The 56138-nt window shown below is 62.9% G+C and carries 51 protein-coding genes and 1 riboswitch; of the genes, 17 read left to right on the forward strand and 34 right to left on the reverse strand.

The window, feature by feature from the left end; all coding sequences use genetic code 11:
- Positions 1 to 257 precede the first annotated feature (257 nt).
- From CWS72_RS23620 to CWS72_RS23645, 7 genes are all read right to left on the reverse strand, one after another.
- A complete protein-coding gene (locus CWS72_RS23620; protein ID WP_101253119.1) occupies positions 258 to 596 on the reverse strand; it encodes a DUF1491 family protein in 339 nt (112 codons plus the stop codon).
- 140 nt (positions 597 to 736) lie between these two features.
- Positions 737 to 1534, reverse strand: a complete 798-nt coding sequence (locus tag CWS72_RS23625) for an SDR family NAD(P)-dependent oxidoreductase (RefSeq protein WP_101253160.1) — start codon at positions 1532 to 1534, stop codon at positions 737 to 739.
- Entirely contained in the window at positions 1524 to 2195 is a 672-nt protein-coding gene (locus tag CWS72_RS23630; RefSeq protein ID WP_158240798.1) for a thermostable hemolysin, read from the reverse strand. Before CWS72_RS23630 ends, CWS72_RS23625 begins: the two co-directional genes overlap by 11 nt.
- A gap of 4 nt (positions 2196 to 2199) precedes the next feature.
- A complete protein-coding gene (locus CWS72_RS27945; protein WP_158240799.1) occupies positions 2200 to 2442 on the reverse strand; it encodes a hypothetical protein in 243 nt (80 codons plus the stop codon).
- A 199-nt stretch (positions 2443 to 2641) separates the two neighbouring features.
- Positions 2642 to 2953 carry a hypothetical protein gene (locus CWS72_RS27950; RefSeq protein WP_101253121.1) on the reverse strand — a complete coding sequence of 104 codons (312 nt, stop codon included), beginning with the start codon at positions 2951 to 2953 and terminating at the stop codon, positions 2642 to 2644.
- Between the two features lie 76 nt (positions 2954 to 3029).
- A complete protein-coding gene (locus tag CWS72_RS23640; protein WP_101253122.1) occupies positions 3030 to 4334 on the reverse strand; it encodes a sensor histidine kinase in 1305 nt (434 codons plus the stop codon).
- 68 nt (positions 4335 to 4402) lie between these two features.
- Positions 4403 to 5125 carry a response regulator transcription factor gene (locus tag CWS72_RS23645; RefSeq protein WP_101253123.1) on the reverse strand — a complete coding sequence of 241 codons (723 nt, stop codon included), beginning with the start codon at positions 5123 to 5125 and terminating at the stop codon, positions 4403 to 4405.
- A 658-nt stretch (positions 5126 to 5783) separates the two neighbouring features.
- On the opposite strand from CWS72_RS23645, the gene CWS72_RS28500 reads away from it, so the two are divergent.
- Positions 5784 to 8522 carry an autotransporter outer membrane beta-barrel domain-containing protein gene (locus CWS72_RS28500; protein ID WP_146002850.1) on the forward strand — a complete coding sequence of 913 codons (2739 nt, stop codon included), beginning with the start codon at positions 5784 to 5786 and terminating at the stop codon, positions 8520 to 8522.
- Positions 8523 to 8634: 112 nt separating this feature from the next.
- On the opposite strand, the gene CWS72_RS23655 is transcribed toward CWS72_RS28500, so the two are convergent.
- From CWS72_RS23655 to ftsE, 7 genes are all read right to left on the reverse strand, one after another.
- Entirely contained in the window at positions 8635 to 9297 is a 663-nt protein-coding gene (locus CWS72_RS23655; RefSeq protein ID WP_101253125.1) for a DUF3313 domain-containing protein, read from the reverse strand.
- Between the two features lie 142 nt (positions 9298 to 9439).
- Entirely contained in the window at positions 9440 to 10015 is a 576-nt protein-coding gene (locus CWS72_RS23660) for a TetR/AcrR family transcriptional regulator (RefSeq protein ID WP_199175944.1), read from the reverse strand.
- 157 nt (positions 10016 to 10172) lie between these two features.
- Positions 10173 to 12485, reverse strand: a complete 2313-nt coding sequence (locus CWS72_RS23665; RefSeq protein WP_101253126.1) for an adenosylcobalamin-dependent ribonucleoside-diphosphate reductase — start codon at positions 12483 to 12485, stop codon at positions 10173 to 10175.
- Between the two features lie 229 nt (positions 12486 to 12714).
- Positions 12715 to 13506 carry a lysophospholipid acyltransferase family protein gene (locus tag CWS72_RS23670; RefSeq protein ID WP_241911869.1) on the reverse strand — a complete coding sequence of 264 codons (792 nt, stop codon included), beginning with the start codon at positions 13504 to 13506 and terminating at the stop codon, positions 12715 to 12717.
- Positions 13503 to 14123 (reverse strand): YdcF family protein, encoded by a 621-nt coding sequence (locus CWS72_RS23675; protein WP_241911870.1) that lies wholly within the window; start codon positions 14121 to 14123, stop codon positions 13503 to 13505. The genes CWS72_RS23670 and CWS72_RS23675 overlap by 4 nt, the downstream gene beginning before the upstream one ends.
- A gap of 33 nt (positions 14124 to 14156) precedes the next feature.
- The gene (locus tag CWS72_RS23680; protein ID WP_101253127.1) at positions 14157 to 15053 is read right to left on the reverse strand and encodes a cell division protein FtsX; all 897 of its coding nucleotides are present in this window, start codon (positions 15051 to 15053) and stop codon (positions 14157 to 14159) included.
- Positions 15054 to 15066: 13 nt separating this feature from the next.
- Positions 15067 to 15753, reverse strand: a complete 687-nt coding sequence (gene ftsE, locus CWS72_RS23685) for a cell division ATP-binding protein FtsE (protein ID WP_101253128.1) — start codon at positions 15751 to 15753, stop codon at positions 15067 to 15069.
- A gap of 241 nt (positions 15754 to 15994) precedes the next feature.
- Between ftsE and CWS72_RS23690 the strand changes: the two genes are divergently transcribed.
- Positions 15995 to 17053 (forward strand): DUF3426 domain-containing protein, encoded by a 1059-nt coding sequence (locus tag CWS72_RS23690; RefSeq protein WP_101253129.1) that lies wholly within the window; start codon positions 15995 to 15997, stop codon positions 17051 to 17053.
- Positions 17054 to 17323: 270 nt separating this feature from the next.
- On the opposite strand, the gene CWS72_RS23695 is transcribed toward CWS72_RS23690, so the two are convergent.
- The 5 genes from CWS72_RS23695 to argH all read right to left on the reverse strand — a co-directional run bounded on the left by CWS72_RS23695 (position 17324) and on the right by argH (position 23320).
- The gene (locus tag CWS72_RS23695; RefSeq protein WP_101253130.1) at positions 17324 to 17584 is read right to left on the reverse strand and encodes a hypothetical protein; all 261 of its coding nucleotides are present in this window, start codon (positions 17582 to 17584) and stop codon (positions 17324 to 17326) included.
- Between the two features lie 70 nt (positions 17585 to 17654).
- The gene (locus CWS72_RS23700; protein WP_101253131.1) at positions 17655 to 20150 is read right to left on the reverse strand and encodes a TIGR02302 family protein; all 2496 of its coding nucleotides are present in this window, start codon (positions 20148 to 20150) and stop codon (positions 17655 to 17657) included.
- Positions 20151 to 20174: 24 nt separating this feature from the next.
- Positions 20175 to 21434: a diaminopimelate decarboxylase gene (lysA, locus tag CWS72_RS23705; protein ID WP_101253132.1), complete on the reverse strand. Its 1260-nt coding sequence runs from the start codon at positions 21432 to 21434 to the stop codon at positions 20175 to 20177.
- Positions 21431 to 21877, reverse strand: a complete 447-nt coding sequence (locus CWS72_RS23710; protein ID WP_101253133.1) for a hypothetical protein — start codon at positions 21875 to 21877, stop codon at positions 21431 to 21433. The genes lysA and CWS72_RS23710 overlap by 4 nt, the downstream gene beginning before the upstream one ends.
- Positions 21878 to 21895: 18 nt before the next feature.
- Complete coding sequence (gene argH / locus CWS72_RS23715; RefSeq protein ID WP_420824083.1) at positions 21896 to 23320, reverse strand: argininosuccinate lyase; 1425 nt, start codon at positions 23318 to 23320, stop codon at positions 21896 to 21898.
- Positions 23321 to 23326: 6 nt separating this feature from the next.
- On the opposite strand from argH, the gene CWS72_RS23720 reads away from it, so the two are divergent.
- The gene (locus CWS72_RS23720) at positions 23327 to 23887 is read left to right on the forward strand and encodes a TlpA family protein disulfide reductase (RefSeq protein ID WP_101253135.1); all 561 of its coding nucleotides are present in this window, start codon (positions 23327 to 23329) and stop codon (positions 23885 to 23887) included.
- A 3-nt stretch (positions 23888 to 23890) separates the two neighbouring features.
- On the opposite strand, the gene CWS72_RS23725 is transcribed toward CWS72_RS23720, so the two are convergent.
- Positions 23891 to 25432: a hypothetical protein gene (locus CWS72_RS23725; RefSeq protein ID WP_101253136.1), complete on the reverse strand. Its 1542-nt coding sequence runs from the start codon at positions 25430 to 25432 to the stop codon at positions 23891 to 23893.
- Between CWS72_RS23725 and CWS72_RS27540 the strand changes: the two genes are divergently transcribed.
- Positions 25419 to 25643: a hypothetical protein gene (locus CWS72_RS27540; RefSeq protein ID WP_146002851.1), complete on the forward strand. Its 225-nt coding sequence runs from the start codon at positions 25419 to 25421 to the stop codon at positions 25641 to 25643. The genes CWS72_RS23725 and CWS72_RS27540 overlap by 14 nt on opposite strands.
- A 96-nt stretch (positions 25644 to 25739) precedes the next feature.
- On the opposite strand, the gene CWS72_RS23730 is transcribed toward CWS72_RS27540, so the two are convergent.
- The 5 genes from CWS72_RS23730 to CWS72_RS23750 all read right to left on the reverse strand — a co-directional run bounded on the left by CWS72_RS23730 (position 25740) and on the right by CWS72_RS23750 (position 31098).
- Positions 25740 to 27365 (reverse strand): ArnT family glycosyltransferase, encoded by a 1626-nt coding sequence (locus CWS72_RS23730; protein WP_101253137.1) that lies wholly within the window; start codon positions 27363 to 27365, stop codon positions 25740 to 25742.
- A gap of 418 nt (positions 27366 to 27783) precedes the next feature.
- Positions 27784 to 28698, reverse strand: a complete 915-nt coding sequence (locus CWS72_RS23735) for a 3-hydroxybutyryl-CoA dehydrogenase (protein WP_274540619.1) — start codon at positions 28696 to 28698, stop codon at positions 27784 to 27786.
- Entirely contained in the window at positions 28695 to 29630 is a 936-nt protein-coding gene (locus CWS72_RS23740; protein WP_101253138.1) for an electron transfer flavoprotein subunit alpha/FixB family protein, read from the reverse strand. Before CWS72_RS23740 ends, CWS72_RS23735 begins: the two co-directional genes overlap by 4 nt.
- A 2-nt stretch (positions 29631 to 29632) precedes the next feature.
- Positions 29633 to 30382 (reverse strand): electron transfer flavoprotein subunit beta/FixA family protein, encoded by a 750-nt coding sequence (locus tag CWS72_RS23745; RefSeq protein ID WP_101253139.1) that lies wholly within the window; start codon positions 30380 to 30382, stop codon positions 29633 to 29635.
- 149 nt (positions 30383 to 30531) lie between these two features.
- Complete coding sequence (locus CWS72_RS23750; protein ID WP_101253140.1) at positions 30532 to 31098, reverse strand: cob(I)yrinic acid a,c-diamide adenosyltransferase; 567 nt, start codon at positions 31096 to 31098, stop codon at positions 30532 to 30534.
- A gap of 97 nt (positions 31099 to 31195) precedes the next feature.
- On the opposite strand from CWS72_RS23750, the gene lptG reads away from it, so the two are divergent.
- Positions 31196 to 32302, forward strand: a complete 1107-nt coding sequence (lptG, locus tag CWS72_RS23755; RefSeq protein ID WP_101253141.1) for an LPS export ABC transporter permease LptG — start codon at positions 31196 to 31198, stop codon at positions 32300 to 32302.
- 26 nt (positions 32303 to 32328) lie between these two features.
- On the opposite strand, the gene CWS72_RS23760 is transcribed toward lptG, so the two are convergent.
- On the reverse strand, positions 32329 to 34005 hold the full coding sequence (locus CWS72_RS23760; RefSeq protein WP_101253142.1) for an acyl-CoA dehydrogenase family protein: 1677 nt from the start codon (positions 34003 to 34005) through the stop codon (positions 32329 to 32331).
- 49 nt (positions 34006 to 34054) lie between these two features.
- Positions 34055 to 35341: a crotonyl-CoA carboxylase/reductase gene (gene ccrA, locus CWS72_RS23765; RefSeq protein WP_101253143.1), complete on the reverse strand. Its 1287-nt coding sequence runs from the start codon at positions 35339 to 35341 to the stop codon at positions 34055 to 34057.
- A gap of 248 nt (positions 35342 to 35589) precedes the next feature.
- Here ccrA and CWS72_RS23770 point away from each other — a divergent pair, with 248 nt between their 5' ends.
- A complete protein-coding gene (locus tag CWS72_RS23770) occupies positions 35590 to 37590 on the forward strand; it encodes a protein meaA (protein WP_101253144.1) in 2001 nt (666 codons plus the stop codon).
- A gap of 3 nt (positions 37591 to 37593) precedes the next feature.
- Here CWS72_RS23770 and CWS72_RS27955 read toward each other — a convergent pair whose 3' ends face one another.
- From CWS72_RS27955 to CWS72_RS23800, 7 genes are all read right to left on the reverse strand, one after another.
- Positions 37594 to 37986, reverse strand: a complete 393-nt coding sequence (locus CWS72_RS27955; RefSeq protein ID WP_158240800.1) for a hypothetical protein — start codon at positions 37984 to 37986, stop codon at positions 37594 to 37596.
- 347 nt (positions 37987 to 38333) lie between these two features.
- Positions 38334 to 39434: a hypothetical protein gene (locus CWS72_RS23775; RefSeq protein WP_101253145.1), complete on the reverse strand. Its 1101-nt coding sequence runs from the start codon at positions 39432 to 39434 to the stop codon at positions 38334 to 38336.
- A 177-nt stretch (positions 39435 to 39611) separates the two neighbouring features.
- Positions 39612 to 39848, reverse strand: a complete 237-nt coding sequence (locus tag CWS72_RS23780; RefSeq protein WP_101253146.1) for a DUF1178 family protein — start codon at positions 39846 to 39848, stop codon at positions 39612 to 39614.
- Positions 39849 to 39987: 139 nt separating this feature from the next.
- The gene (locus CWS72_RS23785; protein WP_101253147.1) at positions 39988 to 40959 is read right to left on the reverse strand and encodes a transglycosylase SLT domain-containing protein; all 972 of its coding nucleotides are present in this window, start codon (positions 40957 to 40959) and stop codon (positions 39988 to 39990) included.
- Positions 40960 to 41089: 130 nt separating this feature from the next.
- Positions 41090 to 41743: a 3,4-dihydroxy-2-butanone-4-phosphate synthase gene (gene ribB, locus CWS72_RS23790; RefSeq protein ID WP_101253148.1), complete on the reverse strand. Its 654-nt coding sequence runs from the start codon at positions 41741 to 41743 to the stop codon at positions 41090 to 41092.
- A 154-nt stretch (positions 41744 to 41897) separates the two neighbouring features.
- Positions 41898 to 42054: riboswitch (FMN riboswitch) on the reverse strand.
- A gap of 121 nt (positions 42055 to 42175) precedes the next feature.
- A complete protein-coding gene (locus CWS72_RS23795) occupies positions 42176 to 42637 on the reverse strand; it encodes an acyl-CoA thioesterase (RefSeq protein ID WP_101253149.1) in 462 nt (153 codons plus the stop codon).
- A gap of 53 nt (positions 42638 to 42690) precedes the next feature.
- Entirely contained in the window at positions 42691 to 42981 is a 291-nt protein-coding gene (locus tag CWS72_RS23800) for a hypothetical protein (protein WP_146002853.1), read from the reverse strand.
- Positions 42982 to 43280: 299 nt separating this feature from the next.
- Between CWS72_RS23800 and CWS72_RS23805 the strand changes: the two genes are divergently transcribed.
- From CWS72_RS23805 to CWS72_RS23855, 11 genes are all read left to right on the forward strand, one after another.
- Positions 43281 to 43706: a MaoC family dehydratase gene (locus CWS72_RS23805; protein WP_101253151.1), complete on the forward strand. Its 426-nt coding sequence runs from the start codon at positions 43281 to 43283 to the stop codon at positions 43704 to 43706.
- 298 nt (positions 43707 to 44004) lie between these two features.
- A complete protein-coding gene (locus CWS72_RS23810) occupies positions 44005 to 44955 on the forward strand; it encodes a bifunctional riboflavin kinase/FAD synthetase (protein WP_101253152.1) in 951 nt (316 codons plus the stop codon).
- An 11-nt stretch (positions 44956 to 44966) separates the two neighbouring features.
- On the forward strand, positions 44967 to 47828 hold the full coding sequence (gene ileS, locus CWS72_RS23815; RefSeq protein WP_101253153.1) for an isoleucine--tRNA ligase: 2862 nt from the start codon (positions 44967 to 44969) through the stop codon (positions 47826 to 47828).
- Positions 47828 to 48373 (forward strand): signal peptidase II, encoded by a 546-nt coding sequence (gene lspA, locus CWS72_RS23820; protein WP_101253154.1) that lies wholly within the window; start codon positions 47828 to 47830, stop codon positions 48371 to 48373. Before ileS ends, lspA begins: the two co-directional genes overlap by 1 nt.
- Positions 48374 to 48390: 17 nt before the next feature.
- Complete coding sequence (locus CWS72_RS23825) at positions 48391 to 48951, forward strand: DUF3035 domain-containing protein (protein WP_101253155.1); 561 nt, start codon at positions 48391 to 48393, stop codon at positions 48949 to 48951.
- Between the two features lie 218 nt (positions 48952 to 49169).
- Positions 49170 to 50606 carry a M16 family metallopeptidase gene (locus tag CWS72_RS23830; protein ID WP_101253156.1) on the forward strand — a complete coding sequence of 479 codons (1437 nt, stop codon included), beginning with the start codon at positions 49170 to 49172 and terminating at the stop codon, positions 50604 to 50606.
- Complete coding sequence (locus CWS72_RS23835; RefSeq protein WP_241911871.1) at positions 50603 to 51910, forward strand: M16 family metallopeptidase; 1308 nt, start codon at positions 50603 to 50605, stop codon at positions 51908 to 51910. The genes CWS72_RS23830 and CWS72_RS23835 overlap by 4 nt, the downstream gene beginning before the upstream one ends.
- A 217-nt stretch (positions 51911 to 52127) precedes the next feature.
- The gene (locus CWS72_RS23840) at positions 52128 to 52865 is read left to right on the forward strand and encodes a lysophospholipid acyltransferase family protein (RefSeq protein WP_101253157.1); all 738 of its coding nucleotides are present in this window, start codon (positions 52128 to 52130) and stop codon (positions 52863 to 52865) included.
- On the forward strand, positions 52862 to 54133 hold the full coding sequence (locus tag CWS72_RS23845) for a 3-deoxy-D-manno-octulosonic acid transferase (RefSeq protein WP_101253158.1): 1272 nt from the start codon (positions 52862 to 52864) through the stop codon (positions 54131 to 54133). Before CWS72_RS23840 ends, CWS72_RS23845 begins: the two co-directional genes overlap by 4 nt.
- The gene (gene lpxK, locus CWS72_RS23850) at positions 54133 to 55101 is read left to right on the forward strand and encodes a tetraacyldisaccharide 4'-kinase (protein ID WP_101253166.1); all 969 of its coding nucleotides are present in this window, start codon (positions 54133 to 54135) and stop codon (positions 55099 to 55101) included. The genes CWS72_RS23845 and lpxK overlap by 1 nt, the downstream gene beginning before the upstream one ends.
- On the forward strand, positions 55098 to 55976 hold the full coding sequence (locus CWS72_RS23855) for a lysophospholipid acyltransferase family protein (protein WP_101253159.1): 879 nt from the start codon (positions 55098 to 55100) through the stop codon (positions 55974 to 55976). Before lpxK ends, CWS72_RS23855 begins: the two co-directional genes overlap by 4 nt.
- Positions 55977 to 56138 lie beyond the last annotated feature (162 nt).

Raw genomic sequence — 56138 nt, forward strand, 5'->3', positions numbered from 1 at the left:
GAATCACATTGCTTCTGCCTTTGGTAGAATCTTTTTACGCCGTCATCTTGTGCGCAGGACTCGTCTTACGGGAAAATGGGGCGCGGCATCGGTAATTGACGACACGCCCTAGAGCGTGATGCCTTAAATCTGCATCACGCTCTCACTCGTTTTCAAGCCCTTGGCCTTAGCGCACGCATCCGCGTGCTTGGCCGCGGCCTCAATGGCCGCTTCTAGAAGAGGAAATCGTGCGTGAATGGTAATGGATCTCGCCCGTATTAAATGACGACCGCCTCGAAGGGCAAGCGACCGCTCCGTTCCTCGATCTCGATGATCCACAGATCCCAGTCGCGGTCGATCTGGCGGGCCATATAGGCGTCGGCCTTCGCTTCGTCGACCGGTTCCGGGCCGGTGGCTTGCAACCAGGCCGGACTGCCGTCCATGGCGCGGACTTGGCTCAGAACCCTGAATGCGCCGTTGCCCAGATTCTGCTTGATCAGAATGGCCCCGGCATCCTCGTCGCCCTTGCGGACGACGGTCGCCATGATTCCTTGCGCCACACACGTCCGGATCGCCGCTTGAATCCACAGTTTGGCCTTGAGACGGTCTTCGGCCATCAGTGATGACAAGTCCTTCGGGGAGTTCCGCATCCATCGGATCGCAGCATGAAATCCTCAATAAACATTTATAATTCAATGATTAAGTGCCGAAGCCTAAGCTTCGTCCGGGGAGCTGTCAACGCATCCGGCGGCGGCGGTCATATCGTCTCGGCCGGTGATCCGACCTGCGCCTTGGCCATCTGACGGATCAGGATCCGATCGAGGAGCCCCGGCATCAGCCGCTGTAAGGGAATGAACAGGCGTTCCAGTCCACGCGGATAGATGTCGCGGGCGCCCCGTAAAATGCCGTCGACGATCAGGCCAGCCGTTTTCTCGGGCGAGTCGAGTGTTATTCCAAGGCCATCGGCAATGGCGGAAAATTCCTCCATGGCCGGAGTGCGGGTGGTGCCTGGGGCTGCATAAGTCACCGCTATCCGGGACGGCGCCAATTCCCGCCTCAGCGCTTCGGACCAGCCGCGCAAGCCGAATTTCGTGGCGGAATAGGTACAGAAATAGGGAAAGGCGATATCGCCGAACATGGCGCCGATGTTGACGATGCGCGCCGGAGCGGCGGCCCGCAGCAGCGGTAGCAGGGCCTGGGTCAATTCCATGGGGCCCAGCAGATTGGTTTCGATCATCTGCCGGCGAGCGGCGGCATCCTCGGTGGAGGCAGGTCCAGATACCATGATTCCGGCGTTGTTGATCAACAGGTCGAGGCGCCGGAAGGAGCCGACGGCGTCGACCAGATCGGCGATGGAAGCCGGATCGGTGACATCGCAGACCAGGACGGTCGCATAAGCGGGGGGGGCGAGCAACGCCAGGGTTTCCTCCAAGGCGGCGGCCTGTCGGCCGACCAACAGGACATGCGCGCCGTTCCTGGCCAATTCCCGCGCCAGTGCCCGACCGATTCCGGAGCCGGCGCCGGTGATCAAGGCGACGGTGTCGTCAAGCGGCATGGTTGATCCCGGCGGCCCGCCGCCCACCGCCGGAGGGGGAGAGATGGCGGGGGTCGGGATTGGCGATTTTTGTCGATCCCCATCCCGTCGGAACCGCCCGGCCTTTTTCGAACGTGATGGCTGAGGACACGGCCAGGGCGAGCCGGGCGTCGTCGACCAGCATCACCTTGGGGAATTGCCGGTAGTAATTTCCCCACATTTCGGCGGCCTCGATCCGCGCCGGATCGGCCATGGCGAGTTCGGTCATCGAGATGCCGGCGCGGCCCAGAAACAACCGCAGGCGCGCCGTGGCGGTGAAGAACCCCCAGCGGATCCCGCGGCTGCGCAGGAATTCCCCGATGTCGCGGATCAGGCTCTCGGCCTTGCCCGGTTGATTGGCCGCCAGGCTGCCCACTTCGGCAATGGCTCTGCGGTCGGGAGAGCCTCCGGTATGGCAGGCAATCAGGGCCTCGACCGGTTGGTCGAGGTAGCGTTCGGAAAAGAAGCCGTCTCTGGCGAAACGCACTGATGCGGCGCAGGTCACCCTGACGCCATCGGTGTCGGCGACCAGGCACCGGGGAAGGGGGCCCAACCGCGCATCGTAATCACGCAGGAAGGCGGTGCGGATGCAGGTTTCCACCATCGGCCGCATCCGATGTCCAGGATCGATGATCTCGAACATGACTTTATTCCTCCTGGAGGCGGGAAATGTTTGATGGCACGTCGTGATGAGGCGGATTGGTCGAGGCGTGACCCGGATCTCCGTATGCGCGGTTTTTCGATCGGCCGATCCGGCGTTTGCCGCCGTGATCGATCCGCCCCCGTCCATCCGGGACCTCAGGTAGCGGAGCCCTCAGGGCGAGACCGGGCAGCAGGTTGAACGCCAGGATCGACAGGGAGCGGACAAGGACAGAACGAGGGGCGGGCATGAAAAGCGTCCACGGCAGTTCCAGAGGCCATCACGCTACCCGGCCGCCTCATGGAGTTGTGTGGAGATGATTGCAGTGGTGCGGATATTTGTGACGGGCGAGATCCGTCAGGGCTTGTCGCGAAATTATCGCTCCCAACCCTCCAGATTCCATATGACGCCTGCGCTCCGCTTAAGGCGGGCTCAAACGCCGCTCGGGCTTAGTCGCCGAAAATACCGCGGAAGAGTCTCTGGAAGAATCCGGGCCGCTGCCGTGACGGCTGGGGTTGCTCCGCGTCGGCATCCTGAGCGGGTTGGGACCCGTTCGGCTGTGTCACATTCCGGCTCATCGAGAAGTTGAATCCGTTGCCGGAATATTGGTAATCGGCGGGTGGACGTTCGGCCGGGCGTACCTGGCGTCCTCCGCCGGACGCCCCGTTATTATCGGAATCCCCCGGAAACGCCCGGGCCTGACCACAGGCGAGCATCGTCGCGAAAACCAATCCAACAATGCCGGCCGACCTGAACGTCATTTCGCTCCCGTTATCCTCAGAGGACCTCTAAGGAACAACCTTAGCCCAGGCGATCGTGGAGTTGTGTGGAGTTGCGTCAGAGCGCCGCATTTGCCGCCCCCTGTGGCAAATCGATCACAACTTCCAGCCCATGCGGATCGATGTTCCTGGCCTGGATGGTGCCGTGATGCAGTTCCACCGCGCGCCGGCAGATGGCCAGGCCGATGCCGGTTCCTCCGGTCTGGCGGGCGCGGGCGTCATCCACCCGGTAGAACGGGTCGAACAGATGGGGCAGCGCCTGATCGGGAACCCCGGGACCCTGGTCCCGGATCGAGACGCTGACCCGATCGGCCGGCGACCTGTCGCAACTGATCTCGATGGACGCCCCCTGGCTCGTATAGAATACGGCATTGCGCAGGACATTTTCGATCGCCCGCCTCAGCAGGGCCTTATCTCCGGGGATGACGATGTCGCGGTCCAGCGGCCTGAGGATCAGGTCGGGGGCCCGTTCGGGGGATTCATAAGCGATATCGGCAAGGACGTCGGCGATCACCGTGCCCAGGTCGGTCGGCTCGTCAAGTGTTTTGACGGGCATGGCGTCCAGACTGGCGAGGGTCAGCAATTCGCGGATGAGATGGGAAATATTGTCGATTTCGCGCTGCATCCGTTCGAATTGCCGCGGAGAATGGTCCTCGGCGTCGCGCCGGGCCAGGCCCAGGGCCATGTTCAGCCGGGCCATCGGCGACTTTATTTCGTGGGAGACGTCGGCGATCAAACGGCGCTGGGCCTCGATCAAGGTGGCGACCCGGTCCGCCATCTGGTCGAATTCGCGCACGAGATCTGCCGCCTCGTCATGACGGCCGGAAAATTTTCCGCCGACGCGTGCCGTCAGGTCGCCTTTGGCCAGGCGCGTGGCCGCTTGGCGCAGGTCGGATATGGGGCGGGATAGATAACGCGCGATGACGTAGCTCAGTCCCGTGCAACTCACCAGCTCCAGCAGGATGGTGAGTTGCAGGCGGGATCTCCGGCTTTCCGGACTGTCGGGCAATGCGCCGGTTCCGGCCTGGACGGTCAGGCAGTAAGTGCCCGACTGGCCCCGTGTGAGGATGCTGGTGGAGCTTGGCGACTGGGGGCCGCATTCCATGCCCGGATTGGTCGCCGAGAGTTTGAGTTGCAGCAAGGTATTGGCACCGGTACGCGCCAGGAATTTGTCGAGGGCTTCCGGCCCGAAGCGTTCGAACAGGGTGACCGCCGTATCGGCGTAAAGCGAGAACGCGTTGTCCACGGCCTGCTGCGATTCCGGCAGATAGAACGTCACCAGGGCCAGAATGGTGCCGACGGTCACCAACTGCACCGACACCGACCACAGCAGGATCTTGCCGAAGAGCGTCTTAATCCGCATGTCTCACGCTCCCGCCCGGAAATGGCGTCTCGTCGGGGCTGCTCCCTCCACCGGGGGCCCGCCGGCGGTCACGGTGTTTTGCCGTTGCCCGGGACATAGATATAGCCGGCGTTGCGCACCGTCTTGATGCGGCACTCGATGTCGTCGTCGGGGTCGAGCTTGCGCCGCAGCTTGCTGACCAGCGTATCGACGTTGCGGTCGACCTTGACGCCGTTCTGTCGTCCGAAGGCGGCCTGGGAAAGGTCGTCGCGGCTGATCACTTCCCCCGCGTTGCGCAGGAAGATTTCCAGAAGATTGAACTCGGCCGTGGTCAAATCGAGCCGTCGTCCCGCGCAGAAGGCCTCCCGGGAGGCGTGATCGAGGGCGACGTCGCCCGCGGTCAGCCTGGCTGTGGAGTCGGCGGTCTCGGACTGTTTGGCGTCCGAGGAGGCGCGGCGCAGCACCGCGCGGACCCGAGCCATCAGGACGCGCGGATTGAAGGGTTTGGAAACATAGTCGTCGGCACCGATTTCCAGCCCGACGACCCGGTCGACGTCGTCGTCCTTGGCCGTCAGCATGATGACGGGGACGTTCGACAGCTTGCGGAGTTCCTTGAGCAGCTCGAACCCGGAACGACCGGGCAGCATGACGTCGAGGATGATCAGGTCGGCGTCGCCGGGGGCCGCCGTCCAGAACGAGGCGCCGTCATGGGCGGCGTTAATCAGGAACCCTTCGGGTTCGAGATATTCGCGCATCATTTCGACCAGTTCGACATCGTCGTCGACCAGCAGCAGGCGGGGGAGCGGAGTCATCGGAACCGACGGACAAGTCCGAGCCGCGAAAAGGCTTCGGACGGATGGGAGTGGGGGAGGGACGAGCCCGAGGGAATTTCCGGGAGGACCATAAGGCGGTGAAACATGACGATGGCCGAGGCTTTCAAGGCGCGACGAGATGGAGGCGGGACGATCTGATCGGCATGGACGTCTTCAGGCTACATGAGATGCCGCCCCGGACTCAAGGTCATCGAAAAAGGCCCCGGGGCTTCGAACTCACGTTTCGATTTTGGTAACATGAGCGGCATGGCCGTGCTCGGCACACTGCTTTCCGGCTCAAGGCCGGGGATGACGGCTATTGGTGGTGAGGCGGCGGATGAAATTGTCGGTGGCAACCGTCCGTCTTGACGTCCCCCATCGGCGCTTGGCGGATCTCGTCACGCCAACTGATTGTAAAATAAAATAAAAACAATCAATCGTCGTGTGCTCGCCTGGATTATCGTTAGAACAATTCTTAATCTTGCGAGCATCAGGACTCTCGGGTAGCTTTCGCGAACGTGCATACGACGTGCAAGGACGCCGGATAAGGGCAAAAAGGCGCCGGGGGCGCCCGTTGTCAATTTCTTGGGGAAATGCGGCGGTTGATTCGGGGCGGGTGGACGTCCGCATGAAGGGGCCGGGCGATCAGGGGGGAAGCATGGGGACGACAGGAAAGGTTTTTCTCGCCGGCACGTCGCTGCTGGCGTTGGCGGTGGGCATGGCGTACTCCCATCCCGTTCTGGCCGACACCACCATCTCGCAGGCGACGGGCGCTCAAAGCTGGACGTCGGGCAATTTCACCGTCACCAACGGCGGCATCATCACCGGGACCAGGCCGATCAACGGCAGCGGCTCCCTCGGCACGCTGACCATTGGCGGCGGCGGTAGCATCAGTGGTAGCCGCACCGGAGTTTACAATACCGGCGCCATCGCCGCCCTGATCAACAGCGGCACCATCATCGGCACTCTCGGCGGGATCGACAACCTTGGCACGATCACCATCCTGACCAACAGTGCCACCATCAGCGGCGGCAACACCGGGCTCGCCAACCGCGGCAGCATCGCCACCCTGACCAACAGCGGCACCATCGCCGCCGTCGCCTACTTCGGCATCGGCAACGCCAGTGCCGGCATCATCGGGACGCTCGTCAACAGCGGTACTATCAGCAGCGGAACAAGAGACGCCGTCCGCAATGACGGCAGCATCGCCGTTCTGACCAACAGCGGGACCATTAGCAGCAGCGGTGGCTACGCGGTTGCAAATTACTCCGGCGGCAGCATCGGCACGCTGGTCAACAGCGCTATCATCAGCGGAGGTCTCTCCGGGCTCTACAACGTCGGCACCATCGCCACGCTTATCAACACCGGTACCATCAGCGCCAGCCACAGCGGGCTCGGTATCAACAATGGTGTCGGCGGCAGTATCGGCATGCTCACCAACAGCGGGACCATCCGTGGCGGCGTCACCACCGGGCTCGGCAACTCGGGGAGCGTCGGCACGCTGAGCAACCAAGGCCTTATCACCGACGTCAAGTGGGGCATTCTCAATACAAGCGGGGCCACCTTCCGCGTCCTCGACAACGCCGCCGGCGGTACCATCCACGGCGACAGTACCGGAATTTTGAACTCAGGCAGCCTCGGCACCGTCACCAATGCCGGCACCATCAGCGGCGCCAATTTCGCCATCAGCACCTCCGGCAGCCTTGGGCCGCTTTCCAACAGCGGGGTGGTCGCCGGCAATATCCAGAACAGTTCCTCCAATCCGCTGACCATCGCCGGCGGCAGCGGCGGGACCTATGGCCTGCTGACCGGCTATAATGCCGGCTCGCCCTCGCTTTCTAGTCCCGGCACGGTGGGAACGATCACCAGCACCTCTGCCGACCTGTTGTTCTCCTCCGGCAATCTGCTGCTCAACGACAGCATCAATGTCGGCACCCACACCGTCGGCAATAGCGGCGTCACCTTCCAGATCGTGAACCCGGTGACCATCACCGGCACCTATAGCCAGAGCGGCGGCGGGTTGGTGATCGTCACCACCAGCCGTGGCAGTTCTTATGGCTATCTGACGGTCAGCGGCAATGCCACCGTCGCCAATTCGACCGTCACCATTTCCGGAAGCGGGCTTGCCGCGGGCGAGAGCTTTACCATCGTGCGTTCCGGCGCGACCGGCAGCTATAGTGGTGATACCGCCACGGTCAGCGGCACCAGCGGCTTGAGCGCCCGCATCAGCGAATCCGGCAACGATCTCGTGGTGACGCTGGTCGGCAGCCATTACGGGCCGCTCGGCGCGGCGGCCGGCGGTGCCGCGACCGGCATGGGGCAGGCGCTCGACGCCATCTCGGCGGCAAGCGGCCCGGCGGCCACGGCCTTCCAGAACACGGTTTTGCCGATCCTCGATGCGCTGCCGGCGGCGTCCCAGGCCGCCGCGGTCAAGCAACTCGCCCCGACGCAAATGGCGCCGGCCCTCCAGGTGGCGAATCTGGCGGTGGCGCCGGTCACCTCGGCGATCGAACAGCATGAACTGGCCCTGTCGGGAGACGGCGGTGTCGGCGTGGCGGGGGGGTCCGGCGGGCGCGAGGGCGCGCTGTGGGGCCGGGTGCTGGGCAACCAGTCCCAGCGCGAGACCACGGCTGGCGCCGACGGCTATCGCTCGCATGGGGTCGGACTGGCGTTCGGTCTCGACCGCCAGGTGACGCGCGACCTCATGGCCGGGGCGGCGCTGAGTTGGCTCAGGGGCTGGAGCACGGGGCTCGACGGTTCGTCCGGAAGCTCGGTGCGCTCCGATAATTATCAGCTCACCGCCTACGGCTTGCAGCGCTGGGAGCAGGCCTTCGTCGATGGACAGGCCGGTCTCGGCTACAGCCGCTTCAATCAAAAGCGCGCGGTTGGCTTTCTCGGTGCCGCCGCGCGCGCCGATTATGGCGGCGAGTTCTATCTCGCCAAGCTTGGCGTCGGCTATGACCTGCCGGCGGGCAACGTCACCGTCACGCCGCTGGCCGGGCTGCGCTTCCTGCGCGTCGTCAGCGACGCCTATGGCGAATCCGGCGCGGGAAACGCCGACCTGAGCGTCAATCGCCGCGGGGTGCAGTCGCTGACCCAGGATTTCGGCGGCAAGGTGGCGTGGAGCATGGATACCGGCTGGGGCCTGGTCAAACCCGAACTGCGCCTTGCCTGGGTGCATGACTATACGCAGGGACCGATCGCGGCCTCCGGCCTGATCGGCGGCGAGGCCTTCACCAGCACCATTGCCCGGCCCTCGGCCGACGGTGCACGGATCAACCTCGCGGCGACCCTGGAGCGCAGTGACGAGCTTTCCCTGCGCGCCGAATACGAAGGCGAGATTCGCCCCAATTATTGGAGTCAGACCGGCGCGGTCAAACTGATCTGGGCGTTCTGATCCCGCGTGGGGCCGAGCCGTCGGGCCCGTCGGACGGGAAGGAGGCCGGCTGGTCCTCCTCAAGCGGGACGAGCCCCCCGTTCCGCGACGGGGGTGCCATCCCGGAGGGTGGTTATTTGAATTGTTCGGTCAATGCCTCGGCCCCTTTTTCAAGTCCGGTCTTTGCCGCCGCCAGCGACCCGAAGCTGGCGCCGATATTCATCGCGCCCGGATATTGTTTGCTCACGTAAGCGCTGAGCAGTCGGGAGGAAGCGCTGTCGTAGATCTCCACGGCATAAACGACGGATCCGGCCACCATGCCTTCCCGCCCCCGAACGGCCTGCACACCGTTGTATAGATTACCGGCGAGGTCGAGATGCGTGAAGGTGCCGACAACCTGCGTGGTTGCCACGGCGCCCGTCAGCGTCAGCTTGAGGCGCAGCGTATCGGGGCCCGGATCGTTCGTGACCTGGAAGCGCGTCGCCAGTTTTTCGGAGAACTGTGAGCGCATGTAATCGGCCAGGGTGGTCTTGTCCGCCTCGGACATATCGTCGAACTGGTGGTCCGGTCCCCGGTAGACCGTGACCGGATCGACGATGATCTTCGTATAGGTTCGCCAATTCACCTGGGTTGAATAGCGGAAGGGAACTCGCCCGGAGTCGTCGTGCGGATTGGGCTGCAACTGGGCAGAGGATGCGATACCGCGATAGGCAACGGGGTCGGCGCTTCCGCAACCGGCCAGCAGCACGCAGGCGACGAGCACGGCGACACGCCGCTTGACGATTGATTTCAACATTTGACTCTCCATGCCGTGGATGTTCCGCCGCACGTGATTGCCTCACATCCAACGAATGAGTCACTCTAGCAGCGAGAATAAAAACCGTCCAGTCGGTTTTTATGTGGGGCGGCATACACCCGGATGGGGGAGGAGGAGAGAGCTACCGGTTGGCCTTGGCGAAAGCGTCCCACTGCCGCGCGTCGAGCAGGCGCGCGAACAAGCGCTCCCGCTCTTCCGCGGAAAATGGGCAAAGTCCGAACACACTCGACAAGACCAGTCCTCTGGCCGCCGCCCAGCGCAGCATTGCCAGTTCCGGGTCGGCCGCTTCGGCCTTGATGTTGGCGATCTTCTGGACGTCGATATCGCGGATGATGGAAAGCAGGTCCGGCTCTTCGGCCAAGGCGGCGACAATGGCAAAGGCGACGGAATGCGGTTCGCTGACGGCTTCGCGCAATGTCTCGATTTGAGCCGACAGATGGGCCTCGGGCTGCCGGGGGTCCGTGCTGGCCAAATAATCCTGGGAGAACTTTTCGAAATGTTCGATCTGATGTTCGAGCAGCGCCTTCAATACGGCCTGCTTCGTCCGGAACTGATGCATCAGCCCGCCCTTGCTGATGCCGCTTTCCCGCGCAATGGCGTCAAGCGTCAGCCGCCCTGGGCCATCCCGGGCAATGATGGCGAGCGCCGCCTGGATGGCGGCCTGACGGGTGCGTTCCGAACGGACGGCGTTTTCCATGATGTCTCTCAACGGACCAAGGTGGGTTCACTCAGATGCAAGACGTTGCACACCTGATATACCCTAAAAACAACATGGTTAGTCTGTTTTTTGATGGGAGAGGTAAAAGGGCGGGTGAACGCCGCTTGGACTGTGCCCCTTCATTGTGAAGGGGCCGCTACGAACACTTGGAATGGCCGCAGTTGGTGCAGCTATCGCAGCCCTCCTGGCGGATCAGGGTGGATTGGCCGCATTTCGGGCATTGGCGAAGCGGCGCGTTGCCCATGTTGACCACCTTTTTACCCGTTCCCGCGCCATGATGGCCGCCGGCATGGTCGGGCAGGAAGCCGATGCTGATCATATGCCGCTCGATGACCTCGCCGATGGCGGCCAGCAGCGATGGGACGTAACGGCCGCCCATCCATTGTCCGCCGCGCGGGTCGAAGACCGCCTTCAATTCCTCGACGACGAAGGAAACATCGCCACCACGGCGGAAAACGGCCGAAATCATCCGCGTCAGGGCGACCGTCCAGGCGAAATGATCCATGTTCTTCGAATTGATGAAGACTTCGAAGGGGCGACGCCGGCCGTCCTGCACGATGTCGTTCAAGGTGATGTACATGGCATGGTCGCTGTCCGGCCATTTTACCTTGTAGGTCGCCCCGGGCAGTTCTTCCGGCCGATTGAGCGGCTGGGTCAGATGGACGATGGCGCCCGCCTCGTAGGGATCCTCGGCCCGTGCGCGAAGCGGCTCAAGCGGCAGCTCGGATTGCAGGGCCGCGCCGTCCTCGGGTTTCTTGATCGCGAGCACGGCGCCGGTGACGTCGTTGGGCCGGTAAGTCGTGCAGCCTTTGCAGCCCAGTTCATAGGCCTGGAGATAGACGTCCTTGAATTCGTCGAAGCCGATGGCTTCCGGGACATTGATGGTCTTCGAAATGGAACTGTCGATGAATTTTTGCGCCGCCGCCTGCATGACCACATGCTCGGATGGCGTCAGGCTTTGCGCATTGACGAAATAATCGGGCAGGTCCGCCGTCTCGCCATGCAGCCGCCGGTAAAGCCGGACCGCGTAGTCGCTGACCTCCTCCTCGCGCCGGCTGCCGTCGGGCATCAGCATGTTGCGCGTATAGGCATAGCTGAAGACGGGTTCGAGGCCCGAGGAGACGTTGTCGGCGAACAGTGAAATGGTTCCCGTCGGCGCGATCGAGGTCAGGAGGGCGTTGCGGATGCCGTGGGTCCGAATGGCCTGCACGACGTCGGGGTCCAGGCTCTGGACGTTTTCACCGGCGAGGTAGGCCTCCGCCTCGTAAAGCGGGAAGGGGCCTTTTTCCTCGGCCAACTCGCAGGACGCCAGATAAGCCTCGCGGCGCAACAGGGCGAGCCAGTGTTCGGTCAGTCGGGCGGCCTCGCGGCCACCGTAGCGGGCCCGGCACATGATCAGGGCGTCGGCCAGACCGGTCACGCCCAGTCCCAGCCGGCGTTTCGAGAAGGCCTCGTTCCGGTGTTCCGGCAGCGGATAGTTGGAGCTGTCGATGACGTTGTCCATCATGCGGACGGCGACGCGCACCAGGCGGGCCAGTTGCGCTTCATCCAGCCTGGCCTCCTCCTCGAAGGGGCTGATCACCAGCCGGGCCAGATTGACGGATCCCAGAAGACAGACGCCGTAGGGCGGCAACGGCTGCTCGCCGCAGGGATTGGTCGCGTGGATGGTTTCGCAATAATGCAGGTTGTTCAGCCGGTTGATGCGGTCGATGAAAATGACCCCTGGTTCGGCATAACTGTAGGTGGCCCGCATGATGGCGTTCCACAGATCGCGGGCCGGCAGGCTCTTGTAGATGACGCCGTCGAACTTCAGTTCCCAGGCGTCGCCGCTTTTGACCGCCGCCATGAAGGCGTCGCTGATCAGCACCGAGAGATTGAACATGCGCAGCCGCCCGGCTTCGCGTTTGGCGTCGACGAAGGCCTCGATGTCGGGATGGTCGCAGCGCATCGTCGCCATCATGGCGCCGCGCCGGGACCCCGCGCTCATGATGGTCCGGCACATGGCGTCCCATACGTCCATGAAGGACAACGGGCCGGAGGCATCGGCGCCGACGCCTTTCACCAGGGCGCCTTTCGGGCGCAGCGTCGAAAAGTCGTAACCGATGCCGCCGCCTTGCTGCATGGTGACGGCGGCTTGTTTCAAATGCTCGAAAATGCCGGCCATGTCGTCGGGGATGTCACCCATGACGAAGCAGTTGAACATGGTGACCTTGCGGCCGGTACCGGCGCCCGACAGGATGCGGCCGGCCGGCAGGAAACGGAAGTCGTTCATCGCTTCGAAGAAGGTTTCTTCCCAATCCGTCCGGTTGCGCGGTTCGGCGGCGGCCAGGGCATGGGCGACCCGGCGCCAGCTATCCTCGATGGTCTTGTCCACAGCGTCGCCCGTCGGCCCTTTCAGCCGATATTTCATGTCCCAGATCTGCTGCGAAATGGACGCCATTTGCGTCATGACCCATTCTCCACCGGGAACGCCAAGTCCACGGTTCAACTATGAGTGTGTGTGAAAAACGAGATTTTTCAATGCCGAGAGTCAGGACTCTAGGAGCGCCCCGAGGTTCCGTCAAGGATTTCCGTTCTCATTTTGTTTCCACATGCGGCAGTGCGGCAAGGCCTTGATATCATTCGCCGCAAGGCGTTTATCCCCTGGATTCAGAAGGGGTGCGCGCATGCCGTTTTATTCAGTCCACAGATTTATCCACAGCGGGTGCGGCGACCGGTCCCATGGTTTTCGGGCGGTTCAGATGGGGAAAACGGCGCAATGCGCCGTCCTCCAGGGCGCTGGTGGCGGTTTCGACGCGTTGTTGCAACATGTGCATGACCGTCTTGCGGTCGAGGCCGGCGGGCAAGGCCGGCAGGATTTCCAGCGTGATGACGCCGGAACGGCGAAGGAAGGCGTTGCGTCCCCAGAACAGACCGGAATTGAGGGCGACGGGAATCAGGGGGGCGTCGAGCGCGCCATAAAGCATGGCGACCCCCGAATGGTAATCGCCGGCCGTCCCCGACGGCTGCCGGTGGCCTTCCGGGAAAATGACGATCTGGCGCCTTTCGGCAAGGGCCTGGCGAGCCCCCTCGACCATCAGCTTGAGCGCTTTGATCCCCGCCTTGCGGTCGATGGCCACCTGTCCGGTCTTTTGCAGGTACCAGCCGATGAAGGGCAGAAACAACAGTTCCCTCTTCAGGATATAGGCCGGATCGGCCAGCAGGTGGTGGAAGACCATGGTGTCCCAGGCCGATTGATGTTTCGCGGCGATGATCGCCGGCCCATCAGGCAGGTTTTCGGCTCCTTTGATCTCGAAGGTCAGCCCCAGGAAACGGCGCTGAAGAAACAGGCATCCCTCCAGCCAGAAGGCGGCGCAATGCTGCATGAAACGCCGCGAGGCGAAGGCCAGCAAGGGCAGATAGAGAACCGAGAGGCCCAGCGTCCATGGCAGGAAGACCAACTGATAGGCCAGGGAGCGGATGGCGGTCACGGGGCATCCTCCTGAAGTTCCGCCCAGTGTCGTAACTGCGCGGCGAGATATTTCGTGTATTCGGTCGCGATGAGATGGGCGGTGCCGGGCCACAGCCACCACTGCTCATGTTTGACCTTATCGGGAAAGACGGGATGGGGAATGATTTTGACGTCCGGCATGGCGTGGTGGAATTCCGCCAGGCTGCGGCGCATGTGATAATTGGCGGTGACCAGCCGCAGCGAACGATAGCCTTCGGCCCGCATCCAAGCCGCCGTTTCGATGGCGTTCCCGGCGGTATTGTCGGCTGTATGGCCGAGGACGATGCAGCATTCCAGCTCTTCGGGTTTCTGCCGCGACAGTCGCAGCAACTCATTGACGTCGATGCCGCGATAGACGCCCGAAACGAACAGTTTCCCGGCCATCTTTTGGCGCAGCAGGTTGAGGCCGGCGTCGAGCCTCTCGGAGCCGCCGGTCAGCACGACGATGGCGTCGGTCGGCGTGGTGGCGTCGGCCACCAGATCGGGCACGTCGGCGGCGTACCAGAAAAATCCCGCCAGCCAGCCTGCGGCCAGAACCGGGGGGATCCAGCGGAACATGAAGCGGAGGATGGAGTGTGGGGCGGGGCCGGTCGACATATTGAAAACGATCCGCGGGGGGATATTTGAGGCCTACAGCAGACGAGCCAGGGTTCGGTGGACGGCCATCCGCGCCGTCAGCATCGCCAGAAGAGCGGCGACGGCGGGCAGGACCAGAACCGAAAGCCAGCCTAAAATAGGCAAGGACAGTTCCGCCAGGAAGCCCCCTTCCAGTCGTCTGGCGGTCATGCCGATGAGCATCAGAACCGGCACGGTCAGCGCCAGTCCAACGACGCCGCCCTTCAGCGCCAGGACGAAGGCGCGATCGGCGAATTGGCGAGCGATGTAATCGTCCGGGGCGCCGATCAGATGCAGCACCTCGATGACTTCCTGATGAATGGCCATGCCGGTTCGCGTGGCGTAGAAGACCGTGGCCGACGTGACGCCCCCGATCAGCATGACGATGGCGATGGCCAGCCACTCGATGCTGCGGCTGAGGCGGATCAGCCTGGACAGCCAGACGCGGTGGTCGTCCAAAGACGCCCCCTCGACCGTTTGGGCGAGTTTGGCCGTCAGGGCGATCAGATCGGGGGGGGATTCGGCGCGCGTGGTGACGTCGATCAATGCCGGCAAGGGGAGTTCCCTCAACAGCTCGCTATTGCCGAGCCAGGGGGCCAGCAGCGCGACCAGCTGGTCCTGGGTCAGGGCGCGGGCGTTCGCGACGCCCGGAAAGCCGTTCAGCAGGGCGACGGCCTGATCCACTCTTTCACGTGTCCGTTCCGCCGATTCCCTGGCGTCTCCGGAGGCGGCGGCGATTTCCACCGTCAGGGTTCCCGACACGTCCCTGTCCCACCGGCCGATCAGGCCGCTCAGGATGAACACCCCGGCCAGAGCCACGGCGCACAGGAAAACCATGGGGGCGACCAGCCAGGGCAAAAAGCGGCTGGTGGCGTCTTTTTCGAGGGGCAGGTCGGAATGTCGGGAAAACATGCTTTAAATCTCTTTATCCCCTCCGCATCTGGCCATTTTCCAGATGAAGCTGCGGATAGGGAAGTCGGGAAACCAGGTTTTCGTTGTGGGTGGCGACCATCACGGTGGTTCCCAGCTTATTCAATTCCTCGAACAGATACATCAGCCGCATGGCGATGTGATCATCGACATTGCCCGTCGGCTCGTCGGCGAGCAACAGGTCGGGACGTCCGATGACCGCCCGGGCGATGGCGACCCGCTGTTTCTGCCCGCCCGAGAGCGTCGGCGGCTTGGCGTGCAAATGATCGGCGAGGCCGACCCAGGTCAGCAAATCGGGAACGAATTTGCGGATGTCGTTCTCGCTGGCGCCGGCCACCCGGAGCGGCAGAGCCACATTGTCCATCGCCGACAGATGGTCGAGAAGGCGGAAGTCCTGAAACACCACGCCGACCCGGCGGCGGAGCGCCGGCAGTTCGTAGCGTCTTGAGGTGGCGATGTCGCGGCCGAAAAGAACGATGCGCCCCCGCGATTGGCGTTGGGCGAGATACATCAGGCGCAGAAGCGATGACTTTCCCGCACCAGATGACCCCGTCAGGAAGTGGAACGAGCCCGCCGGCAAGGAAAAACTGACGTCCTGAAGAATTTCCGGACCGTATCCATAACGCACGGCGACGTTGTCGAACTGAACCACATTGGCCCTGTCTGCCGTCGGATGTCGCACGCTTTTTCCCTTCCCGGACGCTTGAAAGATTACATGGAGGCGTCGCTTCGTCCAGCGCGCGCTTGTGTTGTAACAGGTGGCCGCCTATAAAGAACAATATTCTATGTGGTTCGATCCGGGGCGCGCATTTCTCCGATGTCCTGGGGGTCGATCCATAAGTGATTGAATAATGTCCTGATTCTGGTGTTCCGGTCAGAGGGGAAGCGCCAAAGTCAGCCCAACTAAGCGGTTCGCCCGGCCGATGATCGTCACCTGCCCCAATTGCGACACCCATTTTTCCGTCTCCGAATCGGCCTTGGGCACGACGGGGCGGACCGTTCGTTGCGCGCGCTGTTCGCATAAATGGCATCAGGACCCCCCGTCCGCCGAGGCCGGCGAAATTCCCCTTGAGATGCCGCCGGCCGCGTCCGATTCGACGCGGTCCCGGGAAACGTTGGCCGAACATATGTTCATCGACGACGCTGCCGGGGATGGCGTGGCGCTGGCCGAAGTCGAGGACGATGCCGTCCCCGACTTCGGGGCGCTTCTGGCCGAAGAGTCCGACGAGACCAAGGATAAAGCCGAGGCGGAAAGCGAGGAAGAAGATCCCTTCGCCAAGATTTCCGAATTGATGATGGCCTCGGCGCCGGAACCCATTCCCGACGTTTTCGCTTCGCCGCCGCCCAAGCCCGCCGTTCGTCGCAAAGGGGCCGCGGGATTGTGGCTTCTGCTGGTCGTGCTCTTGACCGGAAGCGCCGGCGCCGGCCTTTATTTTCTTCAGGACAAGGTGATCGATCGTTGGCCGGAGGCGGCGCGCTATTACGACCAATTGGGGCTGCGCAACGAGGTGGTCGGCGCCGGGCTGACCTTCCGCAACTATAATTCCGAGCGGCTGGTTCAGGACGCCAACGAGGTTCTGATCGTCCGTGGCGTCATCGCCAACACGACCGAGCAGCCGCATGAGGTGCCGCTTCTGCGCCTGGCGCTCTACAACAATCAGACCCTGCTGCAGGAAAAGATCATCAGTCCGCCGCAAACGACGCTGGATGCCCACGGAACCGTCGGTTTCCGTATCACGCTCGATCAGCCGGACGCCAATGCCACCCGTTTCGAGGTGACCTTCACCGCCGCCAAGCCGCCCGCCAAGGATGCCCCCGCCGCGCCGCCGCCGGCGTCGGTTTCGGCCCCCGCGCCCGCGCCCGTGGCGGCTCCGCCGGCGGCCGCTCCGGCACCGGCGCCAGCCCAGACTCCGACAGCGGCGCCGCCCGCGCCGGTACCGCCCGCCGGTACCGCCCGCCCGGCCCGCTCTCCCGCCAAGTGATAGGCGGCACTTCCAAAGGGAGGAGATGAGCTGCGAATCCCGTCACATGGCGGCCCTAGAGCCTGTCCGGGTATCGTGCTGGTGCCCCACAAACCGTCATTGCCGGACTTGATCCGGCAATCCATGATTGCATAGATCTGCCGACGTCATTTGAAGCGGGCACGTGGATGCCCGTGTCAAGCACGGGCATGACGTCTTTTAATTGAATCGCGAAACCAAAATACCGGAAGAGCGGTAAATGACGACAGGACTTAGGGCGTTTTTCGCCTCTTAGACATCACTCTTTCCCGATTTCAATTCATCTTCTTCGGCCCATTCGCGTAGAGCCCGTTTGGCCTGCTGCCGTTCGTCGTATCTGCGCTGAGCCTGACCTTGGGCCACGATGGCCGTAACCAGAGCCGCAAGCAGCTTCACTATATCCGTCCAGTTCGCATAACCGCCTATCGCGACCATTTCATATATGCGCCATGCGGTATACGCAGCGCAGGACCAGATTACGAAGGGAAATAGAACAAGCCAGAACCGGCTCATTGGAACAGTACTCCTGGCCAACATGCGTTCTGGCAAACATATAGGGCTTGGGGTGGAAACGACAGCTCGGTTAGAAGAACTGCTTTAACAGCCGTTGCAGATAATCGCGTTCGACGGCGGGGCGTTCCGCCTGTCCGGCCCGCCGTCGCAATTCGTCCAGCACGTCGCGGGCTTTCTGGGTCGCCGCCTGTTCGGGAATCTTGACGCTATGGTCTTCGCCGTCGCCCCGGCCCTGCAGCGGCCGGCCGAGCGGATCCCGGCCCGATCCCTGGCCCTGGCGGACAAGCCCCGCGCCCAACTGCTTGGCCAGCGATTGAGCGGCGGCGCGGCTTCCCTCCTGAAGGCGGGCCAAGGCTTCCGATTGGGCGTCCACCGAGTCCTGAAGCTCGTCGCGGCGTAGCGACAGGGTCGAGTCGTCCATGGCCTGTCCCGCCTGTCCCAGGGCATCGGGGGCCTTGGCGCCCAGTCCTTCAAGCGATTGCATGAGTTTATCGAGGCGTTTGCGCAGTGCGTCCTGGCGTCCGGCTTCGGCTTGCGATGGGCCGGCGTTCTGCGGCTTGTCTCCCTGCCGTTGGTTCTGCTCGCCCCGGCGTCGCGTTCCGGAGGTTGCCGGTCCGGCGGCGTCGGGATTCTGCTGGGCGCGGCGGAAGGTGTCATCGAGCAGCCGCCGCTGTTGAAGGGTCAGATCCTGCAATTCCTTCAAGGCCCGCTGCGCTTCGCGGCTTTCCCGGCTGGTGGCGCCGCCTTCCATGGCTGATCCCAGTCCGTCGAGCATCTGACGCAACTCGCTCAACATTTGGCGCGCCGCGTCCGCGGAGCCCGTCCGTGACAGATCCCGCATCTGTTCCATCATGCCGGCCAGTTCCTCGGGCGAAATGCTGGGCTGGTCGGGATCATCGGGGAGCAGGGGCATGCCCTGGCGCGCCGCCTGCTCGGCGAGGGCGTCGAAATAACGGGCCATGGCGGTCTGCAGCTCATTCATCAGCCGCTCGATCTCGGCTTGCGGAGCCCCTTCCGCCAGCGCCTTCTCCAGGGCGCGCGCCGCCTCGTCGAGAGCTTGTTGCGCGGCGGGCTTGTCGCCTTCCTCGATGCGAAGAGCCACCTGCCAGAGAATATCGGCGACCGAGGAGGCCGCCTCCGAGGTCGGGTCGTGCGCGAGGCGCGAAATCGCCGTCGAGAGAGTCAGATAGACGATCAGGTCCTTTCCGAAGCTTTCCGGACTGGACGCGATACCGGCGAGCGTCGCGGCCACCTCTTTCCGCCGTTCGGGATCGGCGATCAATTTTCGTCGTTCGGCGACGATGGCCCGGGCCACCGGATTATTGAAGCCGCGTTCGGGCAGCGTGGTCGCCACCGCTTCCCCCGATGCCTTTCGTCCGGCGACATTTTCCGCGACGGGCTCGATGGTGACCGGCAGTCCCGCCCAGGGATGGCCGGTCAGGTCATGCCAGGCGGCCTGCCTCAGGTCGGTGGGGTGGGCGGCGCCCAACGGCAGATCGAGCGTCAGGGGCGCGGCGGACGGCGTGTCGACTCGCCGGATGGTGGCCCAGGCCTTGGCGATGCCATAGGCATCCCGCCCCTCCACATCGAGACGCAGACGTCCCTGCCGATCAGTCTCCGGCGGCGAGGCGAAAGCGATCGTCGGCGGTTCGATCCCGACGAGGCTGACGGTCCAGGTCCCGATCAGGCGGCGGCCTTGCCTGATTTGCAAGGTTCCGCCGTGGGCGATACCGGTTTCCAGGCGCTGACTGCCGCCATCCAGCGATTGAAAGGCCTGCGCCCGGCCGTCGAGGAATAATTGCGCCTTACCCTTGCCCCCCTGCAAAACGGCCAGAAGATGTGATTCCGCAGGCAGAACGACGGGCTGACGGCTGGGGCCATCCAGCAGGATCGGCGGCCTGCCGGTATAGGCGGGGGGGGTCAGCCAAACCTGGAGAAGCGGCCCCGGGCCCATCAACCGGCTGACGTCGGGATGCAGGGCACGGCTGATCCGGGTTGGCCAGTCGTGCCATCCGCCGGCCAGGGCGATGGCCAGCAGCAACAGGGAGGCGAAACGTAATCCGAGCGGATCGTGACGGGCGAGATCAGGGGCCGGATGCTTCAGTGTCAGCCGGTCGAGCAATGCGGACAGGCGCCGTTTTTCGGTCTGCCATAAAATCCGGGAAACGGGATCCCGAACACCGGCGGCAAGGGTATCGGCCAGCCCCTGCAAGGGCCGGTGGGAGAATCCGCTGTCTTGTTCCAGCCGTTGCCGGGCCTCGGACAGACCGGGCCAGGACAGCCGTCGCAGCCGCCAAAGGGCGGCGAGGACGGCCAGGAGGAAAAGGACCAGTATGGCGGCATGCAACCAGCCGGGGAGCAGCGGCAGCACATCGAACAAGGCCGTCGCGGCAAAGGTGGCCAGCAGTGCCGGCAGCGGCCAACCCAACCGCCAGGCCCGCTCCCACCAGACGATCAGGCGGGCCAGACGAAGCCGTCTCCGCAAACGGATGGCCGCCCCTTCGTCGAGGGGCTCGCCTTCTTCCGTCTGATCGATCGTCCGCTGTTCGGCCACCGTGCCTCCCATGCCGTCGCCGGACCGGAACCCTCCCTAAAGCCAGGGGGGGGAGGATTCCAGGGCCAGCATCTCCTCATATGTGGGGCGTGCGCGGACCACCGCAAAGCGATCCGCCTTGACCAGCACCTCGGGCGCCAGCGGGCGCGAGTTGTAAGTCGAGGACATGGCCGAGCCGTAAGCTCCGGCCGTGGCGAAGGCGATCAGGTCATCCTTGGCGAGCGGCGGCAGGGCGCGCTGCTTGGCGAAGGTGTCGCCGCTCTCGCAAATCGGGCCGACCACGTCGACCGGCCGCAAGACCGCGTCCGGGGTGGCCTCGGTCACCGGCAGGATCTTGTGAAAGGCGTCGTACATCGCCGGGCGGATCAGATCGTTCATCGCCGCGTCGCAAATGACGAAGCTGCGCGTCGCCCCTTCCTTCACATAGATGACCCGGCTGACCAGGATGCCGGCGTTGCCGACCAGCATGCGACCCGGCTCCAGGATCAGACGGCATCCCAGATCGCCCAGGTTGTCGCGGATGGCCGCGGCATAGTCGACCGGCGACGGCGTCGGTTGATCGTCGTAGGGAACCCCCAGGCCGCCGCCCAAATCGAGACGGGCGGGGGCGGCGCCCTCGGCCTTCAGCATGAGGACCAGATCGCGCAGCCGCCGGAAGGCGTCGCGGAAGGGCTGCAGGTCGGTCAACTGGGACCCGATGTGGGCGGCGATCGAGGCCAGTTCGATGCCGGGAAGGCCGCGGGCCCGTCGCAGGACTTCCGGGGCGCGGGTCCATTCGATGCCGAACTTGTTTTCCTTGCGCCCTGTGGTGATCTTGGCGTGGGTGTTGGCGTCGACGTCGGGGTTGACGCGCAGGCCGATGACGGCCCTTCGTCCCCGGGACAGGGCGACGTCGTTCAGTTCCTCGAGTTCCGGTTCGGATTCCACATTGATCTGCAGGATGCCGCTGTCGACGGCCAGCTCAAGCTCGCGGCGCGTCTTGCCGACCCCGGAAAAGACGATGCGTTCCGGCGGAACGCCCGCCGTCAGGGCGCGCCGCAGCTCGCCTTCCGAAACGACGTCGGCGCCGGCGCCCAGGGCCGCCAGGGTGCGGATCACCGCGATGTTGGAATTGGCTTTGATGGCGAAACAGATGGTCGCATTCAGATCCGCCACGGCCTCTTGCAGAACCCGGAAATGGCGCTCCAACGTCGCGGTCGAATAGCAATAAAACGGCGTTCCGACCTCTTCTGCCAGACGGGCGAGGGAAACATCCTCGGCATGCAGCACGCCGTTGCGGTAATGGAAGTGATTCATTGCGCGGTTCCCTCTTCCATGTCGCTGGCCGGTGCCGGTGCCGTTTCTTCCTGCTCGTCGCTGCTCGGCGTCGTCTGCTGCGGCTGCAGTGCGGATTGGCCGCTGTTGTTGATGCCCTGGCTGAACGGATCGGTACTGGTGGTGCGGCTCGTGGTGTTGGGCAGATTGGAATTGAGCAGGATCTGAGGCGTGGAGGGCACCTGTGCCGAAGGATCGATATAGCTGCCGCCCGAGGTGAAGCGGGCGCTCTGATCCTGCTGGCTCCCATCGGAGGGCTGCGTCCGTCCGTCTTTCCTCTGCAGGCTGGTCGGCGACGTGCTCGGATCGGGATAGGTGCGCGGATATTCCGAGCCGGGGGGCTGCTGAGGGCGGCCCGCCTTGCCGCATCCCGACAGGGACAGCAGGACAATCGCGGCGAGGGCCACGGCCAATGGGCGATGCATGATGATCTACTCCCCGCCTTAAAGAAAACGCCGCCGGGCCGCCTGAACGGCGGCGGCGACATTGACCGGCGCCGTGCCGCCGAAGCTGGTGCGGCTGGCCGCGGACGCCTCGACGCCGAGAACCGAGAAAACGTCGGCCGTGATGCGCCCGTCGACGGATTGCAGATCGGGTAAGGACAATTGTTCGAGGCCGATCCCGCGGGTTTCGGCAAGGCGGACGATCTGCCCCGTGATGTGATGGGCCTGACGGAAGGGAACATTGGCGGCCCTGACCAGCCAATCGGCAATGTCGGTGGCGGTGGTGTAGCCGGCGCCGGCGGATTCTTTCATGCGCGGCGTGTTGACGGAAAGATCGGTGATCATTCCGGTCATCGCGGCCAGCGACAATTCCAAGGTGTCGGCGGCTTCGAACACCGGTTCCTTGTCGTCCTGCATGTCCTTGCTATAGGTGAGCGGCAGCCCCTTCATGACGATGAGCAGCGCGTTGAGATCTCCGATGACGCGGCCGGCCTTGGCACGGACCAGTTCGGCGGCGTCGGGATTGCGCTTCTGCGGCATGATCGACGAGCCCGTGGTGAATCCGTCGGACAGGCTGACGAAACGGAACTGCGCGGTGGTCCACAGCACCAGCTCCTCGGCCAGGCGCGACAAATGGACCGCGCAGATGGCCGCCGCGGCGAGGAATTCCATGGCGAAATCGCGGTCCGAGACGGCGTCCAGAGAATTGGCGCAGGGCCGGTCGAATGCCAGCTCGGCCGCCGTCATGTGGCGATCGATGGGAAAGGACGTCCCGGCCAGGGCGGCGGCGCCCAGCGGGCATTCGTTCATGCGGACCCTGGCGTCCTTGAGGCGGCTCCGGTCGCGGCCGAACATTTCGACATAAGCCAGCAGATGATGGCCGAAGGTGACCGGCTGGGCCGCCTGCAGATGGGTGAAGCCCGGCATCACCGTGCCGGCATGCTGTTCGGCCTTGTCGATCAGCGCCGCCTGCAGCCGGCCCAGCGCGTCTTCCATGCCGTCGACGGCGTCCCTGACCCACAGGCGGAAATCGGTGGCCACCTGGTCGTTGCGCGAGCGGGCGGTGTGCAGCCGGCCCGCGGCCTCGCCGATCAATTCGGCGAGGCGGGATTCCACATTCATATGGATATCTTCGAGCGCGGTGCTAAAAGTGAAGCGGCCGCTTTCGATTTCCTGAAGGATCTGGTCCAGGCCCCGCAGAATGGCTTGTCCATCAGCGTCGGACAGCACGCCGACCTTCACCAGCATCGCGCAATGGGCCTTGGACCCGCGGATGTCCTGGGCGTAAAGCCGTTTATCGAAATCGATGGAGGCGTTGATCCGCTGCATGACGGCGGACGGGCCGCCGGCGAAACGTCCGCCCCAGATGGTGCTGGCGCCGGTTTGGTCTGGTACTTTGGTCATGCTTGGCTCTTGCTGGGATATTAGGAAATGGTTCGTCTTCTCGTCACCACAGTCGTCGGTCTGGCAACGGCCTTCGCGGTTCTCGTCTCTCCCGCCATCGGCGGCGAACCGGGCCTAACCTACATCGTTCCCGTCGCCTCGGAAAGCAATGATGGAACGGCCACCCGTAAGCAACTTCCCGATTTGATCTTCGCCGACGCCAGCAACATGCCGGTTCATCTGCGCCAGTTCCAGGGAAAGGTGGTGGTGCTCAATTTCTATACGACGACCTGCGGACCCTGTATCAAGCAGATGGTCTACCTGGATCGCCTGCAGGGAAATTTCCGTCAGGATGTGGCCGTCGTCACCATCGCCGAGGATCAGGGCGGTGTTCCATTGGCCAAATCATTCCTGTCCCGTCAAAAATTGAACTATTTAAGGCCTTTCGCCGATATCAACACCGGCGCCGCCCTGGGAGCCGCGATTCGCGGGATTCCGACCACCCTCGTCATCGACAAGCAGAACCGGCAGGTCCTCAAGGTGGAAGGCCCCGTGGAATGGGACGGGGCCATGATGACGTCGCGCCTGCGTGAGCTCTTCGACGAGTAGAAATCAGGCTTCGAAGAACTCGTTGTCGACCTGGCGCAGGGCCGCCCGGGCGTTTTGCAGCCATTGTTCGGCCCGCATGCCGGGCTGGATCGGGTAGAGGAGCGCCACTGTCGACAGCGGGCCGTAGCGCCGCTGAAATTCGTGCAGGACCTTCATCTGCTCGCGCAGCAGGGCGCCGGTTCCCGTGCAGATGTCCTCCATGACCGTGCGCAGGGCACGGAAAAAGACATCCACGCCATAGGTCATGTCCTGCAATGCTTCCTGGCCGGGCCGCTGGATGAACTGCTCGGCGCCGTTGATTTGCTGATGGATCAACTGTTCGACGCGGGTGATCTTGGCCTGCTGCGCCGAGAGAGTGAGCATTTTGCACCGTGCCCGGACATAGCGTTCGACATCGCCGGGATTGAGAGCCTGCGCCTCGGTGCGGCCGTCACGGAAGGCCATCAGGGCGCGCCGTTCCTCGGAACTCAATTGCGGGACGAGCTGCGTGACCAGCTTTTGCATCCCGCCCTTGCGCAGTTCGGCGAGAAAGAAGGACCGGCCGGCCCAGCGGGCGATGACGGTGGCGCCGTCCTTGGCGGAAATCCCTCCGAAGACGAAATGCCGGCGGCACTTCGCCGCGACCGGGAAAATGGCGTCGGCGAAATTGGCGAAAACTTTTTCGATCCGCCCCGTTTGTTTCATTTCGGCGGCATAGGCGAAGCAGACGGCGGCCACTTCGCCTTCGCTTTCCTGGAAGCGGACCTGACTTTGAACGCGCTCATAAAGAACGGCCACCGTGGTGGGAAAGGTGTCGGGATCGATCCTGTTGTCGCGCAGAAAGGCTTCGAAACGCTCGTTCCCGCCTTTCTCACCCAGGCCGAGTTGCGCCTGTACCAGGGTCCTGGCCAGGGCCTCGTTGACGTCGAGGCCCTCCAGATATTCGCCGATGGCATATTCGGCGATATCCTTGAAGCTGGCGATGGGGTTGCCGTATTTGACCTTCGGCAGACGGGCTTGGCGTGTCTGCGACGACGAGCGGAAGGCCTGCACGGCGGCTTGCGAGGTGGCGCGATCGAGAAGGGCTATCCGCTTCTCGTCGGCGATGGCTTTCAGGAAGAGTTCGAGGATGTAGCCGAACAGACCCAGCCACAACGGATTCCGGCTGAACCGGTCAAGGGCCAGGATGTCGGTCTGGCTGAACAGCCGTTTCTTGGCCAGGCTGTTGAACAGGGCGTCGATGATGCGGGTCGACCAGGCCGATGGCGTGTCCTTTTCCCGCCAGAAGAATTCGCGGGTGTGGTTGAGGCGCAGGAACAAGGCGATGGCCTGCAGGCTGTCCTGGGGATTGTTGGGCAAGGTGATGGCCGGTTTTCCACCGGTGGCCAGCTCCAGGATCGCATCCATCATGCCGATGCTATGCAGCCGGATCAGGCCATGGTCGTCAACCAGCGCGGGATTGGCCAGTAATTCGCGGGTTTCGGTGACTTCCGCCGCCGCTTCGGCGAGAATTTTCTCGCCGTTGATGCCGAAGCGCATGAGAAGTTTGGCGATGCGCCGATTCATCGCCTGTGCGGAAGGTGGCAACCCGGATGCAGCGCTTGTCGACGGAGAATTCATTTATATATTAGGCCGGGTTGGCTTCCGTTTGGAATATTCGTCCGATGGTTGCGGAGTTCTGATTCTGGAAGCTCTCAGTCACCACCATAATTTCCCAGTGCTAACCGATAATGTTGAAAAATATATCAATAATTGCTTAATGCCGCTTTGGGCATGATTCTGCCGTCAGATGGAATATATCTGGCTGACGGCTTGTTTCCTGTCGAATAATTTAATTTTATGTAAATGTTCCGCGTGGCTTTCCGGACGTCCGTCACGGTTTGCCCATCAGGTCCCAGACCTTGAGGTTGACCGGCCGGCCCCGCGAATAATTGAAGCCGTCGACCTCGCCGACCAGATGGGCGTGCCGTCCGGCGGCCTCGATGGTGGCAAGGAACGGCGCTTCGTCCGGCGAGGCGACCACCGCCACGGCGTCGGGCGTGGTCAACAGAAAATCACCCGCCCCGGTCCCAGTGGTCAGGCGGGTTGGGGTTCCCAGCAGGAACACCAGGCTTGGTTCGTGAAAACCCGCCGCGGCTGCCGGAGTTCCGGGGGGTAGGAGGGCGGCGACGCGCTGGCTCACCCACATTTGATCGAGCTTCGGCAGCAAGGTCTGAAAGGCCAATCCATAGGTGAGGGCGGCTCCGATCAGACAAACCGGAACGGCGGCTTTGATCCGGCCACGCCAGGCGAGGATCGCCGGCGCCAGCCCCCCCGCCAGGGCGGCGAGAGCGGGCGGTGCCGAAAGCCAGGTCAACCCGCTCCCTAGGCGGATCGGCGCATAGACGAACAGGGCGGCGAGGGCGAGGCCGACCAGGCAACAGACGCCGTAATAAATTTTCGCCCAACGGCTTTGCAGAACACCGTCCCCGGCGGCCACGGCGATGCCGGCAAGCAGGGCGAGCGCGGGGTAGGTGGGCAGAACGTAATGGGGAAGTTTGGTCGGAACCGCTTCGAAGACGATCCAGGCGGGAACGATCCAAGCCAGGCAGAAGCGCAGGGCGGCGGCCTGGCGGGATTTGACGGCACGGACGAATCCCGGCACGGCGAACAGCGAAGCCGGCCACAGTGTGGCGGTCATCAACAGAAGATAATAGCCGGGCGGCGCTCCATGGCTTTCCTGGGCGCCCAGCAATTTGGGCAGAAGATCGCTCTTGACCGCCTGGCCGACGAATTGGCCGCCAGTCGCCGAACTGATGGCGGCAACCCATGGGCCGACCATGGCCGCCACCAGCAGGAATCCGGCCAAGGGACGGATTCCCCGGATCCATCCGATTCGCCTGTCGGCGATCCACAGCGTAGCCAGGGTGAGCAGGCTGACCAGGGGCACCATCGGGCCCTTGATCAGAATCCCCAGGCCCTGGGCCAGCCAAAAGATGAGGATGGACCCCTGTCCGGGACGTTTGGCCGCGCCATTGCCGGCCATGTAGAACCGGGCCAGGGCACCTTGCGCGGCGACGGTGCAGGCCAGAAGGACGGCGTCGGTCTTGGCCTGATGGGCCTCGGAGACCAGCATGAAGGAGGCGGCCAGCAGGGCCGCCCCGATCAGGGCGGCGGGGCGTCCGACCAGGCTCTGGCCGAAGGCGAAGGTCAGCAGGACCGCCATCATGGCGCCAATGACCGATGGCAGGCGATAGGCCCAGATGGAGTGCTCCGCTCCCAGCAGGCGGGCGCTGGCCGCCTGCATCCAATAGATGCCGACGGGTTTTTTCGCCCGCGATTCGTCCTGGAACTGGATCCGGATATAGTCGCCGCTTTCCAGCATCTGATGGGAGGCCTGGGCGAAGCGGGATTCGTCGCGATCGATCGGCGGCACCGAAGCGAGACCGGGCAGGAAGACGGCGAGGGACAGAACAATCAACAGGAAATAAGGGCGCAAGCCACTGGTAAGCCGTAGCACGAATGGGGTCCTTCAAGCGATTCCGGCGGAGATCCGGGCGTTTGTTACCACAGATCCCCGTTACCCGAAATGTTTCCCGTGTTTGTGCGCCCATGCTTGGGGCGCGTGGATATCCAGACGGCCATGCCCCCCTTGAAAAGGGGGGCTTCTCCCGTTGCCTCTGGTTCCCCGATGGCATGAAAGGAAACCCCGGATATTTTGAACCACCAAGACACCAAGTCACCAAGGCGTCTTTCGGATCAATCGGCGGCGGCCAATCCGCGCCGCAGGCGTTCGGTCGACAGCCGATGACGGGACGGGAAAATGCCGGTGGCCACTCCGCCACCTTGGTGTCTTGGTGCCTTGGTGGTTCATCAAAAGCCGGAACGCACCGGAACCGCGAAGGACATCCGGCCAATTGCCGAATGTCCACAGACTCTTAGCGGGTGGGAATCGGGGTCTCGCCCGAATAGTCGTAGAAGCCGCGGTTGGTTTTCCGGCCCAACCAGCCGGCTTCCACATATTTCACCAGCAGCGGACAGGGGCGGTATTTGCTGTCGGCCAAGCCCTCGTGCAGCACCTGCATGACTGACAGACAGACGTCGAGGCCGATGAAATCGGCCAATTCGAGCGGCCCCATCGGATGGTTGGCGCCCAATCGCATGGCGTTGTCGATGCATTCCACCGATCCAACCCCCTCGTAAAGGGTATAGACCGCCTCGTTGATCATCGGCAGCAGGACGCGATTGACGATGAAAGCGGGAAAATCCTCGGCGCTGACCGAGGTCTTGCCCATCCGGGCGACCAGATTCTTGATGGTGGCGAAGGTTTCCTCGGCGGTGGCGATGCCGCGGATCAATTCGACCAGAGCCATCACCGGCACCGGGTTCATGAAGTGCATTCCCATGAACCGGGCCGGGCGGTCGGTGGCGGCCCCGAGGCGGGTGATCGAGATCGAGGAGGTGTTTGAGGCGATGTAGGCGTCGGGCTTCAACACCGGACAAAGTTTCGCCAGAACCTGCTTTTTGACCGCCTCGTTTTCCGTCGCGGCCTCGATGACCAGATCGCAGTCGGCGAAAAGACCGTATTCGGTGCCGGTTTCGATCCGCGCCATGGCGGCCGCCTTGTCATCGGCGGAAATCTTCCCCTTGCTGACCTGCCGGTCGAGATTTTTACCGATGGTGGCGATCCCCCTGGCCAGGGCTTCTTCGGAAATATCGACCAGCTTGACCGAAAATCCCGAGACCGCGCAAACATGTGCGACACCGTTGCCCATCTGCCCGGCACCGATGACACCAATGGTTCGGATCGCGCTGGAATCCCCTTGCCGGGGCAGATTGGGTTGTGATGTCACTTGCTCAACTCCGTTGCGAGTTCAGGCAAAGCTTGAAACAGGTCGGCGACGAGGCCGTAATCGGCCACCTGAAAGATCGGGGCCTCCTCGTCCTTGTTGATGGCGACGATGATCTTGCTGTCCTTCATTCCGGCCAGATGCTGGATGGCTCCCGAAATGGCGACGGCGATATAGAGTTCGGGAGCGACGATCTTGCCGGTTTGGCCGATTTGAAGATCGTTGGGAACGAAACCGGCGTCGACCGCGGCTCGCGTCGCCCCGACGGCGCCGCCCAATTTGTCGGCCAGCGTTTCCAAAAGTTTGAAGTTCTCCAGCGACCCCATGCCGCGGCCACCCGAGACGATGATCTGCGCCGCGGTCAGTTCCGGGCGTTCGGATTTCGAGATCTGCTGGCCGACGAAGGTCGCCCGGCCGGGGTTCTCCCCCGCCGCGATCGCCTCGACGGAGGCTTGCCCGCCCTCGGCCTTCGCCGCCTCGAAGGAGGTGGCGCGCACGGTGATGACCTTGAGCGCGTCCTTGCTCTGCACGGTGGCCAGGGCGTTGCCGGCATAGATCGGACGGACGAAGGTGTCGGGGGAGACGATGGCGCAGATGTCGGAGACCTGGGCCACGTCGAGCAATGCCGCCACGCGCGGCATCACGTTCTTTCCGCCGGCGGTGGCCGGCGACAGGATCGCCTGATAGCCCTTGCCGACGGCGGTGATCAGCAGCGACAACGGCTCGGCGAGGTCATGCTCGTAGATGGCATCGTCGGCGAACAGCACTTTGGCGACGCCGTCGATTTTGGCGGCGGCGTCGGCCACCGGGCGGGCGTTGTGGCCGGCCACCAGCACATGGATGTCGCCGCCCAGCTGGCGCGCGGCCGAGACGGTGTTGAGGGTCGCCGTCTTCAGGACGGCATTGTCATGTTCGGCAATGACGAGGACGCTCATTGTCAAATCACCTTCGCTTCATTCTTCAGTTTGCTGACCAGTTCGGCGACGTTCGCCACCTTGACGCCGGCCTTGCGGCGCGAGGGCTCCTCGACCTTGAGGGTGATCAGGCGGGGGGTGACGTCGACACCGAGGTCGGACGGGGTCAGCGCGTCGATCGGCTTCTTCTTCGCTTTCATGATGTTGGGGAGCGAAGCGTAGCGCGGTTCGTTGAGGCGCAAATCGACGGTGACGACCGCCGGCAGCGCAAGCGCGATCGTTTCCAGACCGCCATCGATTTCGCGGGTGACCTCGGCCCTTTCCCCATCGATGGCCAGTTTCGACGCGAAGGTGCCCTGCGGCCAGCCCAGAAGGGCGGCAAGCATCTGGCCCGTCTGATTGGAATCGTCATCGATCGCCTGTTTGCCGACGATGATCAGCGCGGGCTGCTCCTTGGCGACGATGGCCTTCAGGAGCTTGGCCACGGCCAGCGGCTGCAATTCCGTGTCGCTGCCCACCAGGATGCCGCGGTCGGCGCCCATGGCGAGAGCCGTGCGGATGGTGTCCTGGGCCTGTTGCGGCCCCATCGACACGACGACGATTTCGGTGGCCTTCCCGGCCTCCTTCAACCGAACAGCCTCCTCGACGGCGGTTTCGTCGAAGGGGTTCATGGTAAATTTAACGTTGCCGGTATCAACGCCGGTTCCGTCCGCTTTGACGCGGATTTTGACGTTGTAATCAACCACACGTTTGACAGCCACCAGAACCTTCATGGGACCTCTTCGTCAGTTTGAGCAAGCCTTGCGGGCGGCTCCTTTGGTTTAAGTTACAATAAGGGCAATTATCTCATCTCTAACCTATTGCACTGCACCCTAGGGCGGCGGCATTTTGTTGTCAACCGGCGCCCCTCGTCGTCAGAAGTTTACCGAGTTTCGCCAGGAACCCATAGAAAGTCCCGTTCCCGGTCCTTATTGAGATGTCGGGCGAAGACGAAAAGATGGTCGCTCAGCCGATTGACATAGGCAATCGTCAAGGGATTGACCGGTTCGCTCTCCGCCAATTGGCAGATCAGCCGCTCGGCCCTTCTCACGATGGTGCGTGCGAAATGCAGATGGGCGGCGGCGGGCGTGCCGCCGGGCAGAATGAAACTGGACAAGGGGGCCAACATCTCGTTCATCGCGTCGATTTCCCGTTCCAGTCGATCGATCTGCGTCTGGATGATGCGCAAAGCGGGCCGGGAGCCGGGATTTTCGGGGACGCAGAGATCGGCGCCCAGATCGAAGAGATCGTTTTGGATGCGCAGAAGCACGGCGTCGGCATCGGGGGCGCCGCCGGTATGGAGTCGGGCCAAACCGATGATAGCATTGGCTTCATCGACCGTTCCGTAGGCTTCGACCCGCAGGTCATGTTTAACGACCCGGCGTCCGTCGCCGAGGGATGTCTTGCCCTCGTCGCCGCTCCGGGTATAGATGCGTGTTAGTCGCACCATGGTCGATCTTTCCTTCGTCAGGCGGTGTCTTCGAGACATGTTATAGCGCCTGACGGGTGAATGGCTATAATCGCTCGCAACAAGCAGACAGGGTTTCATGCGGTTCTCACCCATTCTCAGCTTCTATATCGGCCGCCATTTCCTCATGGCGTTTCTCGGGGCGCTGGGCGTGATCATGGGGCTGATCCTTTTGTTCGACATCATCGAGCTGATGCGGCGGACGAGCACCCATGCCGAGATCGGCTTTTCCATCATTTTCGAAATGGCGTTGTTCAAGTTGCCGCAGATGGTGCAGTTGATTCTGCCGTTTGCAGTGATGATCGGCGCCATGACGGCCTTCTGGACGATGACGCGCAGCCGTGAGCTGGTGGTGACCCGTTCGGTCGGCATTTCGGCATGGGAAATCCTGGCGCCGGTCATGATCGTGGTGATGGCCATCGGCGTATTCAACGTGGCGGCTTTCAATCCCCTGGCGGCGACGCTTTATAAACGTTACGAGCGGCTGCAGGACCAGATGCTGATGCGTGGCGGCGGCAGTCCGCTGGTGGTTGGGGAAAGCGGCCTTTGGCTGCGCGAGCTGCACGGCGACGAGCAAGTGGTGGTGCATGCCAATGCGGTGCGGCAGGAAGGATATGACCTGCGTCTGCGCGAGGTCAGCGTCTATGTGGCCGACTCCAACGAACATTTCCTCTATGGCATCGAGGCCACTCTCGGGCAGCTCGACAAGGGCTTCTTCCATCTGACCAGTGCCCGTATTCTGCGTCCCGGCCGTCCCGTCGAGTTCGTTCCCTCCTACGATCTGGCGACCCAGCTCACGCTCGCCAAGATTCAAGACAACTTCGCCTCGCCGGAGACCATTTCCTTCTGGGAACTGCCGGGGTTCATCAACTTTTTTGAAAGCGCCGGCTTTTCGGCCAACCGTCAGAAGCTTTACTTTCAGACGCTGTTGTCCTCGCCCCTGCTGCTGGTGGCGATGGTGCTGGTGGCGGCGGTCTTCTCGCTGAAGCCGGATCTGCGTTCGGGCGGTCTTCTCGTCCGCCTGATCGGCGGCGTCGTGTCCGGATTCGTTTTCTATTTCTTCTCGAAGGTCGTCTACGCCCTGGGACTGTCGGCCACGTTGCCGGTGATCATGTCGGCCTGGACGCCGCCGATGGTCACCGGTCTGGTCGGCCTCGCCGCCCTTTTTCACCTGGAAGACGGCTGATATCCCGCGGTGGCGGGCCGCCGTCGTCAATTCCGGCCTCCCAGCAGGCCGCGGGCGATCACCTGGGCCTGAATCTCGGCGGCGCCTTCGAAAATGTTGAGCACGCGGGCGTCGCAAAGGATCCGGCTGATCGGATATTCCTCGGCATAACCGTTGCCGCCATGAATTTGCAGGGCGTTATCGGCATTCGCCCAGGCGACGCGGGCGGCTAGAAGCTTGGCCATGCCCGCCTCGATGTCGCAGCGCCGCTCGCCATCTTTTTCCCGGGCGGCGAAATAGGACAACTGGCGGGCCAGCATCGTTTCCACCACCATCCAGGCGATCTTGCCATAGACCCGGGGAAAGGCCGACAGCGGCTTGCCGAACTGGATGCGTTCGCCGGCATAGCGCAGGCCCGTCTCCAGGGCGCTTTGGGCCACGCCGACGGCGCGCGCCGCCGTCTGGATCCGCGCCGATTCGAAGGTGGCCATCAACTGCTTGAAGCCCTGGCCCTCGACACCGCCGAGCAGATTGGCCTCGGGTACGCGGAAGCCGTCGAAGCCCAACTCGTATTCCTTCATGCCGCGATAGCCGAGTACCCGGATTTCGCTGCCGGTCATGCCGTCGGCCGGAAAGGGGACGTCATCGGTACCGCGCGGCTTCCCGGCCAGCAGCATGGACAATCCCCGCCAATCCCGGCTTTCGGGAAGGGTCCGCACCAGAAGCGTCATCAGGTCCGAGCGGGCGGCGTGGGTGATCCAGGTTTTCGCGCCGGTCACCCGGAAGGCGCCGTCCTGCCGGACCGCCCTGGTTTTCAGAGAACCGAGATCGGACCCGGTGTTGGGTTCGGTGAAGACGGCGGTCGGCAGAATTTCGCCCGACGCCAGTTTCGGCAAATAGTCCTGCTTCTGCGCTTCCGTGCCGCCCAGCCGGATCAACTCCGCCGCAATTTCCGAACGCGTGCCCAACGAACCGACGGCGAGGGACCCCCGGGACAGTTCCTCGGTCACCACGCACATCGCCGTTTTGCCCATGCCCAATCCGCCATATTCCTCGGGGATCGTCAGGCCGAATACGCCCAGTTCCGACATCGCATCGATCACCGTCATGGGGATCAATTCGTCCTTCAGATGCCAGCCTTGCGCGTGAGGGACCACCTGCTCTTCGGTGAAACGCCGGAACTGTTCCCGGATCATGTCCAGGGTCTCGTCTTCCAGGCCGGGGTTACCGAAATCCGGTCCTTCCGCGACCGATTGGGCGATTTTCCGACGGACGGTATCGCTATTGCCCCACCGGCGCAGGCGGGCGATGGCGGGTGTCTCGAAAGTGGCGGCATCGGCATCGTCGAGACCGAAGTCACCCAGGCGGACAAACTCCATCTGGCTCATCGGGATGCCGCCGAAGATCTGGTTGAGATATTCGCCGAAGGCGGCTTGCAGAATGAGCTGCTCCAACTCTCCCAGCCGGTGCGCCTCTCCCAGGCGTTCCGCCCAATGAAGCAGTTGCGTCAGAGCCTCGGCATAAGTCGCGAGCCATGCGAAGCCATGGGCGGCGAACTGATGCGTTTCCAGCGCTCCGGGATCGATGGCGCCGTCCCGGAGCGTCAGGGCCGATACGCCCTGGCGGACGCGCGAAAGCAGGGGACGCAAGTCGCGAAGGGCTTCGGAACAAAGCGGCAGAAGATCGGCGAGGCGGCCGTCGTCGTGCGGGCGGATGTCGGTCATGGGCTTCTCCTGGGGCGTTGGCAAGGGGCTGGACGGGGTTTCCTCGTCCTCATCCCTCGATGCACTCCTCCAGCGTTCGCCGTCCCGGCTTCTTGGCCTGAATCAGGACCGCCATATTGCCCGGCTTATGTTTGTTGGCCAGCATCTTCATATGCGCGGCGGGGATCTCCTCCCAGGGGAAGATTTCCGACATGCAGGGGTCGATGCGCCGCTCGATGACCAGCTGATTGGCTTGCGCCGACTGCAGGAGATTGGCGAAATGGCTGCCCTGGATGCGCTTCTGGCGCATCCAGACGAAGCGGGCGTCGAAGGTCAGATTGTAGCCGGTGGTCCCGGCGCAGAAGACCACCATGCCGCCCCGTTTCACCACGTTGCAGGAAACCGGGAAGGTCGCTTCTCCGGGATGTTCGAAGACGAAGTCGACGTCGGTGCCCTTGCCGGTGATGTCCCAGATGGCTTTGCCGAATTCCCGGACTTTCTTCATGTAATCGCTGAAGGCCTTGGGATCGCCGTCGATGTCGGGCAACTGTCCCCAGCAATCGAAATTCCGCCGGTTGATCACGCCCTTGGCTCCCAGCGACATCACGAAATCGCGCTTGTCCTCTTCGGAGATGACGCCGATGGCGTTGGCTCCCGACACGGCAATGAGCTGGATGGCCATTGACCCCAAGCCGCCCGAGGCTCCCCAGACCAGGACATTTTGTCCCGGCCGCAGGATATGCGGGCGATGCCCGAACAGCATGCGGTAGGCGGTGGCCAGGGTCAGGACGTAACAGCCCGACTCCTCCCAGGTCAGGTGGCGCGGCCGGGCCATCACCTGCTGGGCCTGGACGCGGGTGAACTGCGCGAAGGAACCGTCCGGGGTCTCGTAACCCCAGATGCGTTGGCTGGGCGAGAACATCGGATCGCCGCCATTGCACTCCTCGTCGTCGCCGTCGGTCTGGTTGCAGTGCACCACGACCTCGTCGCCAACCTTCCAGCGGTTGACCTTGGATCCCACCTTCCAGACGATGCCGGCCGCGTCCGAACCGGCGATGTGATAGGGCGCCTTGTGGTAATCGAACGGAGAGATCGGCTTGCCCAGCGCGGCCCAGACGCCGTTGTAATTGACACCGGCCGCCATCACCATGACCAGGACGTCGTGGGAATCGACCTCCGGCGTATCGACCACTTCGCATTGCATGGCCACATTCGGCTGGCCGTGGCGTTCGCGCCGGATGGCCCAGGCGTACATTTTCGCTGGAACATGACCGAGCGGCGGGATTTCGCCGATTTCGTAAAGATCCTTGACCGCCTGATTCGCCTGAGGGGCCAGCGCCCGCACCGCATCGTTCATTGTCCTTGTTCTCCCTTTCCAGCCGGGCGCGACGGCCCTGCTCCCAATCCCCTGGACGAACGTCTTGGTTGGAATGCTCGGTGGCATTCAGATTTTTCTAATATCGATTCTTATCGTTTTGCCTCTTTTTTTGCAATGCACAAAATGATAGTTTCTTGCGTATATGAGTGTTAATGAGAAATTTTAGACTAAATTAAGCTAAGTAATTGAATTCAGAGGCAAGAAACCACTGAGAGGGAGATGCCGGGATGACGGATGGCGATACTACTTTTGCGCGATCTGAGGGCGCTGAGCGCGAAAAACCCTGGCTGTTCCGGACATATTCCGGACATTCCTCGGCGGTCGAGAGCAATCGTCTTTATCGGACCAATCTGGCCCGTGGCCAGACCGGCCTTTCCGTGGCTTTCGACCTGCCGACGCAAACCGGCTACGATTCCGATCATCCCCTGGCCAGGGGCGAGGTGGGCAAGGTCGGCGTACCGATCTGCCATCTGGGCGACATGATGGCTCTGTTCGAGGGCATCCCGCTCGAGAAGATGAATACGTCGATGACCATCAATGCGCCGGCGGCCTGGCTGCTGGCTCTTTATGTAGCGACCGCCGAGCGGCAAGGGGTATCCCGGCGTTCGCTGGCGGGAACGACGCAGAACGACATCATCAAGGAATATCTGTCCCGCGGAACCTACATCTTTCCGCCGGAACCGTCGTTGCGTCTGTCCACCGACGTCATCACCTTCGCCTATCGGGAAATTCCGCAATGGAATCCGATGAACGTCTGTTCCTACCATCTGCAGGAGGCCGGGGCGACCCCCGAACAGGAACTGGCCTACGCCCTGGCCACGGCCATCGCCATCCTGGACAGGGTCAAGGCCTCCGGTCAGGTTCCGCCGGACGAGTTCGGCCAAGTGGTCGGGCGCATCAGCTTTTTCGTCAATGCCGGTATCCGGTTCGTCACCGAACTTTGCAAGATGCGGGCGTTTGTCGAACTGTGGGATGAAATCTGTCTGCAGCGCTACGGCGTCATCGATGAGAAGATGCGCCGTTTCCGCTATGGCGTTCAGGTCAATTCACTGGGCCTGACCGAGCAGCAGCCGGAAAACAACGTCTATCGAATTCTTCTGGAAATGCTCTCCGTCGTGCTGTCGAAGAAGGCGCGGGCGCGGGCTGTGCAACTTCCGGCCTGGAACGAGGCGCTCGGATTGCCAAGACCCTGGGATCAGCAATGGTCGCTCCGGCTTCAGCAGATCGTCGCCTATGAAACGGATCTGTTGGAGTTCGGTGATATTTTCGACGGTTCGCCGGAAATCGCCCGCAAGGTCACGTCCTTGAAGCGTCAGGCGACCGAGGAGCTGGCTCGGCTCGACGCCATGGGCGGCGCGGTTGCCGCCGTCGAATCCAGTTATATGAAACAACGTTTGGTCGAAGCCAACAGTCGGCGGCTGGCGGCGATCGAGTCCGGCGAACTGGCCGTGGTGGGGGTGAACCGTTTCCGGGATGGGGAGCCCAGCCCTCTTGCGGTCGCCGACGGCGCGGTCGTCACCGTCGATCCGGGGGCCGAGGCCGAACAAATCGGGCGTCTTCAGGAATGGCGGGCTGCCCGTGACGGCCAGGCGGTGACGCTCGCCCTGGAAAAGTTGGATCGCGTGGCGAGGGAGGGGGAGAACGTCATGGAGGCGTCGATCGCCTGTGCCCATGCCGGGGTAACGGGGGGAGAATGGGCGGCCTGCCTTCGGCGCATCTTCGGCGAATATCGGGCTCCGACCGGAGTCGGGCGGGCCGCGGCCCAGGCGGCGGGGGAGAAGTTGCAGGAGGTGCGCGGCAAGGTCGAGGCGGTGAGCGATCGTCTGGGCAGACGGATCAAGATGCTTGTCGGCAAGCCCGGTCTCGATGGTCATTCGAACGGCGCCGAGCAGATCGCCGTCCGGGCGAGGGACGCCGGCATGGAAGTGGTCTATGAGGGCATACGCCTTACTCCGGCGCAAATCGTCAACGCCGCCTTGGAGGAGGGCGTGCATGTGGTCGGACTTTCGATTCTGTCCGGTTCCCATGTATCCCTGGTGGGCGAGGTGCTGGACCGGATGCGGGCGGCGGGGTTGGGAGATGTTCCGGTAATCGCCGGAGGCATCATTCCGCCCGAGGACGAACGGTGCCTGCTCGACGCAGGATGCGCCCGCATCTATACGCCCAAGGATTACGACCTGACGGCCATCATGGGCGACATCGTTGATCTGGTTGGCCGTCAGGCCTAAACATCAACCGGGAGGAAGGACGGCGATCGCCGTTTCGTTTGCCTTGAGATGGTCGGTCGGGAAGACCTGGCCCAGCTCCGGCGTCAGCGTGTTGCGCAGATGAAGGGCGACCCCGTCGCGATATTCGGGCCTGATCGGCGACCAGGTCACATAAACGCTGCTGCGGCCCTCGAAAGCCAGGATTTCCTGAGTGTCGCGGGCTTGCCCGATGGCGGCGCCGAGATTGTCGGTCGCTCCCACGTAAATCCATTTGGGGTGAATGCCGCGGGTCCATAACACGTAAACGCCGCCCACTCCCGTCAATCCCGCCTCGGCAGGACGGAGGCGCAGCAGACGATAGTAATATCCGCGTTCGTCGCGCTGCCATTCAATGTCGACGGGCGCCTTTGGCAGCACCTTGGATGATCCTCGGCCTTTCCAGAATTGCAGAAACATCTCGGGAAATCACACTCCAAGCCTAGCCGGTATTACCGATTCGGCACATTCGCCGAACTGGTGATCATTATATGCTAGATAGCGCGATAGATGGCAGCATCAACAGAACCGCAACGTCGAGTGGCATTCGGCGTTGCGACGTGACCGACGGCGGAAGAGCCCCGGAGCGGGAAAAGGCTCTTAAGGGGGCGTTGATAAATTATCGAATCAACGGCCCCTAAGCCCGAGCGGCGTTTGAGCCCGCCTTAAGCGGAGCGTAGGCGTCATATGGAATCTTAGGGGTTGGAGCGATAATTTCGCGACAGGCCCTAAGCGTCCTGTTTGGAAAGCCAGGTCAGAACCTGGGGAGCGATGGCCTTGCAGGTGATTTGCGCGGAAATCGCCAGCTGGCTCTTCTCCTGAGTGACATGCAACAGGCTTTCGACAAGCTTGCGCAGAATATCCTTGGCGAAGGCCGGACGCGACAGGACGGCGCGTATGTTGTCACCGAAGGCGAACTTCATGGCAGCGATCAGCACGTCGGCCTTGTCGATGTTCAGGCGCTGCATTTCTTCGAGGTTTTCCGCGGCGATATAGCACAGAACATCGCCATAGATGCGGGCCATCGGCTTCTCCAGGGAGGCGCAAACCATGTAGAAGGCCTTGTCGCGACAGAAGAACTCGAAGGCGTTGTCGCCCAATGCCTGACGATAGAAGCCATACATGTCCTTCGACCAGGTGGCGACGCCCCCGATGGCTCCGGGGCGGGTCGCCAGGATGCTGGTGAAATCTCCCCCGGCCGTGCTTTTCGCCTTCTTGATGGTCGGCTGGTCGAATTTGGAGAATTCCAGAATGGCCTCGGCCGTCTGGAGGGCGACGATGTCCTCGCCCAGTTCCAGCAATTGAGCGGAATTGAGCTGGGCGTATGCGGTCAGGAGCGGCAGTTGCCAGTCGAAGGCCATGTAGCGCGCGATCTCGCGAACCTTGCGCTCATCGAACCCGCCACCGGTCTTGCGCTCGACCTGTTCCGTCGTCTTGAAGAACAGAAAGCGGGTCTTGGTTACCGTTTCGGTAACCGTCAATTCCTCTTCGCGGGTGTCTCTTTCCAGGAAAAAGCGCGCACAAGTCTTGATCAACAGTTGTTGTACCTGCGCCAGGCTGATGTTGCAGACAAGCGGGGTATCGGGATCTTCGACCGGACCGCCGTTCTTGCCGACGACGATCTTGCTCACCAGTTCGGCATTGGCCTTATAGGTCTGAATAAAATCGTACAGAATTTTCGGATCGTGGATGACATTCTGATACCCGATACTCTTCTCCAGGATGCCTTTGGCCTGGAAAATTTCGATGACCTTTTTCAAGCCGTCGATGACGCCACGCTTTGTTTCGTTCGTGATGTCGATCGGAGGAGGGAGCTGAGGTAATGCCATTGCGTAGTATTCCGAATCTGCAACGGGGACAAAATCCCCCCAATATCGTGCCCGGTCAATAGCGTTTATAACAAAACGAATTCTAACAGCTCTGGTGAATTTTCTGCCTCACCAAAAGCGTGTCAATGTCTTCACAATGAGGGCGCGATATAACTATCCGACTTGGGTCTTCCTAGTTTAAAAATTGTTGGCGAAAGCACAGCCACCCTGACAACCGCCGACGGGGCATTGCGGCGGTTCGGCCGAGGCGCTTTTGCCCACGGATGGAGCCATGATCGTCTTGCTTACCTGCCGGTCGCCGCATTCGGGACAGGAAATCTCGTGGGCCGCGGCCTTGGCGTCGTAGTCGGACGAATTGGAAAACCATTCGTCGAAGACGTGGTCATGACTGCACTGGACTCTATAAAGAATCATCAAAGTACTCCACTCGGGCTCACTCGGGGCGTTCCGCGGACGACGTCCTCCGGATTTAAGGTCACTTCTAACCAGTCCGGGTGATGGAAATCAACGTCGCCGTTGAGCATCGGGCCTGTTCGTTGTTCCTCGCGTCCCGTCAGCCGAACAGGCTCTTCAGCAACTTTCCCAAGGGAGTCGCCGCCTGGCTGAGAGTGGCGCCGGTGACGGGCGGCATCGGGGCGGAAATCTGGTCGGCGCTTTGCGAGACCTCGGTATAGGCGACCTGCTGTTCGGGTTCGGCTGCCTTCCTCGTCTCGGCCTTGGCCGATTCCTGTCCGGTCGGAATAGGTGCGGGGGGCCATTGTCCCGTTTCGAACGGCCAGGGTTGATCCGGGCTTCTCGTCTTTTTTCCTTGCAGCCGTTCCCCACCCTTGCCATCGCCGATTCCGGTGGTCTGCCCATCGGGGTCGATCTTGGCGTAAACCTGCATCGGCCGGTCGATGGAGTGGTGGACGCGGTCGTAGACGGCGGCGACGCTTCGCGCCGAGTGATTGGAATCGTAGAAGACCGACGGATTTTTGCGGGCCGCCTGCGGCAGCAGATCCGCCGCGGTCTGGGTCGGGTCCTGGTCCTTGGCCTTCAGAACCTTGGCGGCTCCGCCGGGACCGAGGAAATGGGCCATGTAAAGATCGGTCGAATCGACCGTGCGGCCTAATTTCTTCTCGAGCAGGGATTTGTTGTCCTTGGCATATTCGCCGGCCATCAAGGCGGAAATCTGGGGATCTCGGCGCAAATCGAGAATTTTCTGGCGGGCCTCGGCATCATGGATGACGTAATCGCCCTTGGGGGTGCGTTGAATCTGATCGGCCAGATCGGCCAAGCCGTGATCGGAGCCGTGGGTCTTGATCAGATGCAGCCAGGTGTTGCGGGTGAATTGAAACAGTCCCGCCGCCGAGGAGGCCCGGGATCCGGCTTCCGTCTCGAAGGCGCTTTCCTTGCCGGCCTGGGCCATCAAATAGCCGAAACTGACGCCGGTATTGCGGCTGGCGGCCTGGATATTCGGCAGAACCCGTTTCGCCGCCGGTTTTGCCGCCAGCTGGACGGCGGTCGGATCATCCATGCGCTTCATCCCGCTGCCTCCAAACCACGAACCCATTACTGTAAAGACCGAAGTCTTAAGGAATCGAAAACGAAATGATCATGCAGGCCCGGGAAACCGCCGGGCGCGACGGAACGGCGGTTTTCCGGGGAGGCGGCCTTCAAACGCTCGTCTTGTTGGTGACGAGGTCTTCGATGCTGACCATCGGCATCCGATGGAGGCGGGCGAACTCGGCGAGCTGCGGAAGGCGGGCCATGGTCCCATCCGGATTCGTCACTTCGCAAAGAACGCCTGCCGGTTTGCGGCCGGCCAGCAGCATCAGCTCGATGGTCGCTTCGGTATGTCCGCGGCGGGCCATGACGCCGTCCGGATGTGCCCGCAAGGGAAAGACGTGGCCCGGGCGGGCCAAAGCTTCCGGACCGTTTTTATCGGCGATGGCGGCGCGGATGGTGGTAACGCGGTCAGCCGCCGAGACGCCGGTGGTAACGCCCTCCTTGGCCTCGATGGTGACGGTGAAGGCGGTGCCGAAGGCGGAGGTGTTGGTATCGACCATCGGCGGCAGATCGAGCGCCTTGAGGCGTTCGTCGGTCAGGACCAGGCAGACGATGCCCGAGCATTCCCGAATGAGCAGGGCCATCTGAGCCGGAGTAATGGTTTCCGCCGAATAGATGATGTCGCCTTCGTTTTCGCGGTCCTCGTCATCGACCACGACGACGCCGCCGCCATTTCTGATCTGGGCCACGGCACGGGCCACGCGTTCGGCCGGCGTGCCGAAGCGGGACAAGGGGCTTAATTCGTTCGATATCTGATTCATGGTTCTCAACTCTTAAAAAATTTCGAGATGAGCCTGAACCAGGGCAACCTAAAGACATTCTCCCGGCAGCCACGCGGAAAGCATGGCGGAGGCCGGGTGCAGACGCACCATCGGGAAAGGGGCATCACCCTCTCTCCTTAAGGATCGCGCGTCGGCTTATCCTCTTTCATCCGGACTTTAACCGTCGGCTCCGGTTTCTCACCGGATCTGCTGACCTCACCGCCTTGCAGACGGTAGAGCGCTCGCGGGCTTCCCCTGGGATTCCAAGGATTACCGCCGGTCGGGAATCACACCCTGCCCTGAGAACAAGCATTGCTCGTTGTCCCCCGGAAATCCGAGGGGCAAGGGAAATTTGATCCCCTTGGGCGGCGGGCGTCAAGCGGAAGCTCCCAAAGTAATAAAAAAAATATGGATAACTTCGCGGGCCTGGTTCTATTCCCCGGCGTGCCCCTCGGCATGAGCCAACCGTAATATTTCCCCGGGGTCCTCGACGATTTCGAAGGCGGACCGCACCGGTTCGGGCAGGTGACGGGGATGGCCGCTCTTCAGGTCGACGAAGACCCACATGGTTTCCGCCTCGGCCAGAACCTGGCGGTCGGCGGCCCGCCAGAACAAATATTTGCGCGGTGAGCTGCGGGGGCTGAATCCGGCGATCCAGGTATAGAGGGTGATCGTCTCACCGGCGAAGGCCGGCCGGACATATTTGATAAAATGCGACTTCACCACCCAGCTTTGGCCGATTTCGACATAGCGTTCGAGCGGCCAGCCCTGGGCGGAGGAATGGGCGATCGCGACATCCTGCATCCAGCCCAGGTACTTCAGATTGTTGACGTGTCCCAGTTCGTCGATCGCCTCTTCGGGAACGCTAAAACGATGGGTGAAGATCCGGGGCATTGCCATTTTCCTGATGATCGCTTGGAAGAGCTCGGCCGGCCGTTCCCGGCGGGTTATTTGGCGCGATGATATCCCTTGTCGGTCATGCAGGCCCCGATCAGCGCGTCATATCGTTTGGCGTTTCGAGCCTGGTCGACCATCTGCATCGGATTGCTGGTCCGTTCGGTGCCGGGTTCGACATAGGCGCTGGGACCCAGGCTATCCTCGGCTTCGTGCCGGCAGACGGCAAGGTCCGCATCCCAGCGCTGCTGCGGCAGGGCCGGATTGACCCAGCCTGGAGATCCGGCGCATCCGGCGAGGATCGGCAGGCTCAGCAGGAATGGCGGGAAGCGGCGCATGGTCATGAACTCCATGAGGTGGGGTGGGCATTTCGCCATAGTCGATGACCATACGGCAAGTGGGGCGTTCGGGAAGGGGCTATCGCAGGGCAATCGGCGAACCCGCCTGCCCTGTTTTAATTTTTGTCCCTCACGCGCCAACGCGGCGAGAACCATTCTCGAAAAGAGCAACTCGCGCGCGTTTAGCCGATTGCCCCGGGGCTATCGGCTTTTTTTATATCAACCCCGAGGTTATACTCCGCCTCCCGCTTCGGCGGTGCAGCATGGCCGAGCGAGGCCTTGATAAACAACGGAGGAGGGGCGCCATGACGTTGCACGGCTATTTCTTCGAGGATCTGGCGGTCGGTCAAACCGCGATTTTCGGCAAGACCATCACCGAAGCGGACATCGTCCTTTTCGCCGGAATTTCGGGCGATACCAATCCCGTCCATTTGAACGAAGAATATGCCAGCCAGACCATGTTCAAGGGGCGCATCGCCCACGGCATGCTGTCGGCGGGCCTGATCTCCACGGTTTTCGGAACCAAGCTGCCGGGGCCGGGGTGCATCTATATTTCGCAGAATCTGAAATTCAAGGCGCCGGTGAAGATCGGCGATACCGCCATCGCCAAGGTCGAGCTGATCGAGCTTTTGCCCGAAAAGAAACGCGCCAGCTTCAAGACGACGGTCAGCGTCGGTTCGACCATCGTGATCGATGGCGATGCCACTTTGATGGTGCCTTCGCGCGGTTGAAGACTGCGGGACGGTTTGTCACATGGCCCTCAGGCGCCCGGCGCCTGAGGGCCATATAAGTCGGAGCGGGCATCGCCCGCGACTGGGCCGTTGAGGCCCCGCGCGAGCGTTCGCGCGTAAGCCCAAGGGCGCGGATGCGCCCGCCCGGCGCCTGAGGGACAAAATTATAAACCGGAGCGGGCGTCTTGCCCGCGTCCGGGCCCGGCGCCTGAGGGCCATGTATAAGACACGGTTGCTTCTCCGGGCGTTATCGAATACCCCTTACCGTTCTTTTGGGACCGAGGAAAACCAGAGCTTCATGCGTATCCTTCGCCATTACGTGGAATTCCCGGCCGTGCTGCGCGGTGGCGTGGTCGCGCTTGGCAATTTCGACGGCGTGCATCTTGGCCATCAGAAAGTCATCGGCACGGCGCGGTCGTTGGCCGCTGCGAAAGGGATCGCCGGCGGCGTGATGAGCTTCGAGCCGCATCCGCGCGAAGTGTTCAATCCGGGCGCGGCGACCTTCCGCCTGACGCCGTTTCGCACCAAGTCGCGACTGATCGAATCCCTGGGGCCCGATTTTCTGCTGATGCAGCGTTTCGACCGCGAGTTCGCCGCCCACACGGCGGAGGATTTCGTCCTTCAGGTTCTGATGGCGGGACTGGGCGTCGTGCATGTCGTGGTCGGCTACGATTACGTTTTCGGACGGGGCCGCGCCGGCAATGTCGATCTGCTGCGCGCCATGGCCGACCGTTGCGGTTTCGGTGTCACCTGTATCGATCCCGCCCTTGCCGAGGATGGTTTCGTCTATTCCTCGACGCGGATCCGCGAGGCGCTGGTTTCCGGGCGTCCACGCGACGCCGCCCGCCTTCTCGGGCGGAACTGGGAAATCGAAGGACGTGTCGAACACGGCGACAAGCGTGGGCGGACGATCGGTTTCCCGACCGCCAATATCGAATTGGCCGAATATCTTCATCCGGCGGCCGGCGTTTATGCCGTGATGGCCGGAATCGACCGCGGCGGCGCCACCGAATGGCGGCCGGGCGTGGCGAATTTCGGCAAGAGACCCACATTCGACGACCGGGACGTTCTTCTCGAAGTTCATCTGTTCGACTTCGATGGCGACCTTTATGGTCGTCATCTCCGCGTCGGCCTGGTGGATTATCTGCGCCCCGAGCGGAAGTTTTCCGATCTCGAGGCGCTGAAGACGCAAATCGAGGAAGATTGCCAAGCCGCCCGCCAGTTGTTGGCGGTGAACGGCGCCCGATAACGAGCAAGACCATGACCATGGATTACAAGACCACCGTCTTTTTGCCCAAGACCGATTTCCCGATGAAGGCCGGCCTGCCGGACCTCGAACCGAGGCTGCTTGCCCGCTGGAAGGAAATCGGACTGTTCGACAAGCTGCGGCGTCAGTCGGCGGGCCGCGAGAAGTTCGTCCTGCACGATGGTCCGCCCTACGCCAACGGTCACCTGCATATCGGCCACGCCCTCAATAAGATTTTGAAGGACGTGATCAACCGTTGCCAGCAGATGCTCGGCAAGGACGCCCATTACGTTCCGGGCTGGGATTGCCACGGCCTGCCCATCGAATGGAAGATCGAGGAAAAATACCGCGAGGCCGGTCTCGACAAGGATGCCGTCGATCCCATCGAGTTCCGCAAGGAATGCCGGGAGTTCGCGGCCCATTGGATCGAGGTCCAGAAGGCGGAATTCCAGCGGCTGGGTCTGGAGGGCGACTGGGATCGGCCCTATACCACCATGGCTTTCGCCGCCGAGGCGCAGATCGTCCGCGAACTGGGCAAGTTCGTGATGAACGGTGGCCTCTACAAGGGCGCAAAGCCGGTGATGTGGTCGGTCGTCGAGAAGACGGCCCTGGCCGAGGCCGAGGTCGAGTATCACGATCATAGCTCTGTCACCATCTGGGTGCGCTTCCCGGTGATCGAGGCCAGCCGTCCCGAATTGGAGGGGGCTTCGGTCGTCATCTGGACCACCACGCCCTGGACCATGCCGGGTAACCGCGCCGTCGCCTTCGGTCCGTCCATGACCTATCACGTCTATCGGATCGATGCGGTGGCCGAGGGCAGCCTGGCCGTGCCGGGCGAACGCCTGGTCTTAAGCGAGGATCTGGCTTCCCAGGTGATGACGGATGCCAAGGTGACCGCGTTCAGCGTGGTGGCGAGCCTGCCCGGCAGCGCCCTGGCCGGCACCGTGCTGTCCCATCCCTGGAAGACGCATCCCGAGGCCGCCGGCGGTTATGCCTTCCCGGTGCCCCTGCTGCCCGGCGATTTCGTCACCAACGATACCGGCACCGGCTTCGTCCATATCGCGCCGGGCCACGGCGAGGACGACTGGCGTCTGGGCCAAGCCCACGGCATCGCCGTTCCCGATATCGTCATGCCGGACGGCACCTATTATCCGTCGGTTCCGCTGTTCGCCGGCCAATCGGTCCTGGCGGCCGGCAAGAAGGGGGAATATTACTCGCCCGTCGCCAAGCCGGTGATCGAGGCGATGAAGGCGGTCGGCGCCCTGCTGCATCACGGCAAGGTCAAGCACAGCTATCCCCATTCCTGGCGGTCGAAGGCGCCGCTGATCTTCCGGACCACGCCGCAGTGGTTCATCAGCATGCAGACCAACGATCTTCGGGCCAAGGCGCTGGCGGCCATCGACGAGACCCGCTGGGTGCCGGCCCAGGGACGCAACCGTATCTATTCGATGGTGGAGAACCGACCCGACTGGTGCGTGTCGCGTCAGCGCGCCTGGGGCGTGCCGATCACCGTCTTTGTTCACAAGACCACCGGCGAGGTCATGCGCGATCAGGCGGTCATCGACCGGATCGCCGCCGCCGTCGAGGCGGAAGGGGCTGATGCCTGGTTCACCTCGCCGCCGGAGCGCTTCCTGGGCAACGACTACAAGTCCGAGGATTGGGAGCAGGTCGGTGACATTCTCGACGTCTGGTTCGATTCCGGCTGCACGCACGCATTCGTGCTGGAAAACGGCGGCTGGGGTCTGCCCTGGCCGGCGTCTCTCTATCTGGAAGGCTCGGACCAGCATCGCGGCTGGTTCCATTCGTCGCTGCTGGAAAGCTGCGGGACACGGGGCCGGGCACCTTACGACGCTGTGCTCACCCACGGTTTCGTGCTCGACGAGGAAGGCCGCAAGATGTCCAAGTCTTTGGGCAATGTGGTCTCGCCGCAGGAGGTGGTGGCTCAGTTCGGTGCCGACATTCTACGTCTCTGGGTGATCGGGTCCGACTATTCCGAGGATTTGCGGATCGGTCCGGAGATCATCAAGACGCAGGTCGACATCTATCGCCGCCTGCGCAACACGCTCCGCTATCTCCTGGGCGCCCTGGACGGATTCAGCGAATCCGAGCGCCTCGATCCAGCCCGGATGCCGCCGCTCGAGCGGTGGGTGCTGCACCGGTTGTCCGAAATGGATGGGCTGGTCAGGCAGGCCTGCAAGGATTTCCAGTTCCATAATCTGTTCGCCGAGCTGCACAATTTCTGCGCGGTCGACCTGTCGGCCTTCTATTTCGATATCCGCAAGGATTCGCTCTACTGCGACCATTCGGCGGATCTGCGCCGGCGCGCCACGCGGACGGTGATGGATCTGCTGTTCACCTGCCTGACCCGCTGGCTGGCTCCCTTCCTCTGCTTCACCGCGGAAGAAGCCTATCTGGCCCGCAATCCGGGGAGCCCGGGCAGCATCCATCTCGAACCCTTCTTCGATGTTCCGGAAAGCTGGCGCGATGACGCCTTGGCCCGGCGATGGGCGAAGATCCGCGATCTGCGCCGAGTCGTCACCGGGGCGCTTGAGATCGAACGTGGCGCCAAGCGTATCGGTTCCAGTCTGCAGGCGGCGCCGCAGGTGGTGTTGGCGCCCGACTATGAGATCGATCTCGACGGTCTCGATCTGGCCGAGATCGCCATTACGTCGAAGATCGTTCTCGAACGCGGGGACATTCCATCCTCGGCCTTCGCTTTGCCGGACGTGCCGGGAATCGGCGTGGTTTTCCGGACCGCCGAGGGCGAGAAATGCCAGCGATGCTGGAAAGTGCTGCCCGACGTCGGCACGCACGCGGGGCACGAAGGCCTGTGCGGCCGTTGCGCCGACGTCGTCGCGAAAGGGGGCCGGGGCTGATGAGCGAGGCGGCCCGAATCACCCCGGCGCGCGGCAGTCTCGTTTTCGGGCTGGCCGTCGCGCTGTTCACGGCGATTCTCGACCAGGCCAGCAAATGGACCATTCTCGACCTCTTCCGTCCGGAGGGTGTCTCGGGAACCCCGTTTTCATCGCCCTTGCGGATCGAGGCATTGCCCATCCTCGATTTCGTCCTGACCTGGAACCGCGGCGTCAGCTTCGGCATGGGCAATGACGGTGGCCATTACAACGTGCTGATTTTTACCGCTCTGGCGGTGCTCATCGGCGGTTTTCTGGTTGCCTGGATGGCCAAGACCGCCAATCCCTTGATCCTTGCCTCGCTTGGGCTGATCGTCGGCGGGGCGGTCGGCAATGTGATCGACCGTTTGCGTTTCGGCGCGGTGGTCGATTTCTTGTATGTGCATATCGGCGCGTTCGATTGGTGGCCGGTTTTCAATGTTGCTGATTCGGCGGTTTGCATCGGTGCTGGATTCTTGGTGTTCGACTCCTTGTTTGCGAAACGGGATTCGAATATGAATACGCAATGACCTCAGGATGCCCTCACATGACCATGGTTCGCCTTGCCGCAGCGGTGGCTGTTCTCTCCGCCTTGTCATTAACCGGTTGTAGCGAGGCCCGTCGGGCCCTTGGCTACGACAAAGCGCCTCCCGATGAATTTACCGTAATGGCCCGCGCACCCTTGGCGCAGCCACCGGATTTCACCTTGCGTCCGCCGCTTCCGGGGGCGCCCCGCCCGCAGGAGGGAACGGTGCGTGATCAGGCCAGAAGCGTACTGGTTCCCGGACGGTCCGGCTTGTCGCTTGGCGGCGCGTCGGGTCTCAGCCAGGGTGAGCAGACCATTCTGACCAGGGTCGGCGCCAGCCAGGCCGATCCGAACATCCGCCGCAAGGTCGACGAGGAAACCACGGCTCTGATCGAGGCCGACAACGGTTTCGCCGACAAGATCATGTTCTGGCAGGACAAGCCGGCGCCTGGCGAGGTTCTCGACGCCACCCAGGAGGCCAAGCGTCTGCAACGGAACGCTTCCGCGGGCAAGCCCGCCTCGGAAGGCAGCTCGCCGCAGATCATCCGTCGCGAAAAAGGTTGGCTCGAAGATATCTTCTGATGTGATGCCGATGACGGCTCACCGTCACAGCCACGATTGAGGCCGGGGTCCGTTCGGAAATTTTCTGAACGGACCCTCACGGTCTTATATGACGCTTCCGCTCCGCTTCAGCGGGCTCTTAAGCGCCGTCGAATTCCGGGCGGGATGGGGCCGGCAACGGCCTCTTCTCCGGGGCCCGGGTTTCTCACGAGAGACCTCTTCGTCCGCTCGGAGGTTTGATGAAAACGTTTTTCCGCGTCCTCGCACAGCCGGCCGCCGTCTGTTTCATCGCCGGCCTGTCGATCGTCGCCTCGGCCACCGCCGTCCGGGCGCAGATTTTCAATCCCGAGACCTTTACCCTGAAGAACGGCATGCAGGTGGTGGTCATTCCCAACCACCGCGTTCCCGTGCTCAGCCACATGGTTTATTACAAGGTCGGCGCGGCGGACGAGACGCCGGGCAAGACCGGCCTTGCCCATATGGTCGAACATATGATGTTCAAGGGGACCAAGGCGGTGCCGGCCGGCGTCTTCTCGCAGTTGGTGGCGAAGAACGGTGGCCGCGACAACGCCTTCACCACTGCGGATTTTACCGCCTATTACCAGAACGTCGCCGCCGACAAGCTGGAATTGGTGATGAAGCTCGAATCCGACCGGATGGCCAACCTGTCGCTGAAGGATGCGGACTTCTTGCCCGAGCGCCAGGTGGTCATCGAGGAGCGGCGGATGCGGATCGACAACGCGCCTGCCGCCCGTTTGAACGAACAGCTTGAAGCGTCCCTGTTCCTGAACAGCCCCTATCATCACCCGGTGATCGGCTGGCGGAACGAGATCGAAAAATACACCCTCGCCGACGTCGTTGACTTCCATCACCGGTGGTACGCTCCCAACAATGCCATTCTCCTGGTTTCAGGCGACATCACGGTGGCCCGCCTGAAGCCGTTGGCCGAGAAATATTACGGCGTCATTCCGGCACGGGCGGTCCCGCCGCGCCAGCGGACGGAAGAGCCGCCGCCCATCGCCGCCCGTACCGTGGAGCTGCGCGATCCGGAGGTCCATCAGCCGAACTGGCAGCGCCTTTATCTGGCGCCCAGCTACCTGTCCGGCGAGACCCGGTTCGCCTATCCGCTACAGATTTTGGGCGAAATTCTGGGGGGAGGCAGCACCAGCCGTCTTTACCGGAGTCTGGTGGTCGAACGGAAGCTGGCCGCGATGGCTTCGGCCGGGTACGATCCCGGCAGTCTCGGTCCGACCTCCTTCTCCTTCGACGCCTCGCCGCTTCCCGGCATTTCCATGGAAGATCTGCAAGCGGCCATGCTCGCGCAGATCCGTTCGGTGGTAACCGACGGCGTCAGCGCCGGAGAGGTCGAGCAGGCCAAGCGGCGCCTTCAGACGAGCATCGTCTATGCGAAGGATTCCTATTCGGCGGGAGCCCGCGTTCTTGGGGCCGCGCTGGCCGGCGGCCGGAGAATCGCCGATGCCGAGGCCTGGCCGCAGCGGATCGCCGCCGTGTCCACCGACGAGGTCAATGAGGCGGCCCGCTTTGTCCTGAGGGACGAAGGGGTGGTGACCGGCCTGTTGTTGCCATCCGATCCGCTGAGCGCGGATGCTCGTGCCGCCACCCCCGATCCGACGCCTAAGGTGCCGGCGGGCATGCCCGGGAGGGAGCTGCGATGATGTCTCGTCATATTCTTTTCGCGGCCGTTCTGTGCCTTCTGCCCTTTTGGCCGGCGCAAGCCCTGACCATCGAGCAGGTGACCAGCCCCGGCGGTATCCGCGCCTGGCTGGTCCAGGACCACGCCAACCCGATCATCACCCTTGAACTGTCCTTCAAGGGGGGCGCTTCCGTCGATCCGGTCGGCAAGGCCGGACTGGCGGAGATGGTCGGAGGTCTGCTCGACGAGGGGGCGGGCGATCTCGATTCGCAGGCCTTTCACGGAAAATTGGAAGACCTGGCGATCGGTTTCGGTTTTTCCGCCGGCGCGGACAATTTTCAAGGCCATCTGAAGACCGTTACGGCCAATCGGGACACGGCCTTCGATCTGTTGCGTCTCGCCCTGACCCAGCCGCGTTTCGACGCCGATGCGGTGGAGCGCGTGCGCGGGCAGATTCTGAGTATCCTGGCGGAAGAGCTTCAGAATCCCAATGTCATGGCGCGGCGCGCCTTTGCCCGGGCGATGTATCCCGATCATCCTTACGGACTGCCGGTCGACGGTACTCCGGACAGCATCAAGGCGATTTCCGCCGACGATCTGAAGGAATGGGTCAAGGCGCGTCTGGGGCGCGACAAAATGACCATCTCGGTGGTTGGCGACATCACGCCCGAGGAACTGGGGGGGCTGCTCGACCGGACCTTCGGCGCACTGCCGGAAACGTCAGCGTCCATCGATGTCGCCTTCGTGCCGCCACGGACGAACGGCGGAGTCGAGATCGTGCACCGGCCGATTCCGCAAAGCATCGTGATGTTCGGCGAGCCGGGCCTGAAACGTGACGATCCCGACTGGTATGGCGCTTACGTGATGAACTATATCCTGGGTGGTGGGGGGCTGTCCTCGCGGCTGATGACCGAGGTCCGGGTCAAACGCGGCCTGGCCTACGGCGTCTATAGTTACCTTTCGCCGCGGGATCATTCGGCCTTGCTGGGCGGGAGCGTGGCCACGCGCAACGATCGGGTCAAGGACAGCCTGCAGGTGATCCGCGACGAGTGGCGCCGGATGGCCGAAAACGGGGTGTCGGCCGAGGAACTGGCCGACGCCAAGACCTATTTGAACGGGTCGTTTCCCTTGCAACTGGAAAGCACCGGGGCCATCGCCGCGTTGCTGCAGTCCATTCAGTTGGACAGGCTGGGCATCGATTATCTGGATCGGCGCAACGTCCTGATCGACAAGGTGACCCAGGCCGACATCAAGCGTGTGGCGGCCCGCCTGCTCGATGGCGGAAAACTGAGCTTCGTGGTCTTGGGGGATCCGCAAGGGTTGTGAACGAGCCGGTCGGCAACAAAACGTAACTTCGACATATTTGGCCCTTTCCGGCGTGCGTGTTATGGTGCGCCGGCTTGAGGGCCGATGGGAAACGTCTTGAGCAACCGGAAGAACAAAAGTGGCCTCGAAGAGGCCGTCCCGAGACGATACGTCAGGATGCTGAACATTTACCGCTTTTCCGTCGCGTCGGCGAACCGGCGCTAAGGGTCTGGATCTCATGGGGATGGTTAAAACCCTGACCAGGGCCGAAGGCGTTCGCCGCTTTCTTTGCTGGCTGGCAGCACAATATATCCGCCTCGTTCATGTGACCGGGCGCTGGCAGGTCGTCGGAGGAGAGTTGCCGCAATCCTTCTGGGATGACGGGCGGCCGTTCATTCTCGCCTTCTGGCACGGGCGGATCCTGATGATGCCCTATTGCTGGCGTCGCCGGCAGCCCATCAACATGTTGATTTCCCAGCACCGGGACGGTCAGATCATCGCCCGCACGGTCAGTCATTTCGGCATATCCACCATCGTCGGCTCCTCCTCGAAAGGTGGCGTGGCCGCCTTGCGCGCCATGTTGCAATCATTGAAGGGGGGAACCTGCGTCGGTATTACGCCCGACGGTCCGCGCGGACCCAGAATGCGGGCCTCGGACGGCATCGTTCAGGTGGCCCGAATGTCTGGCTGTCCGATCATTCCCTGCACCTTTTCCGCGCGACGCCGCAAGCTGCTGGGGAGTTGGGACCGTTTTTCGGTGGCCTTGCCCTTTTCCTCCGGCGTCTTCGTCTGGGGAACGTCCATCGAAGTCCCATCCGGCGCCTCGTCCACCGATTTGCAGGCCGCCCGGGATGCGGTGGAGGCCAGCCTGAACGCCATTACCGAGGAGGCTGACCGGCGGATGGGGCATCCTCCCGTCGAACCTGCGCCCCGGCCGGAGGCGTCTCCCCGCTCCCCCGGGGGGCTGGGGCGATGATTCTTTCGCTTTACCGCGGTCTGACGACGCTGGGCGCGCCGTTGATCGCCTATTATCTCGACAGGCGGATGGCCCGCGGCAAGGAGGACCGGGTTCGTTTCGGCGAACGCCGGGGCATCCCCAGCCTGGCGCGGCCGGAGGGCAAGGTGGTCTGGCTTCATGCGGCGAGCATCGGCGAATCCGTTTCGATGCTGCCGGTGATCGAGCGGCTGCAGGCCGAGCTCGGCACAACCGTGCTGATCACCACCGGAACGGTCACCTCCGCCGAATTGATGGCCGAACGTCTCCCCGAGGGCGCCATCCATCAATATGTGCCGGTCGACAGGCTGCCTTGGGTCCGGCGTTTCCTCGATCATTGGCGTCCCGATCTCGCCTTGTGGGCGGAATCGGAGTTCTGGCCCAATCTTCTGGTCGAAACGGCGGAGCGCCGGGTCCCCCTGATCCTGTTGAACGGCCGCATCTCCGATCGTTCTTTCGCCAAATGGCGCCGCCAGCCCCGCTTGATGCGCCGTCTGCTGGAAGGGTTCGTCCTCTGCCTGGGACAGACGCCCACGGATGCCGATCGCCTGTCCGTGCTGGGGGCGAAGCGGGTGGCCTGCCGGGGCAATTTGAAATTCGCCGCGCTGCCCTTGCCGGTCGACGAGGCCGCGCTGACCGCGCTGGCCGCCCGAATGAATGGCCGTCCCCGCTGGCTGGCGGCCAGTACCCATCCCGGTGAAGAGACCCTGGCCGGCCGCGTTCACCAGGCGCTGCATGCGGCTCATCCCGGTTTGCTGACGGTCATCGTGCCCCGGCATCCCAACCGCGGCGCCGAGGTGGCGGCGGAACTGGAGGGGCAAGGCCTGTCCGTGGCCCGGCGCGGCACCGGGCAGGAGATCACGGCTGAGACGCAGATCCTGTTGGCCGATACCTTGGGAGAAATGGGGCTGTTCATCCGTCTGGCCCCCATCGTCTTCATGGGAAAAAGTCTGATCGGACAAGGGGGGCAGAATCCTCTGGAACCCGCCCGCCTGGGAGCGTCGGTTCTGTTCGGTCCCCATATGGACAATTTTTCCGAAATCGCCAGCCGGATGTGCGCCTCCGGCGCGGCCGAGCAGGTCGCCGACGAGACCGCCCTCGCCGAGGCCCTTTCCCGCCGATTGGCGGATCCTCGTGCGCTGGCGCTTTCCGGCCGAATGGCTCATGATTTCGCTCAGGCCGAGGACGACGTCCTTGATGCCGTCCTGGCCGAGATTTCCCCATGGTTGCGCGGGAAGGGGGCGGAATGATGCGTGCGCCGGGCTTTTGGATGAAGGAGGGGCCGTTGTCGCTGGCCCTGTCGCCTTTGGGATGGGGCTGGTCGATGGCAAGCGGCTGGCGCGGACGGTTCTCGCCGGCCTTCGAGGCGCCGATCCCCGTCGTTTGCATCGGCAATGTGGTCGTGGGCGGCGCCGGCAAGACGCCGGTCGCCCAGTCCGTCGCCCATCGCTTGCCGGGGGCGCATTTCCTGTCGCGTGGATACGGCGGGCGCGAGGCGGGGCCTCTGCTGGTCGATCCGAAGACGCACGGCCATGAGCGGGTTGGCGACGAGCCGCTGCTGCTCGCCGAAACGGCTCCCTGCTGGGTGGCCAGGGATCGTGTCGCCGGAGCGCGCCGCGCGGCGGCAAAAGGGGCCTCCTGTCTGGTGATGGACGACGGTTTCCAAAATCCATCCCTGAAGAAGGACGTCAGCTTGCTGGTCGTCGATGGACATGTCGGTTTCGGCAACGGCCGCTGCATGCCTGCCGGTCCGTTGCGCGAACCCGTGTCGCGGGCGTTGGCGCGCGCCTCCGCCGTGGTCATTCTGGGCGAGGACCGTGCCGATGTCGCCCGCCAGGTCGACGGCAAGCCCATCCTGACGGCCAGACTGGAGCCGGAGGCCGAGGCCAGCGCCCTGGCCGGCCAGCGGGTGGTGGCCTTCGCCGGGATCGGCCGGCCCGAGAAATTCTTTCAGACGCTGGAGTCGCTGGGAGCCACCGTGGTCGAGGCCTACGGTTTTTCCGATCATTATCCCTATCAGGTCTCGGAGATCGGCGAATTGATCTCCATTGCCAAGACCCGAGCCGCCGCTTTGATCACCACCACCAAGGACATCGTTCGGATCGAACCTCATCAGCGCGCCAATATCGGAGTGTTGCGGATTACCGTGACCTGGGACGACGAGACGGCATTGCATGACGTGTTGCGACCGGCAATGGAAGGACGTCGCCATCAATGATCAGCCGCAAGGAGCTGGCGTTTCGCTGTGAAGCCATCATCGTCTGGATCGTTTTCAGACTTTTTGCCCTGTTACCCCTCGACGCCGCATCCGCCGTCGGCGGTTGGATCGGTCGGACGATCGGCTATCGTCTGCCGGTCACCCGCCATGCCCGGCGCAACCTGACCCGGTTTTTTCCCGATTGGTCCGATGCCGAACGGGAGGCCGTCCTGGTTCGCATGTGGGACAATATCGGGCGAACCGCCGGAGAATATCCGCACATTCCCGAATTGACCTATGGTCCCGGCTGTCGCGTCGAGATCGAGGGGATGGAGCATTTCGCGGCTTTGCGCGATGATGGGAAGCCCGGACTTTTTTTCAGCGGGCACTTCGGAAACTGGGAAATCATGGGCCCCTTCGCGGCCCATCATGGTATTCCGCTGCATCTGATCTATCGGGCTGCCACCAATCCCTACGTCAATTGGGTCTTCACCTCGGGGCGGGCCAACGAGGGTGTCGAATTGATCCCCAAGGGATCCGCCGGCGCCCGAAAAGCCCTGGAAAAGCTGAAAAACGGCGAGCATATCGGCATGCTGGTCGACCAGAAGATGAACGATGGCATCAGCGTGCCCTTTTTCGGGACAGAGGCGATGACGGCGCCGGCCCTCGCGACGTTTTCGCTGAAATACAAATGCCCCGTGGTGCCGGCGCACATCGTTCGGCTGAAAGGGGCCAGGTTCCGCATTATTTTCGATCCGCCCATGCAGTTCGAAGCAAGCGGCGACCGCCACGCCGACGTGCGCGCCGCGATGACGGCGGTGAACGGCCTTCTCGAACGATGGATCCGCGAGCGGCCTGACCATTGGCTGTGGCTTCACAGACGCTGGCCTGAATAATTAAAAGAAAGGCCGCAGCAGGTTTCCCTGCTGCGGCCTTTCTTCTTTGGTCCGGGACCTGGCCGTCCCTTACGGGAGGACGATCTGGACGCGGCGGTTCTGCGGCTCGCGGACGCCGTCCTTGGTCGGGACGAGCTGCTCGCTCTTGCCCTTGCCCACCAC

Source organism: Telmatospirillum siberiense, assembly GCF_002845745.1.
GTDB classification, from domain to species: domain Bacteria; phylum Pseudomonadota; class Alphaproteobacteria; order Rhodospirillales; family Magnetospirillaceae; genus Telmatospirillum; species Telmatospirillum siberiense.

What these genes read in the sequence shown, in the direction of transcription:
- CWS72_RS23830 (WP_101253156.1), top strand. Translation starts at nt 49,170, where the DNA reads ATGAAAACGTTTTTCCGCGTCCTCGCACAGCCGGCCGCCGTCTGTTTC.
- CWS72_RS23695 (WP_101253130.1), bottom strand. Translation starts at nt 17,584, where the DNA reads ATGAGCCGGTTCTGGCTTGTTCTATTTCCCTTCGTAATCTGGTCCTGC.
- CWS72_RS23750 (WP_101253140.1), bottom strand. Translation starts at nt 31,098, where the DNA reads ATGGTGCGACTAACACGCATCTATACCCGGAGCGGCGACGAGGGCAAG.
- CWS72_RS23740 (WP_101253138.1), bottom strand. Translation starts at nt 29,630, where the DNA reads ATGAGCGTCCTCGTCATTGCCGAACATGACAATGCCGTCCTGAAGACG.
- CWS72_RS23690 (WP_101253129.1), top strand. Translation starts at nt 15,995, where the DNA reads ATGATCGTCACCTGCCCCAATTGCGACACCCATTTTTCCGTCTCCGAA.
- lptG (WP_101253141.1), top strand. Translation starts at nt 31,196, where the DNA reads ATGCGGTTCTCACCCATTCTCAGCTTCTATATCGGCCGCCATTTCCTC.
- CWS72_RS23845 (WP_101253158.1), top strand. Translation starts at nt 52,862, where the DNA reads ATGATTCTTTCGCTTTACCGCGGTCTGACGACGCTGGGCGCGCCGTTG.
- ileS (WP_101253153.1), top strand. Translation starts at nt 44,967, where the DNA reads ATGACCATGGATTACAAGACCACCGTCTTTTTGCCCAAGACCGATTTC.
- CWS72_RS23770 (WP_101253144.1), top strand. Translation starts at nt 35,590, where the DNA reads ATGACGGATGGCGATACTACTTTTGCGCGATCTGAGGGCGCTGAGCGC.
- CWS72_RS23675 (WP_241911870.1), bottom strand. Translation starts at nt 14,123, where the DNA reads ATGTCGACCGGCCCCGCCCCACACTCCATCCTCCGCTTCATGTTCCGC.
- CWS72_RS23680 (WP_101253127.1), bottom strand. Translation starts at nt 15,053, where the DNA reads ATGTTTTCCCGACATTCCGACCTGCCCCTCGAAAAAGACGCCACCAGC.
- CWS72_RS23810 (WP_101253152.1), top strand. Translation starts at nt 44,005, where the DNA reads ATGCGTATCCTTCGCCATTACGTGGAATTCCCGGCCGTGCTGCGCGGT.
- CWS72_RS23720 (WP_101253135.1), top strand. Translation starts at nt 23,327, where the DNA reads ATGGTTCGTCTTCTCGTCACCACAGTCGTCGGTCTGGCAACGGCCTTC.
- CWS72_RS23780 (WP_101253146.1), bottom strand. Translation starts at nt 39,848, where the DNA reads ATGATTCTTTATAGAGTCCAGTGCAGTCATGACCACGTCTTCGACGAA.
- CWS72_RS27540 (WP_146002851.1), top strand. Translation starts at nt 25,419, where the DNA reads ATGCGCCGATTCATCGCCTGTGCGGAAGGTGGCAACCCGGATGCAGCG.
- CWS72_RS23645 (WP_101253123.1), bottom strand. Translation starts at nt 5,125, where the DNA reads ATGACTCCGCTCCCCCGCCTGCTGCTGGTCGACGACGATGTCGAACTG.
- CWS72_RS28500 (WP_146002850.1), top strand. Translation starts at nt 5,784, where the DNA reads ATGGGGACGACAGGAAAGGTTTTTCTCGCCGGCACGTCGCTGCTGGCG.
- CWS72_RS23855 (WP_101253159.1), top strand. Translation starts at nt 55,098, where the DNA reads ATGATCAGCCGCAAGGAGCTGGCGTTTCGCTGTGAAGCCATCATCGTC.
- CWS72_RS23625 (WP_101253160.1), bottom strand. Translation starts at nt 1,534, where the DNA reads ATGCCGCTTGACGACACCGTCGCCTTGATCACCGGCGCCGGCTCCGGA.
- CWS72_RS23805 (WP_101253151.1), top strand. Translation starts at nt 43,281, where the DNA reads ATGACGTTGCACGGCTATTTCTTCGAGGATCTGGCGGTCGGTCAAACC.
- CWS72_RS23725 (WP_101253136.1), bottom strand. Translation starts at nt 25,432, where the DNA reads ATGAATCGGCGCATCGCCAAACTTCTCATGCGCTTCGGCATCAACGGC.
- CWS72_RS23640 (WP_101253122.1), bottom strand. Translation starts at nt 4,334, where the DNA reads ATGCGGATTAAGACGCTCTTCGGCAAGATCCTGCTGTGGTCGGTGTCG.
- CWS72_RS23655 (WP_101253125.1), bottom strand. Translation starts at nt 9,297, where the DNA reads ATGTTGAAATCAATCGTCAAGCGGCGTGTCGCCGTGCTCGTCGCCTGC.
- CWS72_RS23665 (WP_101253126.1), bottom strand. Translation starts at nt 12,485, where the DNA reads ATGACGCAAATGGCGTCCATTTCGCAGCAGATCTGGGACATGAAATAT.
- ribB (WP_101253148.1), bottom strand. Translation starts at nt 41,743, where the DNA reads ATGAATCAGATATCGAACGAATTAAGCCCCTTGTCCCGCTTCGGCACG.
- CWS72_RS23835 (WP_241911871.1), top strand. Translation starts at nt 50,603, where the DNA reads ATGATGTCTCGTCATATTCTTTTCGCGGCCGTTCTGTGCCTTCTGCCC.
- CWS72_RS23745 (WP_101253139.1), bottom strand. Translation starts at nt 30,382, where the DNA reads ATGAAGGTTCTGGTGGCTGTCAAACGTGTGGTTGATTACAACGTCAAA.
- CWS72_RS23710 (WP_101253133.1), bottom strand. Translation starts at nt 21,877, where the DNA reads ATGCATCGCCCATTGGCCGTGGCCCTCGCCGCGATTGTCCTGCTGTCC.
- CWS72_RS23660 (WP_199175944.1), bottom strand. Translation starts at nt 10,015, where the DNA reads ATGGAAAACGCCGTCCGTTCGGAACGCACCCGTCAGGCCGCCATCCAG.
- lspA (WP_101253154.1), top strand. Translation starts at nt 47,828, where the DNA reads ATGAGCGAGGCGGCCCGAATCACCCCGGCGCGCGGCAGTCTCGTTTTC.
- CWS72_RS23840 (WP_101253157.1), top strand. Translation starts at nt 52,128, where the DNA reads ATGGGGATGGTTAAAACCCTGACCAGGGCCGAAGGCGTTCGCCGCTTT.
- lysA (WP_101253132.1), bottom strand. Translation starts at nt 21,434, where the DNA reads ATGAATCACTTCCATTACCGCAACGGCGTGCTGCATGCCGAGGATGTT.
- CWS72_RS27945 (WP_158240799.1), bottom strand. Translation starts at nt 2,442, where the DNA reads ATGCCCGCCCCTCGTTCTGTCCTTGTCCGCTCCCTGTCGATCCTGGCG.
- CWS72_RS23795 (WP_101253149.1), bottom strand. Translation starts at nt 42,637, where the DNA reads ATGCCCCGGATCTTCACCCATCGTTTTAGCGTTCCCGAAGAGGCGATC.
- ccrA (WP_101253143.1), bottom strand. Translation starts at nt 35,341, where the DNA reads ATGAACGATGCGGTGCGGGCGCTGGCCCCTCAGGCGAATCAGGCGGTC.
- CWS72_RS23825 (WP_101253155.1), top strand. Translation starts at nt 48,391, where the DNA reads ATGACCATGGTTCGCCTTGCCGCAGCGGTGGCTGTTCTCTCCGCCTTG.
- CWS72_RS23785 (WP_101253147.1), bottom strand. Translation starts at nt 40,959, where the DNA reads ATGAAGCGCATGGATGATCCGACCGCCGTCCAGCTGGCGGCAAAACCG.
- CWS72_RS23800 (WP_146002853.1), bottom strand. Translation starts at nt 42,981, where the DNA reads ATGACCATGCGCCGCTTCCCGCCATTCCTGCTGAGCCTGCCGATCCTC.
- CWS72_RS23760 (WP_101253142.1), bottom strand. Translation starts at nt 34,005, where the DNA reads ATGACCGACATCCGCCCGCACGACGACGGCCGCCTCGCCGATCTTCTG.
- lpxK (WP_101253166.1), top strand. Translation starts at nt 54,133, where the DNA reads ATGCGTGCGCCGGGCTTTTGGATGAAGGAGGGGCCGTTGTCGCTGGCC.
- CWS72_RS23775 (WP_101253145.1), bottom strand. Translation starts at nt 39,434, where the DNA reads ATGGCATTACCTCAGCTCCCTCCTCCGATCGACATCACGAACGAAACA.
- CWS72_RS23630 (WP_158240798.1), bottom strand. Translation starts at nt 2,195, where the DNA reads ATGTTCGAGATCATCGATCCTGGACATCGGATGCGGCCGATGGTGGAA.
- CWS72_RS23620 (WP_101253119.1), bottom strand. Translation starts at nt 596, where the DNA reads ATGGCCGAAGACCGTCTCAAGGCCAAACTGTGGATTCAAGCGGCGATC.
- CWS72_RS27950 (WP_101253121.1), bottom strand. Translation starts at nt 2,953, where the DNA reads ATGACGTTCAGGTCGGCCGGCATTGTTGGATTGGTTTTCGCGACGATG.
- CWS72_RS23700 (WP_101253131.1), bottom strand. Translation starts at nt 20,150, where the DNA reads ATGGGAGGCACGGTGGCCGAACAGCGGACGATCGATCAGACGGAAGAA.